Annotated in this window: 52 protein-coding genes, 2 tRNA genes and 1 pseudogene (1 of these 55 running past the window's edge); 28 read left to right on the forward strand and 27 right to left on the reverse strand. The window is 43.4% G+C overall.

Going from position 1 to position 57,671, the window contains the following annotated elements:
• Nucleotides 1–8: 8 nt before the first annotated feature.
• From DRB05_RS04625 to xerD, 8 genes are all read right to left on the reverse strand, one after another.
• Nucleotides 9–85 (reverse strand) — tRNA-Arg (locus DRB05_RS04625).
• Nucleotides 86–106: 21 nt separating this feature from the next.
• Nucleotides 107–199, reverse strand: a tRNA-Ser gene (locus DRB05_RS04630).
• 119 nt (nt 200–318) lie between these two features.
• Complete coding sequence (locus DRB05_RS04635) at nt 319–501, reverse strand: hypothetical protein (protein WP_128725892.1); 183 nt, start codon at nt 499–501, stop codon at nt 319–321.
• Nucleotides 502–739: 238 nt separating this feature from the next.
• On the reverse strand, nt 740–2,290 hold the full coding sequence (lysS, locus tag DRB05_RS04640; protein WP_099030199.1) for a lysine--tRNA ligase: 1,551 nt from the start codon (nt 2,288–2,290) through the stop codon (nt 740–742).
• Nucleotides 2,291–2,317: 27 nt separating this feature from the next.
• A protein-coding gene (prfB, locus tag DRB05_RS04645; RefSeq protein WP_100053028.1) for a peptide chain release factor 2 occupies nt 2,318–3,416 on the reverse strand; the annotation gives its coding sequence in 2 pieces (ribosomal slippage) (nt 2,318–3,340 and nt 3,342–3,416; 1,098 coding nt in all).
• A gap of 169 nt (nt 3,417–3,585) precedes the next feature.
• A complete protein-coding gene (gene recJ / locus DRB05_RS04650) occupies nt 3,586–5,319 on the reverse strand; it encodes a single-stranded-DNA-specific exonuclease RecJ (protein ID WP_128725893.1) in 1,734 nt (577 codons plus the stop codon).
• A gap of 102 nt (nt 5,320–5,421) precedes the next feature.
• The gene (gene dsbC / locus DRB05_RS04655) at nt 5,422–6,159 is read right to left on the reverse strand and encodes a bifunctional protein-disulfide isomerase/oxidoreductase DsbC (RefSeq protein WP_128725894.1); all 738 of its coding nucleotides are present in this window, start codon (nt 6,157–6,159) and stop codon (nt 5,422–5,424) included.
• 98 nt (nt 6,160–6,257) lie between these two features.
• Entirely contained in the window at nt 6,258–7,181 is a 924-nt protein-coding gene (xerD, locus tag DRB05_RS04660; RefSeq protein WP_128725895.1) for a site-specific tyrosine recombinase XerD, read from the reverse strand.
• Between the two features lie 80 nt (nt 7,182–7,261).
• On the opposite strand from xerD, the gene fldB reads away from it, so the two are divergent.
• The gene (gene fldB, locus DRB05_RS04665; protein WP_128725896.1) at nt 7,262–7,786 is read left to right on the forward strand and encodes a flavodoxin FldB; all 525 of its coding nucleotides are present in this window, start codon (nt 7,262–7,264) and stop codon (nt 7,784–7,786) included.
• Nucleotides 7,787–7,889: 103 nt separating this feature from the next.
• On the opposite strand, the gene DRB05_RS04670 is transcribed toward fldB, so the two are convergent.
• Complete coding sequence (locus DRB05_RS04670) at nt 7,890–8,591, reverse strand: methyltransferase (RefSeq protein WP_128725897.1); 702 nt, start codon at nt 8,589–8,591, stop codon at nt 7,890–7,892.
• A gap of 67 nt (nt 8,592–8,658) precedes the next feature.
• Between DRB05_RS04670 and srmB the strand changes: the two genes are divergently transcribed.
• Nucleotides 8,659–9,885 carry an ATP-dependent RNA helicase SrmB gene (gene srmB, locus DRB05_RS04675; RefSeq protein ID WP_128725898.1) on the forward strand — a complete coding sequence of 409 codons (1,227 nt, stop codon included), beginning with the start codon at nt 8,659–8,661 and terminating at the stop codon, nt 9,883–9,885.
• 83 nt (nt 9,886–9,968) lie between these two features.
• Here srmB and DRB05_RS04680 read toward each other — a convergent pair whose 3' ends face one another.
• The 4 genes from DRB05_RS04680 to DRB05_RS04695 all read right to left on the reverse strand — a co-directional run bounded on the left by DRB05_RS04680 (nt 9,969) and on the right by DRB05_RS04695 (nt 12,877).
• On the reverse strand, nt 9,969–10,448 hold the full coding sequence (locus DRB05_RS04680; protein ID WP_017216324.1) for a hypothetical protein: 480 nt from the start codon (nt 10,446–10,448) through the stop codon (nt 9,969–9,971).
• Between the two features lie 272 nt (nt 10,449–10,720).
• Nucleotides 10,721–11,191 carry a hypothetical protein gene (locus tag DRB05_RS04685; protein WP_128725899.1) on the reverse strand — a complete coding sequence of 157 codons (471 nt, stop codon included), beginning with the start codon at nt 11,189–11,191 and terminating at the stop codon, nt 10,721–10,723.
• 125 nt (nt 11,192–11,316) lie between these two features.
• Nucleotides 11,317–12,240 carry an HNH endonuclease gene (locus tag DRB05_RS22895; RefSeq protein WP_240036202.1) on the reverse strand — a complete coding sequence of 308 codons (924 nt, stop codon included), beginning with the start codon at nt 12,238–12,240 and terminating at the stop codon, nt 11,317–11,319.
• A 55-nt stretch (nt 12,241–12,295) separates the two neighbouring features.
• Nucleotides 12,296–12,877 (reverse strand): class I SAM-dependent methyltransferase, encoded by a 582-nt coding sequence (locus DRB05_RS04695; protein ID WP_128725900.1) that lies wholly within the window; start codon nt 12,875–12,877, stop codon nt 12,296–12,298.
• 186 nt (nt 12,878–13,063) lie between these two features.
• Here DRB05_RS04695 and DRB05_RS04700 point away from each other — a divergent pair.
• Nucleotides 13,064–13,943, forward strand: a pseudogene (locus tag DRB05_RS04700) (transposase).
• A gap of 237 nt (nt 13,944–14,180) precedes the next feature.
• On the opposite strand, the gene DRB05_RS04705 reads toward DRB05_RS04700, so the two are convergent.
• The 4 genes from DRB05_RS04705 to DRB05_RS04715 form a co-directional block, all read right to left on the reverse strand.
• Nucleotides 14,181–15,029 (reverse strand): DUF3859 domain-containing protein, encoded by an 849-nt coding sequence (locus DRB05_RS04705; RefSeq protein ID WP_128725901.1) that lies wholly within the window; start codon nt 15,027–15,029, stop codon nt 14,181–14,183.
• A 414-nt stretch (nt 15,030–15,443) separates the two neighbouring features.
• Complete coding sequence (locus DRB05_RS22900) at nt 15,444–15,710, reverse strand: YbaK/EbsC family protein (protein ID WP_240036203.1); 267 nt, start codon at nt 15,708–15,710, stop codon at nt 15,444–15,446.
• Nucleotides 15,620–15,931 carry a hypothetical protein gene (locus DRB05_RS22905; RefSeq protein ID WP_240036208.1) on the reverse strand — a complete coding sequence of 104 codons (312 nt, stop codon included), beginning with the start codon at nt 15,929–15,931 and terminating at the stop codon, nt 15,620–15,622. Before DRB05_RS22905 ends, DRB05_RS22900 begins: the two co-directional genes overlap by 91 nt.
• 192 nt (nt 15,932–16,123) lie before the next feature.
• Nucleotides 16,124–17,263, reverse strand: coding sequence for an EAL domain-containing protein (locus DRB05_RS04715; RefSeq protein WP_128725902.1), 1,140 nt, complete (start codon nt 17,261–17,263; stop codon nt 16,124–16,126).
• Between the two features lie 133 nt (nt 17,264–17,396).
• Between DRB05_RS04715 and DRB05_RS04720 the strand changes: the two genes are divergently transcribed.
• From DRB05_RS04720 to DRB05_RS22730, 13 genes are all read left to right on the forward strand, one after another.
• Nucleotides 17,397–18,704 carry an AarF/ABC1/UbiB kinase family protein gene (locus DRB05_RS04720; RefSeq protein WP_240036204.1) on the forward strand — a complete coding sequence of 436 codons (1,308 nt, stop codon included), beginning with the start codon at nt 17,397–17,399 and terminating at the stop codon, nt 18,702–18,704.
• Nucleotides 18,705–18,950: 246 nt separating this feature from the next.
• Nucleotides 18,951–19,625 (forward strand): response regulator transcription factor, encoded by a 675-nt coding sequence (locus DRB05_RS04725; protein ID WP_128725903.1) that lies wholly within the window; start codon nt 18,951–18,953, stop codon nt 19,623–19,625.
• 103 nt (nt 19,626–19,728) lie between these two features.
• Complete coding sequence (locus DRB05_RS04730) at nt 19,729–21,003, forward strand: HAMP domain-containing sensor histidine kinase (RefSeq protein ID WP_161568671.1); 1,275 nt, start codon at nt 19,729–19,731, stop codon at nt 21,001–21,003.
• Between the two features lie 127 nt (nt 21,004–21,130).
• Nucleotides 21,131–22,930 carry a DUF1800 family protein gene (locus tag DRB05_RS04735; protein WP_128725905.1) on the forward strand — a complete coding sequence of 600 codons (1,800 nt, stop codon included), beginning with the start codon at nt 21,131–21,133 and terminating at the stop codon, nt 22,928–22,930.
• Between the two features lie 11 nt (nt 22,931–22,941).
• Nucleotides 22,942–24,297, forward strand: coding sequence for a DUF1501 domain-containing protein (locus tag DRB05_RS04740; RefSeq protein WP_128725906.1), 1,356 nt, complete (start codon nt 22,942–22,944; stop codon nt 24,295–24,297).
• 211 nt (nt 24,298–24,508) lie between these two features.
• Entirely contained in the window at nt 24,509–25,930 is a 1,422-nt protein-coding gene (locus tag DRB05_RS04745) for a DEAD/DEAH box helicase (RefSeq protein WP_128725907.1), read from the forward strand.
• A 233-nt stretch (nt 25,931–26,163) separates the two neighbouring features.
• The gene (locus tag DRB05_RS04750) at nt 26,164–26,805 is read left to right on the forward strand and encodes a CsgG/HfaB family protein (protein ID WP_128725977.1); all 642 of its coding nucleotides are present in this window, start codon (nt 26,164–26,166) and stop codon (nt 26,803–26,805) included.
• A gap of 12 nt (nt 26,806–26,817) precedes the next feature.
• The gene (locus tag DRB05_RS04755; RefSeq protein ID WP_128725908.1) at nt 26,818–27,159 is read left to right on the forward strand and encodes a DUF4810 domain-containing protein; all 342 of its coding nucleotides are present in this window, start codon (nt 26,818–26,820) and stop codon (nt 27,157–27,159) included.
• Between the two features lies 1 nt (nt 27,160).
• Nucleotides 27,161–27,838, forward strand: a complete 678-nt coding sequence (locus DRB05_RS04760; protein WP_128725909.1) for a DUF799 domain-containing protein — start codon at nt 27,161–27,163, stop codon at nt 27,836–27,838.
• Between the two features lie 152 nt (nt 27,839–27,990).
• Entirely contained in the window at nt 27,991–28,800 is an 810-nt protein-coding gene (locus DRB05_RS04765; RefSeq protein WP_128725910.1) for a peptidase S8, read from the forward strand.
• Between the two features lie 99 nt (nt 28,801–28,899).
• The gene (gene dbpA, locus DRB05_RS04770; protein ID WP_128725911.1) at nt 28,900–30,288 is read left to right on the forward strand and encodes an ATP-dependent RNA helicase DbpA; all 1,389 of its coding nucleotides are present in this window, start codon (nt 28,900–28,902) and stop codon (nt 30,286–30,288) included.
• 170 nt (nt 30,289–30,458) lie between these two features.
• Entirely contained in the window at nt 30,459–31,088 is a 630-nt protein-coding gene (locus DRB05_RS04775) for an SDR family oxidoreductase (RefSeq protein ID WP_128725912.1), read from the forward strand.
• A gap of 397 nt (nt 31,089–31,485) precedes the next feature.
• Entirely contained in the window at nt 31,486–31,656 is a 171-nt protein-coding gene (locus DRB05_RS22730) for a hypothetical protein (protein WP_010370673.1), read from the forward strand.
• A gap of 239 nt (nt 31,657–31,895) precedes the next feature.
• On the opposite strand, the gene DRB05_RS04780 is transcribed toward DRB05_RS22730, so the two are convergent.
• The 4 genes from DRB05_RS04780 to DRB05_RS04795 all read right to left on the reverse strand — a co-directional run bounded on the left by DRB05_RS04780 (nt 31,896) and on the right by DRB05_RS04795 (nt 34,996).
• On the reverse strand, nt 31,896–32,144 hold the full coding sequence (locus DRB05_RS04780; protein WP_010370670.1) for a DUF3297 family protein: 249 nt from the start codon (nt 32,142–32,144) through the stop codon (nt 31,896–31,898).
• A gap of 103 nt (nt 32,145–32,247) precedes the next feature.
• On the reverse strand, nt 32,248–33,234 hold the full coding sequence (locus DRB05_RS04785) for an MDR family oxidoreductase (protein WP_128725913.1): 987 nt from the start codon (nt 33,232–33,234) through the stop codon (nt 32,248–32,250).
• 76 nt (nt 33,235–33,310) lie between these two features.
• Entirely contained in the window at nt 33,311–33,949 is a 639-nt protein-coding gene (locus DRB05_RS04790; protein WP_128725914.1) for a TetR family transcriptional regulator C-terminal domain-containing protein, read from the reverse strand.
• Between the two features lie 153 nt (nt 33,950–34,102).
• Entirely contained in the window at nt 34,103–34,996 is an 894-nt protein-coding gene (locus DRB05_RS04795) for a LysR family transcriptional regulator (RefSeq protein ID WP_128725915.1), read from the reverse strand.
• Between the two features lie 96 nt (nt 34,997–35,092).
• Between DRB05_RS04795 and DRB05_RS04800 the strand changes: the two genes are divergently transcribed.
• Complete coding sequence (locus DRB05_RS04800; protein WP_161568672.1) at nt 35,093–36,025, forward strand: peptidyl-alpha-hydroxyglycine alpha-amidating lyase family protein; 933 nt, start codon at nt 35,093–35,095, stop codon at nt 36,023–36,025.
• 277 nt (nt 36,026–36,302) lie between these two features.
• Here the strand turns inward: DRB05_RS04800 and dctP are convergent, their stop codons facing one another.
• Nucleotides 36,303–37,400 carry a TRAP transporter substrate-binding protein DctP gene (dctP, locus tag DRB05_RS04805; protein WP_128725917.1) on the reverse strand — a complete coding sequence of 366 codons (1,098 nt, stop codon included), beginning with the start codon at nt 37,398–37,400 and terminating at the stop codon, nt 36,303–36,305.
• Nucleotides 37,401–37,596: 196 nt separating this feature from the next.
• Between dctP and DRB05_RS04810 the strand changes: the two genes are divergently transcribed.
• From DRB05_RS04810 to DRB05_RS04830, 5 genes are all read left to right on the forward strand, one after another.
• Nucleotides 37,597–39,093 carry a cytochrome c peroxidase gene (locus DRB05_RS04810; protein ID WP_128725918.1) on the forward strand — a complete coding sequence of 499 codons (1,497 nt, stop codon included), beginning with the start codon at nt 37,597–37,599 and terminating at the stop codon, nt 39,091–39,093.
• Nucleotides 39,094–39,113: 20 nt separating this feature from the next.
• Nucleotides 39,114–40,586: an ATP-binding protein gene (locus DRB05_RS04815; protein ID WP_128725919.1), complete on the forward strand. Its 1,473-nt coding sequence runs from the start codon at nt 39,114–39,116 to the stop codon at nt 40,584–40,586.
• A gap of 12 nt (nt 40,587–40,598) precedes the next feature.
• Nucleotides 40,599–41,297, forward strand: a complete 699-nt coding sequence (locus tag DRB05_RS04820) for a response regulator (protein WP_128725920.1) — start codon at nt 40,599–40,601, stop codon at nt 41,295–41,297.
• Between the two features lie 127 nt (nt 41,298–41,424).
• A complete protein-coding gene (locus DRB05_RS04825; RefSeq protein ID WP_128725921.1) occupies nt 41,425–42,507 on the forward strand; it encodes an MBL fold metallo-hydrolase in 1,083 nt (360 codons plus the stop codon).
• Nucleotides 42,508–42,744: 237 nt separating this feature from the next.
• Nucleotides 42,745–44,130: a hypothetical protein gene (locus DRB05_RS04830; RefSeq protein ID WP_128725922.1), complete on the forward strand. Its 1,386-nt coding sequence runs from the start codon at nt 42,745–42,747 to the stop codon at nt 44,128–44,130.
• A gap of 100 nt (nt 44,131–44,230) precedes the next feature.
• Here the strand turns inward: DRB05_RS04830 and DRB05_RS04835 are convergent, their stop codons facing one another.
• Both DRB05_RS04835 and DRB05_RS04840 read right to left on the reverse strand, forming a co-directional pair.
• The gene (locus tag DRB05_RS04835; RefSeq protein ID WP_128725923.1) at nt 44,231–44,479 is read right to left on the reverse strand and encodes a hypothetical protein; all 249 of its coding nucleotides are present in this window, start codon (nt 44,477–44,479) and stop codon (nt 44,231–44,233) included.
• Between the two features lie 222 nt (nt 44,480–44,701).
• The gene (locus tag DRB05_RS04840; RefSeq protein ID WP_128725924.1) at nt 44,702–47,398 is read right to left on the reverse strand and encodes a DUF2339 domain-containing protein; all 2,697 of its coding nucleotides are present in this window, start codon (nt 47,396–47,398) and stop codon (nt 44,702–44,704) included.
• Between the two features lie 243 nt (nt 47,399–47,641).
• Here DRB05_RS04840 and DRB05_RS04845 point away from each other — a divergent pair, with 243 nt between their 5' ends.
• The gene (locus DRB05_RS04845; RefSeq protein WP_128725925.1) at nt 47,642–48,190 is read left to right on the forward strand and encodes a carbohydrate binding domain-containing protein; all 549 of its coding nucleotides are present in this window, start codon (nt 47,642–47,644) and stop codon (nt 48,188–48,190) included.
• Between the two features lie 135 nt (nt 48,191–48,325).
• Here DRB05_RS04845 and DRB05_RS04850 read toward each other — a convergent pair whose 3' ends face one another.
• The 3 genes from DRB05_RS04850 to DRB05_RS04860 form a co-directional block, all read right to left on the reverse strand.
• Entirely contained in the window at nt 48,326–48,892 is a 567-nt protein-coding gene (locus DRB05_RS04850; RefSeq protein WP_128725926.1) for a hypothetical protein, read from the reverse strand.
• Nucleotides 48,893–49,020: 128 nt separating this feature from the next.
• Nucleotides 49,021–49,269: a hypothetical protein gene (locus DRB05_RS04855; RefSeq protein ID WP_010370628.1), complete on the reverse strand. Its 249-nt coding sequence runs from the start codon at nt 49,267–49,269 to the stop codon at nt 49,021–49,023.
• 345 nt (nt 49,270–49,614) lie between these two features.
• Entirely contained in the window at nt 49,615–50,118 is a 504-nt protein-coding gene (locus tag DRB05_RS04860; RefSeq protein WP_128725978.1) for an N-acetyltransferase, read from the reverse strand.
• Between the two features lie 264 nt (nt 50,119–50,382).
• Here DRB05_RS04860 and DRB05_RS04865 point away from each other — a divergent pair, with 264 nt between their 5' ends.
• The 5 genes from DRB05_RS04865 to DRB05_RS04885 form a co-directional block, all read left to right on the forward strand.
• A complete protein-coding gene (locus tag DRB05_RS04865; protein ID WP_128725927.1) occupies nt 50,383–52,653 on the forward strand; it encodes a TonB-dependent receptor in 2,271 nt (756 codons plus the stop codon).
• Between the two features lie 2 nt (nt 52,654–52,655).
• Entirely contained in the window at nt 52,656–53,606 is a 951-nt protein-coding gene (locus DRB05_RS04870; protein WP_128725928.1) for an alpha/beta hydrolase, read from the forward strand.
• A 9-nt stretch (nt 53,607–53,615) separates the two neighbouring features.
• Nucleotides 53,616–54,857, forward strand: coding sequence for a lipase (locus DRB05_RS04875; RefSeq protein WP_128725929.1), 1,242 nt, complete (start codon nt 53,616–53,618; stop codon nt 54,855–54,857).
• Nucleotides 54,858–54,978: 121 nt separating this feature from the next.
• Nucleotides 54,979–55,995 (forward strand): helix-turn-helix transcriptional regulator, encoded by a 1,017-nt coding sequence (locus tag DRB05_RS04880; RefSeq protein ID WP_128725930.1) that lies wholly within the window; start codon nt 54,979–54,981, stop codon nt 55,993–55,995.
• Nucleotides 55,996–56,123: 128 nt separating this feature from the next.
• Nucleotides 56,124–57,671 carry the 5' portion of a Na/Pi symporter gene (locus DRB05_RS04885; protein WP_128725931.1) on the forward strand. 108 nt of this gene lie beyond the right edge of the window, so only the first 1,548 of its 1,656 coding nucleotides appear in the window; its start codon is at nt 56,124–56,126; its stop codon lies beyond the right edge, outside the window.

Raw genomic sequence — 57,671 nt, forward strand, 5'->3', positions numbered from 1 at the left:
AGGAAAAGTGGCGGACGCAGGAGGATTCGAACCTCCGACCGCCTGGTTCGTAGCCAGGTACTCTATCCAGCTGAGCTATGCGTCCGTACAAGACAACCATTAAAAATGGCGGAGAGGGAGGGATTCGAACCCTCGATAGGGCTACAAACCCTATACTCCCTTAGCAGGGGAGCGCCTTCGGCCACTCGGCCACCTCTCCGTCTTGTGGGGCGTATAATATAGGTTAGAAAAAATATGTCAAATACTTTTCTTGTAAAAAAGCACTGAATGGTGATAGATTGTGCAGTCTGCTTAGTTACTCGGCACTAACGCCAATTTTTACTCATTTTGTAGGGGGTTAGGATCGCTGTAGGTATTTCTTAATGCACGTTGTTGACGCAAAATTTCGTCCAAAAATGCTTCTTGATAACCAAGCTGCTGAAACTCAGCAATACAAGCCCGATAATATAAAATTCTCGCTTGCTCGTGCTCATCGACATTTTCAAACTCATTATTGCTCATCTTATTGGATTCCCTATTCGTTATTTTTAACACAGCATTAGAACTTGAAAAAGACTAGTTAGGAAATTGGGATAATCTAGTTTCAAAAGAGAAACAACTTTTATTATGAATAGGCGTTGGCAATAAGGACATAATAAATCTAAGTATTTAGAGATACTGTGAGATTTATCTTACGAAAATAACAGAAAAGCGCCATAAGGCGCTTTTCTAGATGTACGTTCAGATTACGTGAAAATACTTACTGTTCAGCTTGTACTTCAGGACGCATATGCGGGAACAAGATAACGTCTTTAATAGTCGGTGAGTCCGTGAACAACATCACAAGGCGATCGATACCAATCCCCTCACCCGCTGTTGGTGGTAAACCATGCTCTAGCGCACGGATATAATCCGCATCGTAGTGCATTGCTTCATCGTCACCTGCATCTTTTTCTTCCACTTGGCGAGCAAAGCGCGCAGCTTGGTCTTCAGCGTCATTAAGCTCAGAGAAACCATTTGCAAGCTCACGGCCACCAACAAAGAACTCGAAGCGGTCAGTGATAAATGGGTTTTCATCGTTACGACGCGCAAGCGGTGACACTTCCCAAGGATATTCAGTAATGAACGTCGGTTGGATAAGTCTGTGTTCAGCGACTTCTTCGAAGATTTCACATAAGAACTTACCAGGGCCCCATACACAGTTTTCAGGGATCTTAACGTGAACTTTCTTAGCGTATGCTTTTAGTGCTTCAAAATGGTTTTCTGGATCTTTGAAGATTTCAGCTTGTGCTTCAGCATCTGGGCCATATTGTAAAATAGCATCAGCCATAGACAAACGCTGGAACGCACTACCAAAGTCATACTCAATCGTCTCTGTCACTTCGCCTTCAGCATTCTTCACAGTATTAACAACCGTAGTAGTGCCTAACACGTCTTGTGCCACGGTGCGTAACATGTCTTCAGTCAAGTTCATCAAATCATTGTAATCTGCATATGCTTGATAGAACTCAATCATAGTGAATTCTGGATTATGGCGTGTAGATAAACCTTCGTTACGGAAGTTACGGTTGATTTCGAATACACGCTCAAAACCACCAACCACTAGACGCTTAAGGTATAACTCAGGCGCGATACGTAGATACATATCGATATCGAGTGCATTGTGATGCGTTACAAATGGACGTGCAGAGGCACCACCAGGAATAACCTGTAGCATCGGCGTTTCCACTTCCATAAAGTCACGCTCGGCTAAGAAACGGCGAATACCTTCAATCACTTTTGAACGAATACGGAATGTTTCGCGTGTATCCATGTTAGTGATCAAATCAACATAACGCTGACGGTATTTTGCTTCTTGGTCAGTCAGACCGTGGAACTTTTCAGGTAGTGGACGTAGCGACTTAGTCAGTAGTTCATACTCAACCATGTCGACGTATAAATCGCCTTTACCTGATTTATGAAGCGGACCTTTAACACCAACGATATCGCCGATATCTAATTGACCATACTTCTCTTTTAGATCTTTTTGTACGTCTTTTGAAGCATAAGCCTGAATACGACCTTTCATGTCTTGCAGCACTAAGAAAGGACCACGTTTCGCAAGCAAACGACCCGCAACAGAAACATGATGATCAAGTTCTACCAGCTCTTCTTTCGATTTATCACCAAACTTAGCTTGTAGATCTTGTGTGTAGTCTTCGCGGCGGAATGAGTTCGGGTGGCCATTCGCAGGGCAATTTTCCCGGATCGCATCTAGCTTGCCACGACGCTCAGCAATAAGTTTATTTTCGTCTTGATTGTGATCTGTCATTGTTTAGCTCTTAGTTTAGCTTGTGGATTAAAGGCCTGATTTCAGGCTTGCTTCGATAAATTTGTCTAAATCGCCGTCTAGTACGGCTTGGGTATTGCGATTTTCAATACCTGTACGCAAATCTTTAATACGTGAATCATCTAGCACGTATGAACGGATTTGGCTGCCCCAGCCGATGTCAGATTTTGCATCTTCTTGGGCTTGCTTTTCAGCGTTTTGCTTTTGCAGTTCAAGTTCAAACAATTTCGCCTTTAACTGCTTCATCGCTTGATCTTTGTTCTTGTGCTGCGAACGGTCATTCTGACACTGCACTACTGTATTGGTTGGTAAATGGGTAATACGTACCGCTGATTCTGTACGGTTAACGTGCTGACCACCCGCGCCCGATGCACGATATACATCGATACGAAGATCTGCAGGATTAATATCGATTTCGATATTGTCGTCAATTTCTGGGTAAACGAATACAGAAGCAAACGAAGTATGACGACGGCCGCCTGAATCAAAAGGACTCTTACGTACTAAGCGGTGTACGCCCGTTTCTGTACGAAGCCAACCATAAGCATATTCGCCCGTGACTTTAACTGTCGCACCCTTAATACCAGCAACATCGCCATCGGTCGCTTCAACGATTTCGGCTTTAAAACCTTTCGCCTCAGCCCAGCGCAAGTACATACGCAGCAACATGTTACACCAGTCTTGAGCTTCAGTACCGCCAGAACCTGACTGCAAGTCGATGTAAGCATCGTTGGCATCTTGCTCGCCCGAGAACATACGACGAAACTCTAGTTTTTCCAGCTGCTCAACAAGACCGTTGACCTCTTGCTCTGCTTCAGTGAAGGTTTCTTCATCTTCGGCTTCTACGGCAAGCTCAACCAGACCTTCCGCATCATCGGCACCAGCCACAAGATTGTCGATGGTTTCAACAATCACTTCTAAATTCGATTTTTCTTTGCCCAGTGCTTGGGCTCTTTCCGGCTCATTCCATACAGCAGGATCTTCTAATTCGGCATTAACTTCTTCTAAACGCTCTTGCTTTAGAGCGTAGTCAAAGATACCCCCTAAGAAGCTCTGTACGTTCGCGAATTTCCTTGATTTGATTAATCACAGGATTCACTTCAAACATTTACCTTTACTCCAGAACTAAATTTGTCGGTTTGCGAATTCACACAAACAGGTCTGACAACGGGTCAGACCATAGATTTAAGCGACCAATAGTATCAAATAATAACCGCGCTTAGCATCCCTTAAAGTGAGAATTTTGGGAGTTTTTTAACAAACTCAGTCGCACATCTCTATTTATTCGGCTGCGCCTGAAGTTCACGCACAATGAGCTGCAAATTATATTTACCACGAAACTCATTAATATCTAATTGATAAGCAAATAACGCATGGGTTGCCTGGAGATTAGGCCAAGCCCGAACGTCAACGTTAAACGCTATCGCATCAACTAATCGGCCCGAGCGATGCTTAAGCACAAGTTTTAGATGTTTGTCGCCAACAATACGTTGCTGCACCAACTCAAATACATCCTGAAATACCGGCTCACTAAATTGCTGCCCCCACGGACCTGCCTGCTGTAGTTCAAAAGCAAAATCCATGGTGAAGCAATCGCCCGGCAGTTCACCGTCCGTCAACAGAATACTTTGCTTTGCTTCTTCACTCAGCGTCGCACTGACGTTTTGTTCAAATATCTGTTTAAACCGCGCAAATTCAGACTCTAAAATGGTCAGTCCTGCTGCCATCGCATGGCCACCAAACTTTACAATTAACTCTGGGTGCTGGGTATTGATTGACTCCAGCAGGTCGCGCATGTGTAGACCTTCAATAGAACGGCATGAGCCCTTTATCTCGCCATTGTCGCCTTGTGCAAAAATAATACACGGGCGGTGATATTTTTCTTTTAAGCGTCCCGCTAGAATACCTATCACACCTTGATGCCAATCATCTTGATACAAACACAAGGCATCTGGTACTTCTTGGCTTTTAAGTACCAAGCGCTCCAATACGGCTTGTGCTTCTTGCTGCATACTTTGCTCAATCTCGCGTCGCTCTATATTTAGACTATCGAGCTCAGACGCAATACGGCGAGCTTGGTTAATGTCTTTCGATAACAAGCAAGCAATACCTAAACTCATATCGTCAAGACGCCCCGCGGCATTGAGTCTTGGCGCTAACGCAAAGCCAAAATCACTGGCACTTAATCTTGCATTATTACGGTTAGAAACCTCGATAAGCGCTTGGATCCCAGGTCGCGTTTGACCACTGCGGATCCGCGCGAGCCCTTGGTGTACCAAAGTGCGGTTATTCGCATCCAAAGCCACAACGTCAGCCACGGTCCCTAGGGCAACAATATCTAATAATGCCGCCAAATTTGGCATCGCGATATTTTGCTCCACAAAATAATTTTGTGCCCGTAAATAATGTCTCAGCGCTATCAGCAGATAAAAGGCAACCCCAACGCCCGCGATAGACTTAGACGGGAAATCGCAGTCAACACGATTTGGATTAACAATCGCATCGGCACACGGCAACTCATCGCCTTGTAAATGGTGATCGGTAACAATCACCTTTATACCCGCTTGCTTCACGATTTCGACACCGCGAATGCAGGAAATACCGTTATCTACGGTGATCACCAAATCAGGCTTTATGGCGACGATTTGCTCGGCCAATGCTGGGCTTAGGCCATACCCCAAGCTAAATCTATCCGGCACGAGGTAATCCACACGCTGAAAACCAAACTGAGGCAACCCCTCCATTAACACGGCAGTGCTCGTTGCGCCATCAGCGTCAAAGTCACCAACAATCAACACTTGTTGTTGCAAAGAAAGTGCTTCAGCCAGTATTTGGCTTGCAAGCTCGATGTCTTTAAATAATTTAAAATCGTGTAAAGTTGCGGCGCTATTGTCTAGTTCAACAACCGACTTAACCCCTCTGGCAGCATAAAGCTGCTTGATCACGGGATGCAGGGAAGTCGGTAAATGGCTGTCATCAACTCGCTCTCTTGGTTTAATTTCTGTATGCATACTTTTTCACAAAACAAAAAAGGCCAAAATGGCCTTTTATATTCTTTAATCTTGCTATCTTATCGAGTTCTCAACACGAACTCCATCACCAAGCGTGAGTCATTATGACTTAGGGCTATTTGCGTCTAGCATTTGTGCAATAGCTGCTGCAGGTTGATAACCTGGAATCATTGAACCATCTTCAAGAATGATCGCAGGCGTTCCTGAAATACCAAAACTTTGCCCAAGCTGATAGTGTTCTGCAATTGGTGCATGACAGCTTTCGACTGTTTTCACTTCACCGCCAGCTTTCGCCTCAGTAAGTGCAGCCGCGGCGTCTTTTGCACACCATACGTTTTTCAAATCTTCATAGCCTGAGCCACGTAAGCCACCACGCGGGAAAGCTAGGTATTTCACGGTAATACCCGCCGCTAAGTAATCTTCTAGTTCACGGTGAAGTTTGCGGCAGTAGCCACAAGTAATATCTGTGAATACCGTAATTTGATGTTTTTCATTTTCCGCTTTATAGACGATCATGGAGTCTTCGTACTCAGCAATACCTTTCTGGCGTACATCGCTCAACGCGTCTTCAGTGATATTACGACGGTTATCAAGATCGATCATAGTGCCCTGAATCAGGTATTTACCATCAGCACTTGAATAAAGTACCCCTTTATCTGTGATCACTGTTTTTAAGCCAGCAAGCGGACTATCTTTGATTTGCTTAACCGTTATACCTAGTCCGCTAAATTGCGTCGTAATTGGGTCTACTTGTGCCGTTGGTGCGACAGGACCCTCAACTTGTTCAGCGAAAGCGCCAAAGCTCAATGCCAGTGAAGCGGCAACAATTAATTTTTTCATTATGTTCTCTCTAAACCTGTTATTTGAGGGGAGCACTCGCCCCTTTGTGTTACCCACTAAGACCGGAATAACCATAAATAATTCCCAAGCAACACAAATTAAGCTCTTGGGTGATGCTGCTGATGCAACGTCTTTAAACGTTCACTAGCAACATGTGTATAAATTTGAGTCGTCGACAAGTCGCTATGGCCAAGCATCATCTGTACAACTCGCAAGTCAGCGCCATGATTCAATAAATGTGTTGCAAAAGCATGACGTAACGTATGTGGCGATAACGGCGACTTTACGTCTGCCAAAATAGCATAGTGTTTTATCCGATGCCAAAAAGTTTGTCGTGTCATACCTATACCGCGCTTGGATGGAAAGACAAAATCGGTAGCATGCTTGATCATTAAGCCCCGCCCTTTTTTGAGAAATTGTTCAATCCAATGCAATGCTTCTTCACCCATAGGCACTAAGCGTTCTTTGCCGCCCTTACCACGCACAAGTACAACAGCTTGTCTCATATTGACTTGTTCCATTCTTAGCCCAACCAACTCAGTCACGCGCAAACCGGTAGCATACAAGAGTTCAAGCATAGCCTTATCTCTCAGTCCCATCGGGTCATCACAATCAGGGGCATTGAGCAAGGCTTCAACTTCCTGCTCTGACAAGGTTTTTGGCAGCGACTGTGTTGTTTTAGGTTGCGCAATAGTATCCAGCGGCGATTGCGCGATTTGTTTTTCTCGCAGCCAATATAAATAAAATCTCTTCAATGCACTGATAGCTCGCGCGTTACTCTTTGCTTTTAAGCCCTTGTCTATTCTGTGTGCCAAATAAGCCTCAACGTCCTGACTTGTGATCTCCAGTAAAGAAGACACAGAGGTTTCTGCTTTTATAAATAAGAGAAACTTTTCAAGGTCGCTGCGATAGGCTGCAATAGTATTTTCACTGAGCCCTTGCTCCAAAAATAGCGCATCTAAAAAGGCTTCTATATATTGTGGATCGGACAGTGTATGGGAAGTTGCTTGGTGTTCGCTCACAGAGTACCTGTATTAATTATTAACGTCATGATGTAGACTTGCCACCTATAATACCAGTCAAATTGAAAGTGATAAATACAATGCAAATTGGGTTATTTTACGGCTCGACAACATGTTACACAGAAATGGCCGCAGAAAAGATTCAAGAAATCATCGGCAAAGACACAATTACCTTATTTAATATTAAGGACGAGCCGCTAAAACAAGCAGAGCAGTTTGACTTCCTCATTTTTGGTATTTCCACATGGGACTTCGGCGAACTTCAAGAAGACTGGGAGTCTCATTGGGACGATATCGACAGTGTTGACCTTAGCAACAAAGTGATAGCGCTATTCGGCATGGGTGACCAACAAGGCTACGGTGAATGGTTTCAAGATGCACTAGGCATGCTACATGAAAAAATTGCCCCACAAGGCGTCACCTTTTTAGGTTACTGGCCAAATTCAGACGAGTATGAATTTGAAGCGTCAAAAGCACTTACCGAAGATAAAAGTCAGTTTGTTGGTCTGGCACTAGATGAAGACAGTCAATACGATAAAAGCGACGAACGTATCGCAACTTGGATAGAGCAAATCATGACGGAATATACTGAGTTAGCGCTTTAACCTTTCGATGAGTTAGCACACTACCAATTGCATTAACTCTGAAACCTATTTGAAAGTTGGAATAGTTCATTTACGTAATGCAATTGGTGTAACGCATTGGCATCTACATTTTTAAATAAAACGCATGACATAATCTAACATACTCTTTCGTATATTGATTATTTGAGTCATAAATCACCAATACCTCTTCACTGACGCTTTCATAACGCGCTTTGCCTAGCAACATCAAGCGCCTTGAAGGTACTTTATTAGGTGTTGTGTGAATAATACAACTAGCTGCAAGCCCCAGATTTCTTTTTTCTAATAGCTGCTGAAATAGCAAGCTCTCTTCATAGGGTAAAATTACCGCAAGTTGCCCAGCATCCGTCGTAAACTTTTCGAAGGCATCAAGCAAAGCATCAAAACTTAGGCTGTCCGTGTGTCTCGCTCTATTTCTCGCTTGATTTTCTCCTTTCAAACTCGCGTTGAAGTAAGGTGGGTTTGATACCATGAGGTCAAAGCGCAGCTCGCTATCAAACTCTTGTATTGCACAGCGATGTAGCTCAATATCAGGCCACGGGCTGTGCTTGATATTAAATTCTGCATCCTTTAACGCAGCGTCATCAAGCTCAACTGCATGAACTTTGCTAATTGGACTCCGCTGTTTACACATCAATGCGATAAGTCCAGTTCCCGTTCCGACATCAATAATCCGGTTGGCTTCAGCGAGTGGAACCCACGCGCCAAGCAAAATACCATCAGTTGAAACCTTCATTGCCGCATGATGCTGAGTCACCGAAAATTGTTTAAATGCAAACTGAGACATCCTATACCTTTGAGAAAATGCAATAGCAACGTATAATTCCGCTATTGTCCTTTATTTGTGATGCAATATGCAATTTACTGAATTTGATTTAGACAGCAAGCTGATTAGTGCGATTAAAAAAATGGGGTTCGATACTCCCACCAGCATTCAACAGATGGCTATTCCTGAAGCGCTAATTGGCCGAGATATTCTCGCCAGCGCACCAACCGGTACGGGTAAAACCGCTGCATTCTTGATCCCTGCGATTCAGTATTTGCTTGATTTCCCTCGCAAAGAGCCCGGCTTTGCCCGCGTACTTATCATGACGCCAACGCGTGAACTTGCCTATCAAATACACGAGCAATGTGAACTCCTTGCCGCAGGTGTTAACCTTAAAATAGGCGTGGTAACTGGCGGTATTAATTACGGTAGTCACAAAGAAATCTTCGAAAAGAACAACGATATCCTCATCGCAACGCCTGGTCGTTTGATGGAATATCTTGAAACCGAGAACTTCCACGCAGAAAACGTTGAGCTACTGATCTTAGATGAAGCGGATCGCATGCTAGACATGGGCTTTCGAAAAGAAATGCTACGTATTTGCTCTGAAGCGGTTAACCGTCGTCAGTGCTTTTTGTTCTCTGCAACCCTTGAGGGCGAAAGCGTTGAGAGGTTTGCTGAGCGTATATTACAAGACCCAGCACTACTTGAAGCCACGCCATCACGAAAAGAAAAAGGTAAAATCCATCAGTGGGTTCATCTTGCAGATAACTACGAGCACAAGGTTAACCTACTAGCGCGGTTGCTCGATGATGAAGAAGTCACTAAAGCCGTTGTGTTTGTTAAAACCCGCGAAAGACTTGAAACACTGGTGGGCGAGCTATTTGCTAAAGGCATTAAAACCACTTGGCTACGTGGTGAAATGCCACAAGACAAACGCATGGCTGCAATGGCAAGTTTTCACAGTGGCAAAACAAAAATTCTTGTAGCGACGGATGTTGCCGCCCGTGGTATTGACGTTGCAGATATCAGCCACGTATTTAACTTTGATATGCCGCGCACTGCGGATATTTATGTGCACCGTATCGGGCGTACAGGCCGCGCTGGTAAAAAAGGCACCGCGGTTTCTTTGGTTGAAGCTCACGATGTTGAGATTTTAGGGAAGGTTGAGCGTTACACCGACCAAAAACTTAAGCGCCGTGTAATTAAAGGTCTTGAACCTAAACATAAAGAAGCAAAAGCACCGAAGAAGAAAAAAGACCCGGTGAAAATCAAGGCGAAAAAGAAAGCCGCCAAGGTTAAAAAGAAAAAATAACCCAAAAAACCAGCGTCAATACGCTGGTTTTTTTATGCTAATTTGGGCAAGAGCTAATCTGGATAAATGCGATTGTTCGATTTTTAAAACGCGTTGCCGCCGTTAATTATAATTGGCGCAGAACTTCGGAAGAGCTCTTTATTTCTACCTGAAATAAAGCCTGAAGCAATGACTCTACCATTAAGACTGGAGACTGTTATTTTCCCGTGGTAGATTCTGGAGGAACATGCAACATTCCCTTTACCAAATGGAATGTGGTAAGTTGTAGTTGCTCGACCACTTAACACTAGCTCCTGTCCAGTTGTAAGCTCAGATTCCATACCGTTATTAGCTGTTCCTCCATGTATCAAAGGAGTGCCTTTGATTGTGTATAGATCTAATTTTATTGTTGTTTCAACATCGCTTAAATTTGATACTACCAGTGATAGCTCAGTCACATGATTCGCATCACAATACTGATTTCCAGGCACAGAAAACTCGACAGTCCTCTCGTTTGCATAAATACCAGAGCTAAAAAATGCCGATAGTAATAATAATTTTGTGAAATGCTGTTTGATTTTCATAGTGATCCTTTTTGTTGTTAAAAAGTCTAAGACTTTAGCAAGATTAAATCACAGATAAAATCAGACACCCACCACTAATAGGATTAAATCACAGATAAAATCAGACACCCACCACTAATTTGCATTTTTATCTCTGGCATACTCCAATGGTGGTTGGTCGTCGAACAACATAACAAGTTTAGTTTTTAACACTTTGCTATTAGTGAGGTTTTCAATCTATTTTATCAGAAGCTGTTTTGTGTCTTTTGTTTAACGGCCTTGCTATAAGTACGTTATTTGCTAGCTTTACCAGCTTCTAAAATTGGGAGTCCAGCTTCTGTTGGTATATAAATGCGTTCTCCTTTACCATCTTGTAGCCCTTTTATCCAAACGTAACGCAGATAAGCTTCGTTGCCTTTAAGCGACTCACCAATAATTTTATTAGCTTCAGCGGCAGCCTTTGCACGTTCGATATCAGCCTGGCCTTCAGCTTTAGCTTGGACGATTTTCGCCTCACCTTCTGCTTGAGCTAAAGTGACTCGCGCTTTAGCTTGCATCAAAGCTGCCTGCTCTCTCGCTTTTGCTTCTTCAATTAGAATTTGCTTACTCCACTCAGCTTCTTTCAGAGCAGCGATACCATTCATTTCTAGTTTATAAACTTTGTACTTTGGCCATGCCCAGAGCGCTAGGACAATTAGAATTACAAAAAATAACACCGAAGCAACAAGGCCGCCTAAAGCAATTGCATTTCTATTTGGGTGCACGATTTCTCCTAGTACTTATAACGCTTGTCGTAAACGACACAAAATAGCAGGCTAAAATTAGCAACTAAGGGATGCAAGCCTGCTGTTTTGCATCTCTTGTTTAAAGCGTTCGTGTTATTACGGTATTATTTCGATTCTACAGCTAGTTTTAATTTTCTAATATCGTCAGGAAAAGCAACCAAGTGCATTTTTCGATGACAGTTAGGGCAAAGAGCAACTACATTGTCGACAGTATCTAATCCCCCCTTTGACAGCCATTTTATATGGTGAACTTCAAGGAACCAGCGGCCCATTTTTGATTTAAACGGTCCTTTTTGATTACACAAATCACAATAACCACCGGCACGCCTGAGAGCAAACTCTTTAACATACTCACTACGTTCATAAGTAGTGCTTGCTGTCTTTGCTCGCTTGGGTGTTTTTCTCTTTGGGTTTTCGTTGAGAATGCGATTTAATAAGTCATCGTCTGTCAGGAAAGTAGCTTCTGTAAGCTCTCCAGACCTAATTGCTTCTTTAAAGCTGGCAATTATTTGTAAAAACTCATATAGATTCGTGATAAAATTCTCGTCTTCAACAAAGCCAACCATTATGGCTTTATCCACATCCACACCTGTCATTACTTCAGTTAATTCATAAGATGAGCATTTTAGAAAAGCCTGTTTACCTACCCCTTTACACCCTCCACCAAGACCTCCTCTATGAAAAAGAGCCACCTTTCCATTCTCACTCTTTGCAAAAAAACCAGCTACTTTTCGATTAACTCTGTTCGTAGGGATGTTTATCTCGACTACTATATTATTAGATTTTTTATCACTTAAACTTTCCGTAAGTCCAAAACCATTCCAATACCGAGGAGACTTCTCCTCACCATCTATTTCGTAATGTAAAAACCAAAAATCATTATTGTAATGTATCTCTTTGTCTTTCCAACTCCCCCCGGGAAAACCGATATTAAAGCGCCCTTTGTTCGAAAGACTGTTCTTTAATACTCTTTCAAGAAGTAATTGACATTCCTTGATTTCGGCCAAATCTGTTACTGTTTTAAACAACTTATGTACTCCCTTAAAAATAGCGTTCTAACGCAGCAGATCGGGTATGAACTTGCTATGCATTGCATGCTATTCCCATTAATACATGCATAGTGCCTTTTTCACTTGCTAACGAAAACTCTTCGGTAACACGTACAAGTGAAAGACCTACATTTGTATAGGCACTTTTTATCATGTCTTCGGTAAAGCCAAAATCACCATCTTCATTGGCTCGTTTCCAATCCCACTGGACAAATGTCCCTCCTTCTTTTAGAAGAAGCTTAAGCTCAGACAACGTTTTCTCATAATCTGGAACAAAAGCACAAACGGATGACGCAATAATTAAATCAAAACCGGGCTCAAAAATAGGATGGTTGATTGAGTCTCTTGAAATTTCGCACGATAGTGAGTTTACATTATGAATATTCTTGTTCTTTAAAACTTCAATCATTTTCGGTGAGGGATCAATAGCAACAACTGAAGATGCGACACGAGCTACTTTTTCAGTTAGTTGCCCTGTTCCACAACCAAAATCTAAAACATTTTTGCCTTCCAGACTTGTAAATTTAGTTAACGAGTCAAAAGCTTTTTTTGAATATTCGACCACATCTGGATCTGTATCCCAGTCATCAGCATAATCATCCCAACTATCACTCATTATATTCTCCTGTATTCCAAATGATTCACGGCTGCATAAGCCGTTGCAACTAGCCAAAACTAGTTGGCTAAAATTTTGTGGGGCACGAACAAAGCCAACAACAATTACCTCCCCCCCTAACTTGTACCTTCCTCAGATACCGCCTAAGCGTTAATCCCGCTCTCAAAGGATTGAGGAAACCAAACTATGGCAACAGCCCGTAAAAAACAAATCAGTTTAACTAACATCAAATATTATCACTGTATCTCCCGCTGCGTAAGACGCGTATTTTTATGTGGTAAAGATAAATTTACCGGAAAATCATACGAACACCGCCGGGATCGGGTTGAAGAAAAGCGCCTGATGTTTGGCTCCGTTTTTTATTGATGTCTGTGCTTATGCCGCGATGAGTAATCATTCACATTGTTTTATACGTTGATGCAAGACAGGCTAAGCGCTTATCGGATAAATCAGTTGTGACACGGTGGCACAAGCTGTTTAAAGGTAATAGGGTAAGCCAAAAATTTACTGAAGGTGAGTCACTCAGCGAATCGGAGCAATTGATACTCAATGAACATGTCGCCAAGTACAGAGAAAGGCTAACTGGTTTTGAGAAGGACAGTTTAAACCCCAGCATTACTAGACGAGGCTGCATTGACTGCTTGTCTCGCTTACGTAGACCTAAGCCAATATTGCCGCAACGCCTGAAACCTCAGACTACACCAGCATCAAAGAACGAATCGACCATGCAAAGCTGGGAAAACAATCAAAAAGTCTGTTACGTTTTGCGGGCAGCCCACGAAAACGCATGCCTAAAGGCCTGCCCTTTGAAATTAAATCTTATATTGAATTGGTTGAACTCACAGGCCAATGTATTCGCGCCGACAAGCGAGGCTATATCTTTAAGTCTCAACCCATACTCATTCCACTTAATATAGAGCCTGAGAACTGGATAAAACTCACTACGCAGTTTTCTCGGGTATTCCACGGTGCTGTTGGTCGAGAGCGAACAATAACCGCTTACTGCGAAACACTGCAAAAACGACGACGGACAAACCTAACAAACTGCGAGCGGTTGTTGGCTTAGCAGAGCAAGCTTTTCAATTCTAAATTTCTAACTATTGTGTTTGCAGAGCGTTGTCGTGCGCGATAACCCAGTTTTAGTAAATAGATGCCCATGAGTACCAGTCCTTTATAAATTGCCTTCAAAACTTGATTATAAAGAACTTCTAGCTTAGACAAACCACCCCAACATACAAGTTGGGATGTGTAATTTGGAAGCTGAGGTGGGTGTCCTCGTTAAACTCTATGAACTAAGTCGGGGTTAATTAAACCGATTTACTTCAATACAGCTATCCATATCTTTTAAATCACAACCTTTATGATAAAACGCATCACGTTTTTCAGGAGTCGTTGCCATTTTTGCTGCTTGGCGGCAGCCTGAAATATCACCAAGTTCACAGCTTTTTGCATAGTATAATGCCGCGCCTTCTTTATCTCGTATACGCTCTAGACCACGCCATGCAAAGTTATAACATGCTTGCGCGTCATTGTTCGTACAACATGCCGTATTTGCTTGCTGCAAAGCACTAGGAAACTTATCAATTTCGACTTGGCAAACTTGAGTCACTTTTTTCGGCATCTTTGGTGGCACACTTACAAAAAAGTTTTTGGTCGCGATTTCTTTGTGTTGGTAGGTAACAGATATAGTCCATTTTCCGTTAACAAGCTCATTCGGATTTTCAAACTTCCACATCGCAAAATTATCACGACCAAAATATAATGTATCTTTCCATGAAGAGGTTGTTTCTGGTTTTCCATTGATCATGATCTCAGGATGCTCAACCGTTACGGTAACTGGTACTTTAACCGCGACATAGCCCTTACTGTTTGGGTTCTCAGTCGTGCTATTTATTAGTTGATTCACTCGATAGCTAAAGCCAAAGAAGTTTCCTAACTCAGCAGGTATGGCAAAGCCTTTTTTGAACTCATACCCTACAAGTTGGTTGTTTTGAAAAAGAGGTTGTGCATGACCTGACTTTTTAATTTCAGCACTGCCAAGCTCTATTGTATTTTTAACTACTTCTGTGCTTTCAGAGTTAGAAGAGGTTTTACAACCGGAAATAAAAATCGCTAATGTCGCCAAAAGGAGGGAAATGATAGTCTTTTTCATAATTTAATCCTTAAAAAATTGGCGCATTCTAAAAGAATTAAAAAGACACAGTCAAGTTATTGTTTTGTAAAAATAAAATTTAAATTAACATCATTACCAATCAAAGAATTCACTTTATTAACTTTAACTTTTATTAAATTTTAAGATTAAATTAATTATTTATAAATTCAATAAAACTAGATTCTTTATAATTTAAAAAGGTAAAAATCTATATTTTTAAATATCTCCTAGTTACCATAGAAGAGCATCTTCCACAGACTCGCAACGTTTCTTCATTTTAATAGATCGAATGCAAGCAACTCAAAGAAAAAGGTCATCAAAAATTCATACCTTTATCGGATCAGCGCAAATAAATATCAAGAAAAGGCGCTTGCATTAATCAGTGGTATATACCCTCATAGCTATTTGTCACGTTTATTTTGCTAAATCTATCCATTGACACTTAGTAAGTTCACTTAACTTCTGCGGATTTAGTTTAAATACGGAATTGGGGGTTCCCGCCGCGGCCCAAATCTCCGCATACCGATTTAAGTCTTCGTCTAATATTGTATGAACTGATGAATGATGAGCGACTGGTGGTACACCGCCTATTACATAACCAACTTTTTCACGTACAAAATCCGCATCAGCTTTGGTAAGTGTAATACCTGTCGCTTTTTTAACTTTGTCAGCGCATACCATGTTAGAACCAGAAGCGACAACGAGTACAGTACTGCTTCACCGGTTTCTCCATGTTTGAATATTAGTGACTTTGCGATTTGAGCAACTGAACATCCGATAGATGCTGCGGCATCTGAAGCTGTACGAGTTGAGCTAGGCATTTCCTGAACTACAAAGTCTTGACCATTTTTGGACAAAAACTCCTGCACTTTCATCGATGCAGGCTTCAATTCCTTTAACATGTATTCGTAACCTCATTAATTAAACCTTAAATATAATACTGTCTAAAAATCACACGGGATTGTAGCAAAGTAAATTGATAAATAGATGCAAGAGAGTTTTTCATCTTAATTATTTTATCTAGATTCCGGCCCCTTTTATGAGTGGAATACTGCTAGGGCTACCTTAATAAACTCCCCGTCCTTCCTTACCTATCACAAGGTATCAAACTTGTGAGCTGCGTTCGATAGGGACTTCACTCCTTGTGTTATTTCGTCTTCGAGGTTGTTGGACAACCGTGCACTTAGTGCCGAAGGTTTTGCAAAATAATAGCCTTGTAAAAAATCAGCCCCTATTTCCCGAAGGACTTTGGCTTCATGTTGGCTTTCGACCCCTTCAGCAATGACTTCGATACCGTTTTCATGAGCAAGCTGAATTAGGTGAGACACAATGCTCCTTTTGTGTTGATTGATATCAATGTGCCTGACAAGATCCATATCTATCTTAATATAATCTGGCCTTAGCTGTGCCAACATATTTAAACTCGACCACCCAGAACCAATATCATCCAGTGCAACACCAAAACCACAACTGCGATAGAATGCTAGGATCCCTCTTAAATGATTTACATCCCGAGCTTGGTGCGTCTCAGTTACCTCAAATACAATGTCTTGAGGTTGAAATCCCAGCTCACTAATTGCTGAGGCTGTCGAACGTAAGCAATATGACGGGTCATAAATGCTTGAGGGGTTGAAATTTATAAATATTTTCGAGTTCAAATTCGCTTTAGCGGCATGCTCTACAGCAGACTTTCGTGCAATCAAATCAACAGAAAAGAGCAATCCGCTCTGCTCGGCTAAATTAAAAACGAGGTTTGGCGGAACCACGTTGTTTTCATCATCGAACAATCTAAATAGCGCTTCATTAGCAAACACATCTAGGTTTCCCGGTTCTGAATATGCTCTCACTATGGGTTGAAACCAGCTTTGATATGTCTCATTTTCTATCGCAGTTTTTATCCACCGCGCTTGATAACGGCGAACGAAAGTTTCAACACTGGCGACTCGACTAATTGCATTGATATCTGGATGGCCTTCTTGTGACATGGTTGTTATTTTAGATTGGCCAAATTCTGGACCAGCTAAACAGCCACCAATGTTGTGTAAAAACGTAGAAAGTCCATTTTTATTCACTTGAACCATAATGCATCTATTTGCAACCAACTCGGGATTTAGTGCCATCTCGGTGCACATTTGCAGCAAGTTTTGTTCTGCATTACCTGTCGGTAGGAAAAACCAAAAGTAAGTTGCCTCAAAAAAGTATGACTCAATTGCTTCACAATCTGCGCACCACATATCACCCTCCGTACTTAATGAATTTTGCTTTTTACGAAATGCCCCAACAGTTCGCTCACAAAGAGTGAACTTAATTATAGAAGATGTCGTATTGTTCGCATGTTAAATAAAATGTATCGCCAAGGGTTTCGGTTTGAAAAACAGTTCACGAAAAGTCCCATCATCAAGGTTGAGCCGCCTTGCTCATTTGGGTGGATTGGCAGGTCAAGTTGCATCAAATATGTTATTTGAAGGCGCAAAGCAGGCGCTTCAAGGGCAACCTGTGAAACGAAACGACCTATTGCTACAGAGCAAAAATATTGATGCAGTTGCGAAGAAGCTGAGTCACTTGCGCGGTGCCGCAATGAAGTTAGGACAGTTACTTTCAATGGATGCTGGAGATCTGCTACCACCGGAACTTGCCATGCTGCTTACTCACCTGCGTGCAGACGCTATGCCAATGCCACATAAGCAACTTATTGGTGTCTTGGAACATGAGTTAGGGCATAACTGGCTCGATAAGTTTAGTCATATTGAACTAAAAAGCTTTGCACAGGCGTCGATTGGGCAAGTGCACAAAGCCATCACCGAGAATGGGCAATCTCTTGCAATCAAAATACAATATCCAGGGGTGGCTAAGAGTATTCACAGTGATGTAGATAATGTCGCGAGCCTAATCAAAATGACGGGGCTACTTCCTAAAGGGATTAATATTGCCCCTTTAATCGAGGAAGCAAAATCGCAGCTTCTCGCGGAGACCAATTACCAATTAGAAGCAAACTATCTACAGCAGTTCGCCAGCGGACTTTCTAAAGACACGCGCTTTAAAGTCCCCGCTGTGTATCAAGCGCTGGGTAGCCAGCACATACTGAGTATGGAGTATGTCTGTGGCGAGCCGCTTGCAGAGGCCGTTGCTTTACCACAATCTGTCCGCAATGACATCATGACCGCATTAATTGAGCTTTTCTTTATCGAAATGTTTGAGCTTAAATTGATACAAACAGATCCTAACTTTGGTAACTATTTATATAACAAAGACACCCACCAAATCGTGTTATTAGATTTTGGCGCAACACGTATTGTTAGCGACGCTGTTAGTGTTGGGTATAAGAACCTGTTACAGGCAGCGACAAAGCAAAACCGTGAAGCTGTTAAACAGGCTGCATGTGACATTGGATATTTTGATACTGATATTGCACCCGAGTACTGTAACGCAGTTATTGAGCTGTTTTTACTTGCAACAACTCCACTTCGGTGTGACGGCCCATTTGATTTTGCTAACAGCCAGCTAAGCAAAGAGATAAGTGAAAAAGGACTGGCCTTAAATAGCCACTCCAACCAGTGGCACACACCACCTGTAGACGCATTATTTATACATCGAAAGCTGGCGGGGTTATATTTAATCGCGGCAAAATTGCAAGCTAAAGTAGACTTAAGCCCATTACAAAAATACCTCACCTAAGCTGTGGGTAACCAAAACAGCTGCTAGCGTCGAAGCTGACTTTATTGGCATTGCATCATGTCTATCACGCTTTCTTTTCTACCAAGTAATGACAAGGCATCACTCCACTATGGACTGCAAGTCCTAAAATCAAAAAACATAGCCAAAAACCTTATTAGAACGAACACAGCCAATCATACAAAATTGTATTCTGAACACTTTGGAAACTGCGTTATGCTATAGCTAAACGACCAAACAAACCGCACAATGAAGATATTGCTTGTAGAAGATGACCACGACACTGCAGAGTTTATTTGTAATGGCTTAAAGCAAGCTGGAGAATCAGTGGATCATACGCAGTGTCCAAAAGATGCAATAATAAAAGCCTCTACCACCTCATTCGATGCCATTATTTTTGATAGGCTATTGCCGTCGATGGATGGCCTAGACGCAGTAAAAATCCTTCGAGCGAGCAATATCTTAACTCCTATCATTATGCTAACGGCATTAAGTGACACCGCAGCACGGGTTGAGGGCTTGGAAGCTGGTGCAGACGACTACTTAGTTAAACCCTTTGCGTTTGTCGAGTTACATGCAAGGCTAAAAGCACTGTATCGTCGCAAACCAGCTGCGCAAACCGTGAATGAATTGCAAGTTGGTTGTGTAAAACTACTCAGAACATCAAGGCAAGTATTTAGAGGTGAAAGCGAGATTGAGCTAATGCCAAAAGAGTATCAGATTTTGGAGTTTTTAATGCTTCACCCTAATCAACTGGTTACCAAAACTATGCTGCTAGAACACGTGTGGGGATTTAGTTTTGACCCCAAAACCAGTTTGGTTCAAACACATGTCAGCCGCTTACGTAACAAATTAGACAAGCCTTTTAACAGTGAAGTTATCAAAACCATTCGTGGCAGCGGCTACTTACTCTCTGAACAATAATATGAAAACAAACACTCAAAAATACCATTTCGTGCTGGCGCTTAAATTTTCTTTTCTATGTTGGATACTAACATGTGGTCTAGCACTTTTAGTATCGCACTTTGTGTCTCAAAGTGAACAGTCCAGACAACAAGCCGAAATGCTTGAACGTGTTGAAGAAGCGGTTGAGCTGTATCACACCGAGGGGTTAGCGTCTTTAGTAGAAGTATTTGAGTTAGAAGAAAATGAAATTTGGACAAAAGAAGAAACGCAGGAGCATTGGCAGGAGGAAGGCTGGCTTGTGGCGTTATACCAAAAAGACGTGACAATCGCTGGTGGCGATTTGGGTTTTGAGCGAGCAAATACTTCAAAGTCGCAGCTACAAACTGAAATAGACGAAGAAACACAACCCATTTTTTATCAGGCACAGCAAATCAACGATGGTCTTTATTTACATCTATGGCAGCGTGTTGACCACGATGTTGTTATTGCCCAGAACGCCAGAACCCAGTTTATTGTGTGGCTAGCGATATTTTGCTGGCTGCCACCTTTGCTCATCTTTGTCCATTTTAGACAAATGCAAGGCAATACCATTGCTAAACTGAGTCAACAGCTCTCTTTAGTGGCTAAAGCACCTGAGCTACATCGCACCATAGCAAAAAGCGATGACCCACAGCTGCTACAATTATGCAGTGTGATCAACACGATGCTCGACGAAATTACCAAACTCCATCACAATATCAAAACAATGTCTGTGGGAGTTGCCCATGACCTTAAAACGCCCCTAACCCGAGTTGCAAACCGATTGCAATCGATGGAGCAAGACATAGATGATCCCGTGCAATTAGCCGTTCACCTTGAAAAGGCCTGTGAAGAATTAGAAAAAATCATCTCGACTTTTAATAATTTAATCCGCTTGAATAGTATTGAATCTGGAAAATATCAACAGGGCTTTAAACAGGTTGACTTATCAACACTGCTTTTAGATCTAACTGATAGCTTCACTCCGGTATTTGAAGACGCAGAAAAAACCTTATCCGTCTCGATATTGCCAAATATAACCTGCTATGGAGATGCTGATTTGCTCGCGCAATTGGTCTGTAACCTGTTAGAAAATGCACTTGAATATACTAATCCAAAGGCGTCTGTGTGGATCAGGCTGCAAAGTCACTCATCTGGCGTGTTACTGCAAATCGGTGATAATGGCCCCGGCATCGCAACATCAGACCAAGCACATATTTTCGAGCGCTTTTATCGTGCCGATACGAGCCGCTCCTCTTCAGGCAATGGGCTGGGGCTTAGCATTGTCAAAGCAATCTGTGACATCCATGAAGCGCAGATTTATTTGCTTGAGGGTCAACCGGGTGCTGTATTTAATATTGAAGTGCCAACTCATTAATCGACTGAGCTAAGCTTTGACTTGGTTAGTTTACAATTTTGTATGATTACGCACGCAAAGTTGTAAAACACCAAAGTCAAAAATCATCCTACACTCATCACTTATCGTTCACTATTTGAGTTAAGTTATGAGAACAATCATTAAATACTTTTCAGTTTGGTGTGTGTTAACCCTAACAGCGACAGGCTGTGGTGGTGGCAGTGCGCAAGAAACTGAAGTCGCACCAACTAATCAGCATGCCACTGATAACACAGAAATTACCGAACCATCGCAACCTATTGCAATGGATAATGTGTTTGCAACACCACAAAGTACGGCCTCGTTTTTACACCAAACGACTTTTGGCGCTACACCACAACAGCTCAACACACTTGTCGGCACATCTGCCTCCAAGTGGTTCATCGACCAAATAGCACTAAAACCAAGCTTGAAAATGAGCTCAGTTGCAAAATATACCCCCGAAGATGGCGGTTTTAATACGCTCTTCGTAGAGTCAACAAGTATTGGGTTTTGGCAAGATGCCATCACTGGCGAAGATCAGCTGCGTCAGCGAGTAGCTTTTGCTTTATCTGAGATTTTGGTGGTTTCTAATGCCGGTGGTGACGAACTCACTGACATCCCAGCAGCAGTAGCACGATTTCAAGATATACTCATCGAACACGCCTTTGGCAATTATCGAGAGCTGATTGAGGCAGTGACTTATTCACCCGCGATGGGAACTTACTTAACATATTTAGGAAATCAAAAGGGAGACGAGCAAACAGGCAGGATGCCTGATGAGAATTATGCTCGGGAGATCTTACAGCTCTTCACTTTGGGTCTTGTTGAGTTAAACCCAGACGGTAGCGAGAAACGCGATAGCAATGACCAAGCCATTGAGTTGTATACCAATAAAGATATTACTGGCCTTGCCCGTGTTTTTACTGGGTTAGTGCTTGATGAGTCAGGCGCCGAACAAGCCGCTCAAGAGGAGTACGCGCTACCTATGGTCGCAGATCCTGAACTACACTCGACTAAAGCCAAATCCTTTTTAGGCTACACCATAGCCGCTGGCACCGATGTCAACCAATCAATCACGCTCGCATTAGATCATATCTTTTCGCATTCTAATGTTGGCCCATTTGTGGTTAAACAGTTAATCCAACGTTTAGTAACATCAAACCCTTCACCTAGCTATGTTGCTAGGGCAGTAGAAAGCTTTGATTCTGGTAGCTACGTATTGCCCGATGGTACCAAAGTGGGTGCTAACCAACGGGGCGACTTAACCGCAACGATTGCTGCAATTATCTTTGATAAAGAAGCAAGAAGCGAGAAAACAGCGCGCAGTGGCAAGTTAAGAGAGCCAATATTACGATTTACGCAGTGGGCGCGAGCCTTTGAGGTAAAAAATATTACACCCGAGTATCAAGAGCCACTATGGGATACTCGTTCAGCAAACGCGTTAAATCAACACCCCTATCGTTCAAGTAGCGTATTTAACTTTTTTCGCCCGGGTTACAGTGCACCAGGAACGCTAATATCGCAAAATCAACTAGTTGCACCTGAATTCCAAATTACCAACGCCTCGTCAATTCCGGGTTATATTAACTTTATGACCTATTATATTTTTGGCTATCAACAAGATGTTGATGTAGCTGATTTACAAGCAGATTATGACGCCGAAAATATACCGCTTGATGCTCGTCAAGCTGTATATAGCTTCCTTGCAGACTATGAATACGAACTCACTTTGGCAGATGACCCAAAAGCGCTATTGGCTCATTTAAACCTACTCCTAAGCGCAGATCAGCTCACTGAGCATACAGTGAATAAGATCATCCAAATTCTTGAGACACTACCAATGGAGGAACCACAAGATAGCCTTATTCGAGTGCAATGGGCGATTTTACTCGTGATGACCTCAGCAGATTATTTGATTCAAAAATAGGACTAGACAAGATGAAAAGACGTGATTTTTTGAAACTAAGCGGTGCGACCATGATGTCAACGTCCTTGCTTTCGTTGAGTCAAGCCGTTGCGGCAGCAGAACAAGGTGAAGATTACAAAGCCCTTGTTTGCGTATTTTTATACGGTGGAATGGACTGCCATGACACGATTATTCCTCTGGATGACAGTAACTATCAACAGTGGGCAAAACACAGATCCTCACTACTCAGTGCTTACCCTACGCCAAGAACACCACAAAATTTGCACGCCCTCAGTACTCCCTCTCGATTTAATCAACGCAAATTTGCCTTACCTCCAGAAATGGCAGGCCTTGCGAAACTCTACGGTCAAGGGCAACTGTCTGTTATTGGCAATGTTGGACCATTACTTGAACCTGTTAATGCCTCGCACCTGGAACAAGTCACGGCAAGCGTGCCTCCCCGACTGTTTTCTCATAATGATCAGCAGTCAACTTGGATGTCTGGTAAAACAGAGGGAGCACAATTTGGTTGGGGAGGGTTAATTAATGATGCGCTTATCAATACAGGAAAAACGCAGCAGACACCTTTTAATGCCATTACCACAGCCGAGGCTGATCTGTGGTTAACCGGCAGTAATACCTTTCCATACCATGTGAGTGATGGCAAAGCTGGCATAATAGAAATCTTAGAAGAGTTCGACAACAACCAAGCACTCGCTGACTACTTTGCGGGCAAAGAAAGCAATAGTAGCAATAACATACTTCAGCAAGACCTAGATACGCTTACTCGCAGCGCCATGGCGGCAAATTCGCAATACAATGACGCCATTGCCAATACAAGTTTTACTCTACCACAGTTTCCTACCACACCATTGGCACAACAGCTGAAGAATGTTTGCCAAAGTATTGCAACAAGGCAGCAACTCAACACCAAACGACAAGTGTATATTGTGGGCATGGGTGGATTTGATACTCACTCAGGTCAAGCTCAGAGCTTACCTAAACTGCAATCAGCGCTTGATGGCGCACTTGTGGCGTTTAATACGGCAATTGCCAGCTTAGGGTTAGAGAAGCAAGTAACTTTATTTACTGCATCTGATTTTGGTCGCACCCTTGCTGTCAATGGTGATGGTACCGATCATGGCTGGGGCGCCCATCACTTTATTATGGGTGGTGCAGTCCATGGTGGCACTATTTTTGGTGATATCCCTCCTCCAGAATTAAACCATGCCTTTGATGCTGGTAGCGGAAGGCTCATTCCCACCACAGCTGTTGACCAACTGGCTGCGAGCCTTGGTAGCTGGATGGGGGTAGACGACAATACACTGCTGCAGATTTTCCCAAACCTTAAAAACTTCTCTGGTAAACTCAGTTTATTCAAAGCATAGATTTCTATTCGAAATTAAGCACACAAGGATGTGCTGCTATACTCGAGAACGCTATCACTGATATGGGCGCAAAGATCAGCGTATTTTTAAACCCCATTAATCTATTACACATAGCAGAGGACGACTTAACAGTAATTTAGGCGGTGGCAAAATTGCGTAACTGGTGTAAATACTGTACTCTTGCCCGCCGCCTACTACAGAGTAACAAATCATGAGCTTTAGCCACCTAGGTTTAGCCCCAGAAATAAATCAAGCCGTTGTCGAACAAGGTTACGACAAACCGACGCCCATTCAAGAGCAAGCCATTCCTGCTATTTTAAAAGGCAGAGACGTGATGGCTGCGGCTCAAACGGGAACGGGCAAAACTGCGGGCTTTACATTACCTTTGTTGCAAAAGCTGATTGCCGGCACTAAGCCTCGTGCGAATAACGTGCGCGCGTTGATTCTAACGCCAACCAGAGAGCTTGCTGATCAAGTATGGCAAAGTGTTGAACTCTACAGCAAACACCTTCCTATCAGCTCTGAAGTCGTTTACGGCGGTGTGAAGATCAACCCGCAAATGATGAAGCTGCGTAAAGGCATTGATGTTTTAGTGGCAACACCTGGGCGATTACTCGACCTTTACCAGCAAAACGCTGTCAAATTTGATGACCTTGAAGTACTGGTACTGGATGAAGCCGATCGTATGCTAGACATGGGCTTTATTCACGATATCAAACGCATCATCAAAGTATTGCCAAGCCGCAGACAAAATTTGATGTTCTCTGCAACTTTCTCCGAAGAAATTAGAGCTTTGGCGAAAGGATTAATTCATGATCCAGTAGAGATTTCTGTAGCACCGGCAAATAGCACCGCCAAAAGTGTTACTCAGTGGGTGTATCCAGTAGATAAAAGTAAGCGCACCAACTTACTCAAGCATTTAGTTCAAACGCATGACTGGCAACAAGTGCTGGTATTTACCCGCACCAAACACGGTGCCAACCGCTTAGTTAAGGATCTAGAAAAAGCCAAGATCAATGCCGCAGCAATCCATGGTAATAAAAGCCAAAGCGCTCGCATGAAAGCCCTTGCTGGTTTTAAAAATGGTGAAGTACGTGTGCTTGTTGCCACTGATATTGTGGCGAGGGGCTTGGATATTCAAGAGCTGCCCCATGTCGTGAACTTTGACCTGCCAAATGTTTACGAAGATTATGTTCACCGTATCGGCAGAACTGGCCGCGCTGGTGCAACGGGTGAAGCTATCTCATTTGTTACCCAAGAGACCGCAAGCGATTTATTTGGTATTGAGCGATTAATTCAACAGTTGGTGCCGCGTAAAGTGGAACCTGGGTTTGAACCGCAACTTGCCGTACCTGAGTCAAAACTAGATACGCGCCCAATCAAGCCGAAAAAGCCAAAGAAACCGAAAAAGCCAAAGGCAACAGACGCTGAACAAGCAACTTCCGCTCAGCCGAAAAACAAACCTAAGCAAAATTCAGGTCCTCGCAACAATAAGCCGAGTGGCAACGGTAAACCTGCTGGTAATAACAATGGCAACCGCAGACGTCGCCCATCACAGTCTACCAATAAGCCAAGTTCTTCAGCCCCAAGAAGAAGTAAGCCAACTCAGCGAAGCCCATCAAGTAGTAAATAAAACACACAAAAAAGCCCTACATATAAGTGTGGGGCTTCTATTTTCAATCAAATTAATTAGCCGACTATTTTTTATTGAAATAATCAAAAGAATCATGTAAAAACCCTCCGCGAACAAATGTAAAAAAGTGTTCAAACAAGTCATTCTTCTCATTCAATGGAAGCATAATAACAACGACTAAATAGGGATTTAGTGTGATCAATCAAAAATATCACCCAGCTAAAACATTTGCTTTGGTATTGGGCACTGCTGCTTTTTTAAATGGTTGTGCCACAACTACATCAAGGGTTGTAGAAACACCAAAAGTAGCAAGCTACAACACCCAGTATACTGGAGAAAAGAGCAAATTAGTGGTCGGTAACTTCGTCAACCGTTCAAGTTTTCAAAATGGTATCTTTTCTACAGGTGATGACAAACTTGGGAGCCAAGCAAAAACTACGTTGATGAGCCACCTGCAACAAACAAATCGCTTTAGAGTGCTTGATAGAGCCAATCTAGAAATGCTCGCACAAGAAGCTGCGCACACAGGAACAAAACAGTCTATTACTGGCGCAAAATATGTGGTGACAGGCGATGTCACCGAATTTGGTCGCAAAGCCATAGGCGATAAACAGCTATTTGGCCTATTGGGGAAAGGTAAATCGCAAATTGCTTACGCAAAAGTAACCCTTAATATTGTGGATGTAACCACATCAGAGGTTGTTTACTCAGTGCAAGGGGCTGGTGAATATAGCTTGTCTGAGCGTGAGGTTATCGGCTTTGGTAGCACAGCGAGCTATGATTCGACTCTAAATGGTAAAGTACTAGACTTGGCGATTCGTGAAGTCGTTAATAAGTTAGTCAATGGACTTGAATCTGGCGCTTGGGCGAACTAGGGATTAACGAAAATGAAAAAATATATTTTAGCGTTGTTGGCTTCACTCGTACTTGCAGGTTGTAAAACCACTGAGCCACTTTATTACCACGGAGAATACAGCAAAGCCGTATATAGCTACTTTAAAGCAGAAGATGTGACTCTTGAAGAGCAAATCAGCATATTACAAGAAATCATTCAAACCGCCGAGGCTAAAAGTAAAACAGTTGCACCTGGCGTTCATGCTCACTTAGGCATGTTGTATTTTGAAACAGGGAATGCCCAACTTGGTAAACAACATTTTGAAACTGAAATGGTGCTGTTTCCAGAGTCTGAGCACTACATCTCGTTTTTACTAAAGTCTGCAGGAGTATAATATGCGCCAGACCACACTGACACTACTGCTTTTAGCACTGACATTGATCACAGGTTGTGTGAGCACTCCTGAAGGGCATGACTACTCTGCATTTAGAACAGCGGATCCACATTCTATTATCGTGCTACCACCAATCAATAACACACCCGAGGTAATTGCGCCTTACAGTTTGATGTCTCAAATTTATCATCCGATTGCAGAGTCGGGATACTATGTTTTTCCAGCGGCAGTTGTTGAGCAGACATTTAAAAATAATGGTCTCACCGTTGCCAGCGATACCCATGCAGTTCCGGTAACTAAACTTCATGAAATCTTTGGCGCTGATGCTGCGCTCTACATTACCATTGAAGAATATGGTACAAGCTACGTTGTGGTATCGAGTGAAACGGTTGTGACAGCTTCCGCAACGCTTGTTGATCTAAAGAGCGGTAAAGTGCTTTGGCAAGATAAAGCATCAGCATCTTCGGCAGAAACTCGAGGTAACAATGGTGGTGGATTAGTGGGCATGCTAGTGGAAGCTGCACTCAACCAAGTGCTAGAAAGCGTCACGGACAGAGGGTTTGATATCGCGGCTATTGCCTCCAGCCGTTTACTATCGTCAGAAGTCCACAATGGCTTACTTCACGGACCGCGTTCGCCTAAATATGGTCAACCTGCTGTCAGCGAAAAAACCAAATAGCCTGATTATAAATGCGCTGCTCTTTGCTATGTTGCAGCGCTTTTCTTGTACTAAACAAAGCGTGTAAGCGAGTGTAATAGAATATAACGCACTACCTCCTAAGCTAATAGAGCCGATACATCTTGCGGCATCAACATTAAAGGAGCTAGGCTATGAATAAGTTCAAGTTACTACTATTGACTGCATGCAGCAGTACATTTCTAGCGCATGCCGGTACGCAATATTTGACCCAACCTGCAAGCAATATCACCCAAACATCTGCGCAATTAAATGGTTATTCCTCTTCAACTATCGGCCTAAGTGGCGAGATTTTTGATTATGGCACCACCACAAGTTACGGCAGTAGTATCTTTGCGACACCACCTGGAGTAAATGGCCCCGTAAGTGCTCAGATTTCGAACCTAAGCTGTGGGACTGAATACCATTTCCGCTTCCGTGGAGATCCAAAACCACCACGTACCACAATCCAAGGGGAAGATCTCACTTTTACTACGTTGCCTTGTGGCCCAACCAACTATGCTAATGTGTCGTTCGAAACTGGCGGACAATATTACTTTGTGGCTGAAGGTAACGGCGGCAGCACGGTCAATGCAAACCGATTAGCCATAGGTCCTTGGGAGCAATTTACCCTTGTAGATATTAATGGCGGAGACCTTAATAGCGGTGATGAAGTTCATATTCAGACTACATCTGGCTACTACTTTGTTGCCGAACAAGGTGGTGGAGGTGAACTAAATGCCAATAGAACCGCGGCCTCTATCTGGGAAACGTTCACGATTGAACTGCCAAATAGTCCCGGTGCGCTCATCCAAAACGGTGATAAAATAGCGCTCAAATCTGTCAACGGCTACTATGTACAAGCTGTTGGTAATGGTGGCTCGGGCGCAAATGCTGAGCCGACGGTTATTGGCTGTAATGCGACCTACCCTTGCTCATGGGAAATGTTCAAAATCATTTTTTAACGCACTTGTCCGTGGTAAAAAATTTTATCACGGCCTTACACGCGCTATCCGTTGGAGCCATGTTATAATTGCTGTTTTAGAACTACAGAGACAGCGACTTTGACTCAGCCACTTTTTTCAAGTACCCCACTTTCCAGCGCCTTACTTGATAACCTCACTTCGTTGGGTTATCACACCATGACTGACATTCAAGCACAAACCTTACCGCTTATATTGGCAGGTAAAGATGTTATTGGCCAAGGTAAAACAGGCTCAGGTAAAACCGCCGCTTTCTCTTTAGGACTATTACATAATTTAAACGTGAAACGCTTTCGTGTGCAGGCGCTCGTGGTATGTCCTACTCGAGAGCTTGCCGATCAGGTTGCGGTTGAAATTCGCAAGCTTGCCCGTGCAATCCATAACATCAAAGTATTGGCGCTGTGCGGCGGTGCTCCTATGGGGCCGCAAATTGGTTCTCTTGAACACGGCGCGCACATCATTGTGGGTACGCCAGGACGTATTGAAGAGCATCTGCGCAAAGGCCGTTTGTCGCTAGATGAAGTCAATACCTTTGTATTAGACGAAGCAGATCGAATGCTGGAGATGGGTTTTGAAGAGTCATTACAATGTATCATTGACCACTGCCCTAAAACACGACAAAACCTACTTTTTAGCGCAACTTACCCGCCAAAAATAGAGCAGCTTGCGCAGCATATCATGAAAGATGTAGCCAAAATCACGGTTGAATCAACCCACGATGATAGCTCAATTGAACAGTACTTTTATGAAGTCGACAATAACGACGCGAGACTGCCAGCAGTACAAAAACTGTTAATGCAATTTCAACCTAATTCTGCGGTTATCTTCTGCAACACCAAGGCAGAATGCCAGAACGTATGTGACTGCCTATATAGTTTAGGTTTTGATGCAGCAGCACTTCACGGTGATTTAGAGCAAAAAGATCGTGACCGCACATTAGTTCGCTTTGCGAATAAGAGCGTCACCATTTTATTGGCAACGGATGTCGCCGCACGAGGTATCGACGTCGATCACGTCGATATGGTGATCAACTACCATATCGCCCATGACCCAGAAGTACATGTTCACCGCGTTGGCAGAACTGGACGTGCAGGCAATAAAGGGGTGGCGTGCTCTTTGATGAGCTATAAGGAATCACATAAAGTAAACGCCCTCGAAGACTATTTAGGCAAAACCATTGAACCCAATACCTTGCCAAGCGATCAAGTATTAAATAACAAAATTAATCGAGCACCGATGGTAACCATTCAAATCGACGGCGGTAAGAAGGCAAAATTAAGACCGGGTGATATCTTAGGTGCACTGACCTCAAATCAAGCGTTAAAAGGTGATCAAATCGGTAAAATCAAAGTCACTGCGATGTCATCGTACGTTGCGGTTGAGCGCAGTGTTGCCAACGTAGCGCTTAAAACAATTTCAGAAGGGAAAATGAAAGGCCGTAACTTTAGAGCTCGCAAAGTAACAAAATAACAGATAGCTTTGCTTTTCCTACGGTGGTCAACTTTTCCCTGACCACCGCAATTTTTAGATTAACTCAGCAATTTCTCGCCTATTTATAACTTATTTCACACTACAGGGGTTTAAATCTGCGCCATGATCCCAAGGTCTTAGTTAAGCAAACACTTTAAAGGAGTTTATCTATGAAGACCTTAATCATTGGTGCCAGTGGTCAAATTGGAAAAATGACGACAAAGAAAATGCTGGAACAAGGCCACGACGTTGTCGCGTTAGTGCGTAATAAAGACAAGTTGGCAGATATTGAATCTGAGCAACTCACTATCACTGAGCAAGATCTTGAGAACGATTTTAGCTCTGCTTTTGACAACGTCGAGCAGGTAATATTTAGCGCAGGCTCTGGTGGGGAAACGGGTGCGGACAAAACCCTACTGATTGATTTATGGGCCGCCACTAAAGCTATTGATTATGCTGTGAAAGCAAACGTTAAACATTTTATTATGGTCAGCTCTATCGGTGCCGACGATCCTGATAACATTGAAAGTGAAATCAAACCGTACTTGGTAGCCAAACACATGGCCGACCAACATCTACAAAGAAGTGTCGTAAACTACACCATCGTTCGGCCAGGTGCGTTACAAAATGAGCCTGCAACTGGGGGATTCTCCACTTCACGCCCTGAAAATAGAAAAGATGCAGTGATAAGTCGAGAGAATGTCGCAGATGCGCTAGCTTATCTTGCCACTCGGCATCCTCAGAATCTAACGTTTGAACTATTTAACGGCGATCAGTCAGTCGAACAATTACTGTCCTAGTAAAGTAACAATGTCTCGGGGTTTAACACCTCGAGGCAAGCCCATATGCTTTAAGTTGGATAAGTGTTAAAAATATTTACTGCTACACCCACATAAAAAGCTTGCTTTAAAAAAAACAATTCTATAGTATTCGCTACTTGCTTTAACTTCCTCTCAAAATAGAGCAAATTCCAAGTAATGCCTCCTTGCCTTGATCCAGTAAGTCCGCATAAAAATACAAGTAGAGCTTAATATAGTCAGGCGAAAATCAAACCAATCAAGAAAATTGGTATAAGCTGTCATACCCATGTCGGGTTGTTGCGAGGACAGCGTCTTCTGTTCGCTAAACTGTAATGAAGCTCATCTACTATCAAAAGCATCAGCTAATTTGCTGTGCATTATAAAAGTGAGTTTTATTATGTCATATACATATAACGGAACAGAGATCCGTGTTGAGCAACCAATTCGCTCGATTTCGGTGAACAAATCTAAAGTGATCTTTGCTGACGGCACAGGCCGTAAGATCACACAATTCGCCAATGGCGGCGAAGCACGTCAATTTCTGAGCTGGTTAACTTCAGCACATTGATTGTGTGGTAATACCAATTTGACTTAATACTTGCTCAATTTGAAGGAGTAAATCTGACGCTAACAGCGTTAAAAATTTCTTATTTAGAACAACTAAATAGCAAAATTTTTTCCTGGTTATCGACAAGATTTTCTCGCCTCAAAATAGACCACTTAATTAAGAAAATTGGTATAATATAATTGATGTAAAAAAATGCCGGACAAAGTCCGGCATTTTTGTATCTTCAATATTTGTTAAGCTTAGCAATAGTAAGCTTCAACAGTCCCTTTTGACTTCAGTAGCAAAGGCTGACCACGACGGTCTAATGCCTTTGGTGATGCTACCTTAATCCAGCCTTCGCTGATGCAGTATTCTTCAACATCAGTGCGCTCTTTACCATTAAAACGAATGCCAATGTGGTGTTCTAGCACTTCTTTTGCGTAATGCGGACTACGAGGGTTGATAGAAAGTCTATCTGGCAATGCTGGTTTTTCAGTTGAATCTGTCATTTTGTTTCTTCAATTATTTAAGCATACTGTATTGTAGGTAATCGCATCGACCTGCTCAATAGCGGTCGACCTAAATTTTGACAAAACCCTGCTTAACCAAACATCAAGCGTTAACATCAACAATAACGCGCCCTCTTATTTTGCCATCAAGCAAGTCCGCTGCGGTGGCAATCACCTCATTCAACGTAATTTCATGGGCAATCATATTGAGTTTATTTAATTCAAGTTCGCTCGCTAATCGCTGCCATGCTTCAATTCTTAACGCTTTGGGGCACATCACACTGTCAATACCTGCCAACGTCACCCCTCGTAAAATAAAAGGCGCCACTGTGGCAGGTAAATCCATACCACCAGCTAACCCACAAGCAGCGACCACGCCACCATATTGTGTGCTAGCACAGGCGTTTGCTAAAACGTGTGAACCAACTACATCTACCACTCCTGCCCAACGCTCTTTTGCAAGCGGCTTACCAGCTCCTTCTAACTCACTGCGATGGATCACATTTTGCGCACCAAGCTGGCTAAGAAATTGAGCTTCTTGCTCTACCCGCCCGCTTAGCGCCGTAACACTGTAGCCAAGCTTTGATAAAATAGCGACGGCAACACTTCCTACGCCCCCAGCTGCACCAGTCACAAGTATCTCGCCTCGTTCAGGTGTCACACCATGGCGTTCAAGCGCCATCACACATAACATCGCGGTATACCCTGCGGTGCCGATAGCCATCGCATCTTTTGCCTCAAATTGAGTCGGCAAAGGAACCAACCAGTCACCGTTCACTCGCGCTTTTTGTGCCAGACCTCCCCAGTGCTTTTCACCTACTCCCCAACCATTAAGGATCACAAGTTGTCCAGGCTGATAATCGGGATGCGACGAAGTAGACACTTTCCCCACAAAATCGATACCAGGAACCATAGGAAAGTGCCTAACTACGGGAGACTTGCCAGTAATAGCTAACGCATCTTTGTAGTTTAGCGTTGAGTACAACACGTCTATATCAACGTCTCCTGGCATGAGTTCTGATCCAGTTACCTCATTCAGTGTTGCGACGTAATTACCATCTTGTTTATCAATGACTATTGCTTTATACATATCATCTCCATTAATTAGACTGATCGTCTATTAAATTACAAAAAAGCGGGGCATACCCTGCTCAGATGTAGCTTGGTTAATCCGGCATTTGAATCGAGCGAATAAAAAACGTTGAAAAACGCTGAAGTGGTACACCACTTTGTTCAAGCTTGGCTCTCATAACTGCGCCTTCCCAACCATTCCAAAACGTGTAGGCCAGTTCATCACAATGGTGCTCAGTTGAAATATGACCAAGCTGCTTGGCGTGCTCAAAGCATTGAGCGACCAAGATTTGCCACTCATTCAGAACGTCACCTAGTTTGTCTCTAAAAGATTCTGGTAGCTGAGCAATTTCTTGACTTAAATTGCCAACTAAACAGCCTCGTGTGTAATTATATTTAGCCATCGACCGTTCAGCTTGCTCCATAAATAGTGCAAGTCTGGCTAACGGCTCAAGACCCTCAGCGGATAATGCTTTAGTGAGCTTTGCACTCAGAAACGATGAGTAATGTTCAATCAGTACTAAACCATATGCCTCTTTGCTCGCAAAGTAATGATAAAAAGACCCTTTTGGTACATTTACCGTTCGCAAAATGGCATCAATCCCAGTAGCAGCAAAACCTTTTTCGGTGAGAATTTCCATACCTGTTCGGATCAATGCCGCCCTAGTTTCACTAAAACCAGCTTGCTCTTTTTTTGGCCGGCCACGACGCCGTTTTATACTACTTTCATTCATAAATTAAATATTAGACCGGTCGTCTAATAAAGTAAATAGCCATCGTTACTTAAATTAAAATGCCACCACTCATTCCAATTGGCAGGTACGGGATCCCAGAGTTCAAGAAAGAGCCGGTAACGTTTGTATACCCCTAGACGGAGTTGAGACGTATCAAGATGCAAAGTCTGCACGCTTAATAAAATGAATAAATGCACTGACCTTTTGAGAGTCATACGATTTACCATGATAGATCGCATGTACCACTTGTTCTCCCCAATCATATTCTGGGAATAAAACTTGAAGTTCGCCACTGTTTATCTCGCTGCGTACTTGATACTCAAATAGCCGACTTACCCCGCCACCTTGGACACAAAGCGATTTTAGTGCCGCATAACTGTTGCTAGAAAACGCAGTGGCAGTTTTTACACTGAGACGGCAAGAGCCATCACTATAAGCCCAGTCATTAAGGGTTTTACGATGAGTAAAGTTTAAACATCGATGCTGTGTCAGGCATGATGGCTCATTTGTCATCCCATTCGACGCCAAGTACTCAGGGCTTGCGACAATTACTCTCTTACAGCTTGTGATCCGCTGGCTGGTCAGTGATGAATCTTCCAAAGAGTCACTGCTTCTGAGCGCAATATCTATCTCCTGCGAGGGCAAATTGAGCTGCTCATTGGTAAGGTTGAGTGATAAACTAAGATCTGGATATTGACGTTGAAAATCAATTAGCATTGACTCAGAAAGTAACTCGCCAATCGCAGGTGTTGCGGTAATAGTCAATCTTCCCTGTATGCGCTCACTTGCCTTCATGTCATCAAGCATATTTTTTAAAGCATGCAATTGTTCAACGGCTTTGGAATACATCATTTTCCCATCGGCACTAAGCTCGATCGCACGCGTCGTACGGTTTAACAAGCGTTTGCCCACACAATGTTCAAGCTTGGCAATTGCTTTACTTACTGCGGGGCTCTGTACACCTAATATTTCCGATGCTTTAACGAAGCTCCTCTGCTCCACTACAACACAAAACACCCTAAGTAAATACACTAAGTCTCTATCCATTATTTCCTCAGTGGAAGTTAATACATTCCATTAGCGCTATTTTCAGGAACTTATCTGGTAGTGATAATGGCATTACCAACCACGGAGATCAAATTGATGAATACAAAATACTACTCAAAGTTCTTGCAATATTTTTTCTTAATGATGTTTATTGCGATCACTCAAAACAGCCTAGCAGCACAAGGAGGTAAGCAACAGCAAGATGCTAAACATGTCGACCTAACCTTACCGAAAGATTGGTATTTAGGTGAAGTAACTGGATTAGAATTTTTACCAAACGGCGATCTTGTCGTGTTTAACAGAGGGCTACACCCACTGCTAATTTTTAGTGCAACTGGTCAGTTTAAACGTGAAATTGGCTTAGGGTTATTTGCCGTTCCTCATGGTTTATTTGTTGATAGCCAGGGGAGTATTTGGACAACAGACCAACAAACACACCAAGTGCTGAAGCTTAACCCTGAAGGTAACATTGAATTAATTTTAGGGCGCAAAGATTTTAAAGGTCTAGGTTGGTTTGAAAACGGCTATCAAGTCAACTTGTTTACTTCCCCCAGTGATGTTGCACTTGATAGTAAAGGTAATATCTATGTTGCTGACGGGGGAAATTTTCGTATCGTCAAATTCGATCAATATGGGAAACTAGTGAAAGCGTGGGGTGAAAAAGGAGAGCTTCCGGGGCAGTTCAACTTCCCCCATTCGTTATATATTGATGCTGATGATACGCTTTATGTCACTGACAGGCAAAATGCAAGAATTCAGCTTTTTGATACTGAGGGTGAATTCTTAAAGCAATGGAAAGACATTGGTTTTCCCTATGAGATAGAGCGCCTTAATGCTAACTCTCTCGTTATTTCTGACGCCCGAAGCGGCGAAATTAACAAGATTGATTTTAATGGCCAAGTAACAGAGAGGCTCGGAAAGTGGGGCAAGCGTGAATCTGAATTTGGCTTTCCTCACGGCCTTGCTGTCAATCACAAGGGGGAAATTTATGTCGGTGAGCTACTTAACTGGCGAGTGCAAAAGTTTTAACGGTATTATAAGTTTCTAACCAATCAACGGCTCCTATTATTACTGAAATTGTAATAAGTAAACGAGTTATACCAGTTGTATTTAATAAAAGATCTATCTTGAAGCGGGGAAATAGCTTTAGTAGCACCGCTCTCGCGTCCTGCTACCGCTAAGGTACCTATATCCATATAGGCAAGGCAAAAATTTTGCTATTTAGTTGCTATTAAAGTAGAAACTTCTAACGAAGCAACTTTGATATTTTGCCCTTCAAATTGATTGGAAATTAATTTTATTGGTACTAATATGCCTTTCTCTCTGTCGAATCCAACAGCTGTTGAAACGCGCGGGTGCTACCCAATAGCTCGCGTTTAACTTCATTCCATTGGGCGTTGTGGTGTCCAAATCTTAGCTGCCATTGGCGCACTTCATCTTGGCTTGGCTGGTACAGCTTTGCACCCAACGCCATCAACGCTCGTTCACAACGCTGCTGAAGTTGCTCAATTTGCGACACATGAATGTGAAATGTCTGCTGTGCCGCTTCCTCTATTTCTCCTTTTATACGTAAGGGCAACGTATTTAGCCACTGTTGGTTCGCAACTGTCACCCAAGCATCAGGAACACTCTCTAGAAGAGATACATGACCAATTTGGTTTTTGAGCTGATCGGGGCCGGCAAACAGCCCAACGACACTGGGGTCAATCACATCTATATGCTTTGTGCGAGCCATTTTTGCAACGTTGGCCCATGGAACATCAACAACACTTGCTGGAGTCATACTATAAAAATGACTTAACACGCTAGATGCCGGTACTCTCAACACCGCTTCTTTTAGCTTATCAGGTAAATTAATTAACCGATTGAAGTGCTTGATACTCGATAACGTTCGTGCTCCAGCAATATGATGCATTAATATCGTGAGTTTCCCTTGGCGGTTGATAGGATCAACAACTAAAGAATGCCAATGTGGAGAGCGTATCAAGTTTAGAAATGCTTGATTGCTGCCCGCCCAAAATGGAATGTTTAAAATATCTAGCATCGGCAGCGCACGAGACAAATTTGATACTGATATAAGTATGCCTTCCACCTGACCACGCATTACCGCAGCCATTAACTCTCGACCTGTGCCTAACTTACCGCTATGGTGAATATCCACATATACCCTTTCTCTAGTCATACGCTCAACGTTTTGCTTAAACTCGTTGTGCATATGTGGAATAAATTCAGACAAATTAGTCGGGTACGGAGAAGCCAACCTTAATACATATAGTGCATTTTGGCGTTTGGCGAGCTCCTCCTCTGAGGGCTGCACCGTAGCAAACGCCTGTTGATATGGTAACGAAAGGCTCGCGCATACCGCTAAAGAAGCTTGAATAAATCGACGCCGACTTCTAGACACAAGGAGTACAACCAAACTAACCACCAATTACTAAAAGATAGTTGAGCCTTGTACTATTTCAATCGGGTCAACAGATCCTAGCCTTTGGTATAAGAGTTTTGTCTACTTTCTAAGCATAAAGTTTTTGCTTTCCACATTCTCTGCACTTTTGCCTGTCATTTTTAAAACTCGAATCACAATAAGGTTTGGAATAACGATGAACAACGCGAACTTTCTACGTGCAATGGCACTTGTTACCGCGGTGGCAAGTTTACCAATAGCAGCACAACATAGACCTCTACCACCTCCGCCTCCGAGTCAACCGCAACCAAGCTCGGTATTAGATGATGAGCTCTCGCAAATTATTACTGCTCACGGTATTACTGGCAGAGTCGCAGGTGCACAGCAACTGCCGAAGATCTCAGATCCCATCGCTCAGCTCGGCATGCAGTTATTCTTTAGCAAAGCCCTTGGAGGAGAAAAGTCAGTCGCCTGTGCCAGCTGTCACGACCCCAGACTCGGTGGCACCGATGGGCTTTCCTTGCCAATTGGTACTAATGCAGTCGAGAGTGATGTGATAGGCCCAGGCCGCCTGGCTGTGAATGATGACATCAATATCCCGCGAAACTCTCCCACCATTTTTAATACAGGGTTTGAGAATAGCGCTTTATTTTGGGACGGCCGTGTTCAACGAGTGACCACCACTGACGATCAAGGTAATGAGAGCAGTTTTATCAGCACACCTGATTCAGGTTTTAATCAGCCAGATCCAAACGCAGCAGACTCACTAGTTGCAACCCTGTCCCGTTTTCCTGTCACCTCTCGTGAAGAAATGCGTGGTGAAGCTTTCGAAAGTGCCGAAACCAATGAGCAAGTTCGCTCGCATCTCGCACAACGTATTGGCGATTACGGCGATGAAGCGGGAAGCTTGGCCACCAATGATTGGCTCCAAGCCTTTAGAGAAGCATTCAACTCACAAGCAGACGCGCAAACCTTAATTACTTTTGATAGCATTGCCTTCGCACTCGGCCAGTATCAAGCGTCATTTGTGATGGTGGATACTGATTGGCATCGTTATGCCCGAGGTGAGCGTGGCGCACTCAGCGACAAACAAAAACGTGGTGCTAAACTCTTTTTTACTCCCGTTGCTGAAGGCGGTGCAGGGTGTGGAGGGTGCCACAGCGGTGAGCGGTTCACTAACAATGGTTTCTTTAACCTCGCCTTTCCACAGTATGGTATTGGTACACAAGATAATAAGGCCGACATCGGGCGTGCTGCAATTGACCCTTCGCCTCAAAACCAATTCGCATTCAGAGTCCCAAGCCTAATAAACATTGCCCTGACTGCGCCATATGGCCATTCAGGCGGCTACGAAACATTAGAGCAGGTGGTTAATCATTACTCAAATCCTGAGCAAACCGTCGAGCAATTCTTTCAACGTGGTGGTGCATGTGGGTTAAAGCAGTTTGCCTTGACCGCTCAGTGTGACACACTAAACCTACAAGCGAGAGAAAATAGTGAAGCGGCGTTAGCGTTACTGCGCCAGTCACCTTTTGTTGCTGCTAATTTAGCACCACAACAAAAGCAAGATCTGGTCGCGTTTTTACATGCATTGACAGACAAGTGCGCAAAAGACCAGCAGTGCGTAAAAAGATGGGTACCGAACCGTCGCACACCAGACCCTGATAATTTACGCTTGCGTGCTCAACGTTAACGGGTGGAATAACAACAACTATGAAAATGACCATTCGCGTCAAACTATTGCTGATAATATTAATAGCCAACACCGCATTGGTGCTGGCTATCTATATCGCCAATAAATTAGCGTTTGAAAAAAGCTTTACGGCCTATCTTGAAAATACTTCCCGGGCTCAACTAAAAGAGGTCGTAACGCAAGTTGCCGAGACGTATGCACGCCATGATTCTTTGGACTGGGTATATCGAGGTTCAGAAGATTGGAACAGCATAGTGCGTAGCTTCTATGGTCTTTCTGAAGATGAGCGCCCGCGAGATAGACCACATTCTCGTCCACCACCAAAGCATCGTGAAAGAGGCGAAAGAGGGCCACGAAGACATGACGGCCCTCCACCTCGTTTGGACAATAAAAAGCGCCTGCTGATCAAAGACGCACAAGGCAATATTATTATGGGCACACCGAAAAGTAAGCAGACTTCGCTGTGGTTCCCAGTCTATCAAAGCGACCACTTGGCGCAGCCTAAACGCGAACAGATTATCGCCTACTTAGGCGTCGAGCAAAGTGGCTTGGTACGCAATGACTTCGACCAACTGTTTGCGGAGCAGCAACGCAAACAGTTCATCATCATTGCGCTCGTCGCCTTATTAATTACGTTAGTGATTGCCGTGCCATTTAGTAAATATATGGTCAATCCAATTGTTTTGTTGCGCCGCAATGCAAAAACACTGACACAAGGAAATTACGATGCTCGCGTCGATATTGCGAGTAAAGATGAACTTGGCTTACTCGCCAGAGATATGAACCGCTTGGCAGACACATTAGCGCAAAACCAAATAGCTAGACAGCAATGGATAGCAGATATTTCGCACGAGCTACGCACGCCAATTGCCGTGATCCGCGCGGAACTTGAGGGAATGATTGATGGCATAATAGCAAGCGATCCCGAACAACTTATGTCGCTTAACGAAGAGATCCAACGATTGACTCGACTGGTGGACGATTTACACCAACTGTCGCTGTCAGACCGTGGCGCGCTCACTTATAACATGGATAAAGAAAACCTCTACGACCTGCTCTCACGCACGTTTGCGAAAAGTAGTCACCAAATTGAAAAGCACCATCTTGCTTATTCTTTGCAATGCGATGAGCATATTACCTTAGAATGTGACGAGCAGCGCCTTGGACAGCTATTCGACAACTTGCTGCAAAATACCTTGCGCTACACAGATTCCTCAGCTGAGCAACCGGGAAACCTTGATGTAAAAGTCATACAGCAACAAGATAAAACGATAATTTACTGGCAGGACAGCGCACCTTCTGTACCACCAGAACAGCTAGATAAACTATTTGACAGGCTCTATCGAGTAGAGGAAGCACGGAGTAGAAAAACGGGCGGCTCAGGCCTTGGTTTAGCCATATGCCAGAGTATTGTTGCTGCCCACAACGGAAAAATCACTGCAGACTTGAGCGAACTGGGTGGTCTCGCTATTATTATTGAACTGAAAAAATAATGAGTTTCCACTGTGCCAAACAAACATATTTTAATCGTCGAAGATGAACCAAAACTTGCCGATATTTTAAGTAAGTATTTGGCTCAAGCCGAGTATACCAGCCATTGTGTTCACGATGGCGCATTGGCTGAAGAAGCTTTTAAACAACAGCAACCCGCCCTTATCTTGCTTGATCTCATGCTACCTAATCTTGACGGTATCGAAATTTGCAAACGGATCAGAGCTTACTCAAACGTGCCTATTGTCATGATCACCGCCAAAATAGAAGAAATTGATCGCCTACTTGGTCTAGAAGTTGGTGCTGACGATTACGTGTGCAAACCCTATAGTCCAAAAGAAGTCGTCGCCAGAGTAAAAGCCATTTTAAGGCGCGTGGCACTAAACGAACGCGGCACAGTGTCAGAAACAGAGAGCAAACTTAAACTGGATGAAGAGAGCTTGTTTGTCTCTTTCCTCGACGCTAAAGCGACGCTCACTTACGTCGAGTTTATGCTGTTAAAGGCTATGTACGGTCATCCATGTCGAATTTATAGTCGCGACTTATTGATGGATCACATTTATGACGATAGCCACATTGTTAGCGACAGGACCATAGATAGCCATATCAAAAATATTCGTAAGAAACTACAAAGCATCGCACCTAAATACGACTTTATCCACTCCATTTACGGAGCAGGATATAAATTTGAGGCGCAGGAACGTAATTCCTAGTCCTCAGCCTGTAATGTAAGTTGGATTACGCGCTAATCCAACTCCCGCTAAGTAGCTCACCGCTATCCCCTATTTCCTTTTATTGGTAAACTCAAAAAGTAGCTAATAATTATAAAAAGGAATAGACATGAAAAGGCTTGCTTTAGCAGTCTTAATCCCATTAACAGGTTGCAGTAATAGTAATGTTGTAGAGCGAATACAATCTGAGTCTTCCGTGGTAAAACATAGCTCTGTAGAAGGGTATGAAGATAGATATTCCAACATCTACAATAAGTTTAAAGATTACCCCGTGACTTGCGACGAAAACTGTTATCCAGCCACCCAACAAATTCAATGTCAGTCCGAAATGCAAGATTGCACCTACGTTGGCAACCCCCCCACTCTCTCGCTCAATACCGGCTTTGCTATCCAATGGCTTGGGCATGCGAGTTTTAAAGTGAATACCAAAGATGGACAACAGTTTTTATTTGACCCCGTCACGGCTCAATTTGACTGGCCTGTAAACTGGGCATTTCGCCTCTCAGAGGGGTTTTATCGCAATCAACCTGCACAGCTCAGTCAAACAGAGTTACAGCAAACCAATGCTGTAATGTACTCCCACATTCATTACGATCATTTTAACAAGAGCGATATCGAAGCGATTGGTACTGGACCAAGTTACCTCACCCCACTTGGATTTGCAGAACACTTTCCTAAAAATGGATACAAGGTTTCTGAAATGGAGTGGTACTCAAGCAAACAGCTTGGTGAAGTAACCGCACACTTTGTGCCTGCAAATCACTTTAGCAGCCGTATTTGGGTGCCGTTTTTATACGAAGATCATGGCGCCGCACTGTGGGGTGGCTGGATATTAGAACACCAAGGTAAGACTCTATTTTTTGCAGGGGACACAGGATACTCACCGCATTTTAAAGACATTCAAGAAAAGTACGGTGATATTGATGTGTGCCTACTTCCTATTGCCTCATACTACAGCGAAGAAGATCCTAATTGGTATCGTAAAGTACACACCACACCAGAAGATGCACTAACTGCCGCAAAAGAGCTCGGCTGTAAGGTCATGGTGCCTTGGGGCTATGGTAATGCTAGTTGGAAAATGGGAGATAAAACTTCACATTCAGCGCTTTTCCGCTTACTCCACATGCAACAAGTGCTAAAAACCCAAACGCCACTGTATATTTTAAATGAAGGCGATTCAGTGCACCTATAACCTCATGCTAGCGCACCAAGTCTCAAATTGATTTGTTGCGTTATCAAGCTTCTTGTTTTCTGGCTTTTCTCAGCGATAGTTAATTATGCGTTTTACTGTCTAAAAAGTGATATAGATGACAACAAGAAACAATTAATAAAAACAGATACAACAAGTAGTTATAAAGCTTATTCCGGTTTTGTTCAGGTTATTGTGTTATAATTACAAAGTGTTATTTTAAGGAGGCACCATACCCGAGTGAGCAGAGCCAAACTAAGTCAAGACGAGAGCTTATCTTTTAAAATCAACTATCAACTCCTTCCCAAAGAGACAAACCAACTCGATCTGTATTTTTCAATCCCAACCGATATGGGGATTAATACCAACACGTTGAACGAAGTAGACTACTTTAATGCCAATATAAAAAGCCACAGTGCATATTACTCGGAGCAGCTCCACCTCCCCTTGGTACGTAGTCGCTTTATCAGCCAAAGCAAAGGTCAAAAAACCGATTACCGCGTTAATCTAAACCTATTTTGCTACCAGATCCGCATTGCGCTAGATGCCGATGTAAAACAGACGCTGAAGCTAAAAGAAGCCGATGAGTTTTATCCAGCTGCGCAATTATTAGTGGAAGAAACCGAGCGCCTATTGAAAAAGCTAAGACGTTACACGCCACCAGATAATAAGCTCAAACCTTACTACCAAAACGCAGATAATTACCTTAGCTGGCATACTGAGCAAGCGTTTTTGAAACTTCTCTCCAGCGGGCCTAAGTCAAGCGACTTCAGTGATGAACGAAGCTGTATTGTTAGCTTCTGCCAACAAGAAAGCCAATACCGTGAAGAGCAGAGCTATAATTCACAAGTGACGTTGGACGACCCAAACCGCATTACCAATAAAATGAAATTGCTCGAAAGGCTCATTGAATACGGCGTTGTTTTTAACAAACAAACTATAGACTTAAGTACCAATCTAAAGCGTTTAGTTCGCGGTGTGGTTACTGGCATTATCATGGCCTTTGTGATGTTTATTGTGCTCAACGCCCGTTCTAACTTTCAAGAAGTTACCGTCGCTCTTATCGCTTTACTTGGGGTCATTTATGGTCTTAGAGAAACTTTCAAAGAAGACTTAACCCAGTGGGCATGGCGTCATATTCAACGCGGCCGACCAAAGTGGCGCAACAAGTTTAAAAACTCAGTGACGGACGCCATCGTTTGTACACAAACGATATGGCTGGAACATATTCGTAAAAAAGATCTACCAGAAGACGTTGATAAGCTGCTGAAAAAGCGCCGACAGCAAAATAAACAAGCTGCGCATCTACTGCATTTTTGCTGTAAAAACCAAGTACATATCGATGAGTTTTTACCCGGTTACGAAGAAGTACAGCAACGTATCACCTTTAACATGAGTTCGTTTGTACGCTATCTAAAAAAAGGCGCAGGAAAGCTTTATAGTCTTGAAGGGAAAAAGGTCTCGAAAAAGTCAGTTGAACGCCGCTATCAAATCAACTTGGTAATGCGGTTTAAATCTTCTCAGGGAATACAGTTAGAGAGGTATAAACTTACCATGAACCGCTCTGAAATCGTCGCCATAGAGCTTATGGCAAGCGACTCCGTCTATATTGAAAACGACGCTTAAGCACAGGCGCATTTTCGTATAACCGCCGATAAAACGGATTGGAAGCAGGTTTATTCCGCACTCCAATCCTAAGTCCTGTGATGCGGCTACTCAAGAGATATTAATGCGCTTTCTTTGGTCCGTAACGAACCATGTCTTTGCCGTTTTCATACACCTCTTGAGATACCCAACGACCCAACAACAATTGGTGTTTATCATCCAAAATCGCAATAAATGGTCTGCCATCACTGTTGTTCGTTGCTAGTGCCACACCGGCCACGTTTTGTAATCCTAAGCCACCGTTATCAACTAGCAACAAAAAAGCTTCCAGCTCGTCCAAGGTTTCAATGATATCTTTATCGTTGATCATCTCTTCAATCTCACTTTCTCAGTATGCCGCGTAGAATACCAGTTATGTCGAAATGATTGAACCCAACATCAAATGCTGCTTTATCGGTGTGACTCATACTAAAATCCAAAATAAGACCGGTATGAGCGAGCAATAAATAGGTAGGTTAAACGTAGAGTCAACAGCAATGCGCGGCGCACGCATCACTGTTGAGGGTGGCTAATGGTTGTCAAAATGCAATATTCAGTCCGCCATTGGTTTTGCCTCTCTGGGCCGATCCTGCATTTTTTGAAACAGCCAACCAATACCCACCAGACATAAGCCTAAACCGATAAAAGACAAGGCGCGCAGCAAGCCCTCGAGGTTTGCCATATCGACCACAAAGGCTTTTAAAATAACGATAGCTAGCCCTGCAAAACCGGCGTTAATCAGCACTTTATGCTCTATCTGCTTGGCAACAAAAATCAATACGGTTGAAATCAATAGCCAAACAATCGAATAAGTATATAACTCGGATTGCTCCATTGGTATCGACAGCACAAGGAACCCCTCATGAAATAACGCCCGAATTTCACCGTTGACAAACAAGACCCCTAGCACGGCTATCAGTCCGTATACCAAACGCTTAAATTGTGGTGGTATTAACTTAAACTGGAGCATAACAGCGAATATACACGCTGGTGCCAACCACTGCAAAAGTAGCCAATTAAACACACCGTCTCCAATGTATTGCCTGTCAAAAAACGGATTATTGGCAAACGAAATATCGGCGTGGAGCAACGCGCTTCCAAGTAATAGCAAGCTCGCGGCAAGCGGATAAAGTCTGTTGCCCTTCTCGCTGAGCTGCCCTCGCCACAGATATACGGCGCCAAGCACCAGCCAATTCAAAGCAAGCAACACGGATTCTTGGAAACCGAGATTAGTAAAATCAGGGTAGTCTCCAATCAAGAGATAACTTGTTTCAGTTGTGACCAGAAGCGCAACAATATGCATTGCGACGCCCATAAACCAAGTGTTTAGGGCCTTTGAAGGGTTGTATTTGGTAGCAAACCAAATGATACCCAGCACCAGCGGATAGACCACAAGTGTCCAATGTATGGTTAAAATTGTTTCGTGCTTGTAATCTGCAAGCCAAGGCGCAAAAGTAAGACGGGTAACAACGGCAATAAGTGCAGCCTTATACAGCCAATCAGGTAAACGCACCTTGTACTTCCAGCTCAAATAACTCATAGACGCTACTTGTGTCGCAATCGCTAAAGTCAACGAGCTTGCCGAGAGTAACATCGTAAAACACAAACTCAGCATGGCGTTCGCCAAAATAAGGTAAGTGACCTGCTGAATATTTGTATCCGTTTTCATCGCACGATACGAAGCGAATAGCCCGATGGCCAACATCTCAATCGCCCATACAGGATATAAAATTGCTTCTGCGGCTCTCGGAGAAATAGCGTAGCTTACACCGTAAAGCGCCAGTGGTGCCACGTTCAACAACATCAAATAAGCGAGCCTTGATGGATATCGCTTAATCATCATCATGCTAAATAACATCGTGATGACCACTGCCACTTGGATAAACAAATACTTACCGGTGAATGGAAAAAGTACGTCGTCGTAAGTGCCCACCTTAGGCATTAAGTAGAATGAGAGAAGTACAAACAATAGTAAATAAAATGGCCAACTATCCAGTGCACTATGTCTATAAGCCGCACACAAAACAACGCTAGCAAATAACACATTAGCCCAAATAAGCGTATCGATTTGGGTTTTTATTATTAGCGCACATGCGATAAGTAACAGTGGGAGTAAAATTCCCAATTGTTCTTTTCTCGGCATTAATAGATCTTTGACAGGCAACGGACTTATCATTGAATTCGTCAGTCGCCAACCTAGTACGTCTACCAGCACATATAAGTACATAGAGATAAGTGCAAAAATCAGCAGCACCCAAAAGTCGCCGCTCCCACCAACCGCAACGGCGGTGCAAAACCATAAGAAATGCCCAACAAAACTTTGCCACCACAACCACTTTTGTTTCACATAATCCGCAACCCATATCGCAGAGAGTGAAACAAAGCTGATATATAGCAGTAACGCACCGATATTATTAGAACCTGTCGATACCAAAGCAGGCACGACATACGCACCAACGATGCCAATACCTGCGAGCACTGGGCCAAATCTCAGTGCCAACGAAGTCGCAGCCAAGGAGATAATGGCGAGTAAAACAAAAGCCAAATTAGCCGGTATAAAATGATAGAAATCAAAAGCAACTAGCGTCATGGCAAAGCAAGTGATCACGCCACCACTGGCAAGCGCTGCAGAAATGTATGGAGTATTAATTTTTAGCTTTTCTTTGTAGCGATTTACGGCTTCAGCGGCAGTAACCAAACCAGCTCCAAAAAGAGCCCCAAGTATCACTCGTACACTTGGGGGAAGAAGTCCGGCTTCGATGGAATACTTTGCCAAAAAAACACCGCCAAGAGCTAGCACCACGGCACCTAACCAGAAGAGTCCATTTCCTTTTAATAAGGGATCTAAAGTAAAGTCAAATTCAAAGGCAGGTTTACTCTTACTCGGCTTGGCTCTTGCGATAGTGACCGTGCTTTCGCTTTCAGACTGCTGAGATTGTGGATGATTGGCTGTTTCCGTGGATTCGCCCAATGCAGTCCGTGCAATTAATGATGTGCTATTAGCTGTTTCAACGTTTATTTCCCCACACTCAGAATGTTTGTGTTCTGTACGTGTTTGCTCTAGCGGCCGTTGCTCAGAATAGTCTCGGCTTTCAAGAGCCGAGATCCTGCGACTCTGCTGCTCTATCGTGCTTTGTAATTGATGTACCTTTTTGACTAGTTGCTTAAGCCTCTGTCTATCTTGTAGAGCAAAAACAGCGCCAATAAATACAAAAAGATAAAAAATAAAAGAGATAAACTCCGTATCCATACGACTCCTTATTTGTTTGCTAGGCACCTGGCTAACCTGTATTAGAAACAGTATGAGATCAACCACACCAATAAATCAATCTCTCATGATAGTAGTAATGACTTTAGCAAGCCGCATAAAAAGTACTATGACTTGAAATTTTCTAACATTGACCAAAAATACACATGAGCCCCGTTGTCATATTACCTCCTTGTAAATAAACTAAAAAATTATATTTAGAGACGTTGTTCTAAGAATTTTTCTATGCGTTTTTTATTGCTTTTACTCGCCATAGCATTTTCTGGCTGTAGCTATACTCAGTCGAACTTAAAGCCAAAACAGTGGCGTTTTGCGACCGATCCGCATGGCAGCCAAGCAATTCTGAATGGCCCGCTTGTTGATGAAGAGCAAGTTGCTATTCAGTTTAAACGCGTGCCGCGAGTCGACAAACAAAACAATTCTTGGGTAGAACTCATTTACGACTTACCCACTAAACAGCTCCCCTATCAATTCAATATCGCACTGACGTATAAAAGTGATAACGCTTTAATCGTTAAGTTATCACAACGTGAGTATGGCGGCTCAGGTGATAGAAGCTATGCGCACTATCAAACTAAATTACCAGCTTCAAGCACTTGGCAAACAATCAACGTATCTCTGAGCGATTTTGCCAGACCCAATTGGACACCTGCTTGGTCAAAAGACAAAGGGGTTATACTCAAGCATGTTTCCGCACTTTACTTGGTACCTGACTTGACGGACGCAGAAGGTGGCGAGGCAAGTCTTGCAATAAAAAGTCTTCGAATTGAGTAATTCACTGATTAGAAGTGATGTACGGTAGATGTGAAGTATTGCGGCCGTTCGCAAAGACACAATGTAGCCAGCACAGATAACGGTTAAATTATTAGCGCTGGCTAATCAGAGGCAATTAAGCGTTAGATTTCTATATTAAGCACCTAATGCCGTTAGCTTTTCTTTTAATTCTTCTTTATTGATTAGGCCCATTTCGTGTTGCTTTTTGGTTTTACGAATTTCATCGAAATTGTCTAGTTTCAAACGTGCTTTAGCCAGCTTAGTATCAAACTCATCTTGTGAGATTACATCAAGTTTTAGCGCTTTTTCTAGCTTCTCTTTTTCACCATCAAACTCTTTTTGAAAAACCGCTTTTTCCTGGATAACAATCTGATCTTTCAGTTGCTTCTCAATAGCGATAACTTCGGCTTCCAGCTCGTCTTTACGCTTAATTAACGGGTCGATACGCTCGATAGTGTCTTGTAATACCGCTTCAAGGTTTGCACCATCATTTTTGATTAAATTTTCAATGTACTTACGACCAATGTCTTGGTACGCAATATTAAGTTGACCATCAATTGAGGCGATATCCGATTTCAAACCTGCAAGCTTTGCATTGTCTTTCGTTGAAGACACAATATCACCACCTAGTTTACTGGTAGATTCACCAATACTACTACCAATAGATTGCGCTTGAGTTTTAAATTTATTTAATAGACTCATGGTTATTTTTCCTTAAATAGATTGAGATTTTCAATGTATATAATATCTAACACGTTAATAAACCAGATAAATATATTTCAGGTAGATTAAGTGATGCTTGTTAAGCCCAGAGTATCTCGACTTAGCTTTTAAGACACTCGTTTCTTACGCTTCGACATAATGCGCTTAGTGCCACTCCACGCCATCCAACAGCCGAATAACACGGCTCCCACGACCAAAGAGTAAATAGCAAAAGAAGCGACTTTAATAATAAAAATGACGAGCAAGGTGATGAACAGAACAACAAACAACAGAAGCTTTGGTGATTTAGCTAATTGCTTGGCAATAAAAGAAGGTAAAAACGCACTTAATATGCGCTCCAATCTTTGAGCATTCATAACACTAGTATCCTTGTGTTTAAGTGAGATTATTTTTAAACGGACGATAGGTTATCAACTTTATTTCTACCTGCCAAATTAATTATTGGTTAATTATCAAACTGAACAATTCCAACCTGCGAACCAGTTACTAAGTGTAATCTACGGCAGAAATAAAAATTAAAACCATTACTTACAAAAAGTTATCATTTTAAAAAGTGCTACACCTTAAAATTTTAATACCTTTTTTATCAACAATTGAAACTAACCAATTGTTAGTACCCAAAACAATACTGCTTTATTTGAGTAAACCTAGATAGTGCCTTCTAGATTTAGGTCAACACTTTTCCAAGATTGTACATGGCTTCATCCAAATGCAGGATCGAAACCAACTTCTCCACTAGGGATACTTTCACACCAGCTGTTAATCATAAAATATTCTGCAGGTATCCCTGAAAATGTAACCCTTGGGGAGTGATTAAACCCAAAGCGTGAGTAATACTCAGGCTCGCCAATCAGCACAACGCCGTCTACCTCTCGCTGTTTTAGTATCTCTACCTCTCGGTTAATTAGCAGACTTCCTATACCTTTTCCCTGCACTTTTGGGGCAACGGATAGCGGTGCTAGTGCTAACAACTTACTGGCTTTTCCATTGATTGTTATTGGAGAAAAGGCAATATGGCCAACAACGCTTTCTCCATCTTCAGCAACCAAAGATAGCGCTAAACGCTCTGTATTTCTTAACTTTTCAACTATCAGGTGCTCCGTCGGCTTTGCTCCTAGTTCATGATGTGGATGATTTTCAAAAGCTAAGTACGTAAGTGAGCGAATGGCTTCATAATCTTGTGTGTTTTCTGGTCTAATGTTCATCATCACCTCTTTAATTTGGTTATAAAAAACGGATAGCCATTTAGACCTAATTAATTGTCATAGATATCAATTGCATCTTTTAAATCTGAAAGAACAGTAGTGTCAAGTGTGCCAACTTGGCTCAGACAGCGTATTTGGGCAACAGGTTATTTACTCTACCCTGAGCTAATTTGCTCATCAAGTTGACTGTTTTTGTCCTAGCTATTAAATTTTCTTCATTCCTATACTGAAGAACATAATAATAACGACGAAAGGTTACTCAGCATGATTGCAGCAACTCAATCACATAGAGTCAGCTCAACCAAAGGTATGCCACTGCATACCTTGTCACTTCTGATAGCGGCAGTATTATCAGGCCATAGTTATGCCGAAGCGGAGTCCACGCTAAGCGCTGAGCAAAGCAAAAAAATTGAGCGGATCAGTGTTACCGCAACGCGGCAAACCGAAAATCTACAAGATGTCGCGCTTGCAGTGACCGCCCTCTCCGCCTCAGAGCTTGAGAAGATGAACGTACAAGATCTCGGAGACTTGGCATCTCACGTTCCGAACCTTAACCTGCACTCAGGTGATGCTTCCAACGCCGTCATTTATATTCGCGGAGTTGGCCAAATTGACTCTATCTCCTTTAATGACCCCGGCGTTGGTGTGTATCTCGACGACGTATATCTTGGGCGCGTTCAAGGTGCCTTTTTAGATGTTGTCGACCCTGAGCAAATCGAGGTATTACGTGGTCCACAAGGCACCCTTTACGGTCGCAATACCATAGGTGGCGCGGTGCGTTTCAGTAGTGCCAAACCTTCGCAAGATAACGAAGGATATGTCAGCGTGGCGCTTGGAAATTATAATGCTCGGACGATAAAAGCTAGCGTCAACGGCGCATTGATTGAAGACACGCTCTCTGGGCGATTTGCGATTGCCAAAAGTAGCCGAGATGGCTTTAGTGAGAATCGCTATAACAATAGTGACGACCATGACAAAGATACCCTAGCGTGGCGCGGCAGCTTACTTTATCAACCAAGTGAGAATTTTTCGGCCTATTTAGTCGTCGATGGTTCGAACGCATCTCCCTCAAGCTCACGCACCCCACATCGAGAAACGCCTATCTATTCTGTGATAAAAGAAGGCTACTATGCACCCGAGGAAGACCCTTTTGTCGTCGACGTTAACTACAATGATTTAGAAGAGCTCGATACCTCGGGAGCGAGCTTAACGCTTGAATATCTCACGGGACACTCGGTATTTAAATCCATCACTGCTCGACGCGAAATGGAATACCGCACACACTTAGACTTAGATGCCACCCCTGATGCATCATTTGGTATTTTTAATTTCGAAGATCAACAGCAGATAAGCCAAGAGTTTCAATGGTTATACAAAGACGACAAATTCTCTTTGGTATCTGGGCTCTATTACTTTAATGAGGATGATCTGAGTTTTGGCGGCTCCGTTGCTCCGGACTTTTTCGTTATGGTGTCACCAGACGTTTACCTGCCTTGGCCTGTGATTAACGCAGGAGAACGCGACCAAGAAAATACCAGCTCAGCCCTCTACGCTAACCTCTCTTGGTCTTTGACTGAAAAGCTCGACGTCACGCTTGGCGCACGCTACACCATTGAGAAAAAAGAAGTCACATCCAAAGGCGAGGAGTTTTTTGGCACCGGTGTAACAACAGCAGAGGAAATGGAGGCGGTATTCGGCACAGGCATTGGCTATAGCCCTACAGGCTACAGCGCATCCAAGGAGTGGAAAGAGTTTACCCCAAAAGTGGTATTCGATTACAGCATCTCTGATGACAGCATGGTTTACCTGAGCGCTGGAAAAGGGTTTAAAAGTGGCGGTTTTAACGGCCGGATCACCTCATTTGCACAACCTTTTGAGCCAGAAACCTTGTGGAGCTATGAAATTGGCTCTAAGTCTTTATTGAATAAGCAGAATATTCGCTTAAATACCGCAGCTTTTTTCAATGACTACAAAAACTTTCAGCTCAGCCGCTTTTCTATCGACCCCGACACCGGCGCGTTTTTATCACTGTTTGAAAATGCAGGTAAAGCCACTATTTATGGCGCAGAAATGGAGCTCGAAGCCGTGGCTTCCGATAACCTCACACTGAACCTCAACCTGGGCTATTTAGGGGGCGGTTATGATGAGCTCATCGGCGACTTTGGTAAAGAAGTCAGCGATGAAAGGGAGCTGGTTAATTCACCCAAATGGAATGGCCGCGCAGGCTTTGAATACTTCTTTAGCACCTTTACACAAGGTGAATTTTCACTACGTGCTAGTGCCGCCTATCGCAGTAAAACCTATCTTACCGTGAGCAGCTCAGAGGTACTTGCACAGTCTGGCTACACCCTCTTTGATATGTCACTACACTACCGTTCCGCGGACGACAGTTGGGAAGCAAGTTTATACGGCAAAAACTTAGGCGATAAACGCTATCGCCAACATGGTTTCGATCTTAGCGCAGCACCTGGGGTTCAACTTGGTTATTACGGCGCGCCTAGAACGTACGGTCTCAACCTTAAATATAAGTTTTAATTATGAAATTAGACAAACAAACACAAGCATTGTTAGACGATCTCGCGGCTCAAGCTGGCGACATTCATGACATCGAAATCTCCATAGAGACCTCACGACAAGGCGCAAGAGCGATGTTTTTGGGGCTCGCGGGAGAGGTTGACGCACAAGTAAGTAGCCAAGACCTACACATTGAACACAATGGTATTCACGTGGGCGTTCGCTGTTACCGCCCAGCGCAGTCTTTGGCAAGCCCCAGTCCTGCGGTGGTGTTTGTCCACGGCGGTGGTTGGTCTTTAGGAGATGTCGACTGCTATGACGGACTGGTAAAAGACTTATGCCAGCAATCCGGAGTCGTTTTTTTCAGCGTCGAATACAGCCTTGCGCCTGAGCATAAATTCCCATGCGCCCTGCAACAAGTAATCGCTGTAGTGGATTGGCTGCAAGAAAACCACCAGCGGTTGGAGCTAGACCCTAACAAAATTTCACTGATGGGTGACAGTGCGGGTGGCAACTTAGCGCTTGTTGCAGCGCATAACATACATCAACAACAGCCAAGCACCCTAAGTAACTTATACCTAGTTTACCCGGTAGTTGACTCTTTTTCTCCCCATGAAACCTATCCGTCACGCATGCAGTATGGCGATGGAAACTTGTTGCTAACCAGAGACGCAATAAAAGACACCTGCGACTGGTATTTAGCACCCGAACAAAGTGCGGCGGACGTCAATGTCTCGCCATTATTTATTGAAGACATGACGCACCTTCCTACCACCAGTGTGTTACTTGCCGGCTGCGACCCACTTTACGATGAGGGAATACTGCTCGCTAAAAAACTAAAGCAAGCGGGTGTGCTTAATACTTTAACCTGCTTTGAAAATACCATACATGCGTTTTTCTCCTTTGCCGTGCTCGACGTCTGCAAGCTCGCGCGCAGTAATATCGCCAATCAGTTAAAACATGACTTGACCTAGGATAAGAATATGAAAAACACAAACACGGCGTTGCGCACTCATACTTATGGTTTGCTCGTTTTTATCTCACTTGCAGCAAGTGGTTTAGCGCACGCTTCAGCGACACTTGAAGCCACCTATACCTCAGGTATTAATAATGGCTGGCAAAAAGTTGAAAGGTGGCGAGATAACTCAGGGCATATTGGCAATGAAAGCTTTCCTGCCGACGGCCGTGGCGATCAATCAGGTCAGCGCGCTACTTTCTTTGCATCTAGCCAACCAAGCTCTGCGCAGTTTCTGCTTTATCATGCGCCGGGTTGGGATAGTAACAGCCGCCAAACACCGGTGTTGCTGATCCACGGTGCCAATCAAGATGCCGATTTGGCTTGGGCAAATCCAAACGAGGCCGGTAGTTACGGCTGTGGTCGACAAAACTGCCCTTCGCAAGGCTTAATGCAAGCGCTTGCCAATGATAATTATAAAGTTTTTGCCTTAAATCTGGCGCATAAAAATGACGATGGCTTTATCTGGGCGGAGCAGATAGCCAATGCCATCGCTCTGGTTAAAAATAAGACGGGTGCAACGCAAGTCGATTTAGTCACTTGGTCAAAAAGCGCGTTTAATGCCCGTATGTATATTTCTTCTTTGACCAATGCTTGGAGCACTAAATTCAACAGTGACGTACGCAAACTGGTGATGCTCGGTGCCCCCAACAACGGCATTGATTGGTCATTTCGTCACGGTGTTAATCATACCTATGGTGCTTATTCGCAATGTGGCGGCAGCATAAATGGGCCTACTGCGCATGATCAGATATTATGTTTTGGCCTATGGTATTCAAGTTCTGAGTGGGTTTACGACTCGTCTTACTTTCCCGGCTCTGCGCAGATGCTAAAAGCACTAGATGATAAATATGCACTACCCACCACAGAGCAAGATTGGTATACCACTTACTACGGTGGCTTAGGGTTTGTGAGCAAAGGCCGAGGTATCGCAGCGTTTACGGTCAACTCACTAGTAGACCAAGTTCGTAGCACTGGCACCGACAGCAGCGTTCAAGTTTATAATCTTTGTGGCGATCAGGCCGATATGGCATTTATTCACAATGAGCATACCGGCCCTTCCGATGGCGTTGTATTTATCAGTAGCTGCATCGACAGCACGGGAATAAGTAACTTGGCGGGCTCCGCGGTTGTGACCACCAACCACCTAGAGCTTGGCTGGGAACCCAGTGCAATCAACCAAATCAAAAATTGGTTAAGTGCTCCCTAGCAGCCCCCTCTGCGGGTGGTGACAAAATACTGCACTAAAGTTGCAACGCAAAACTATTGCTATCTTGAGTTGATGTTGATTAACTGAATTGTTGAGAGTGACAGGATGAGCTTACGTATTTATGTCAAACACCGCCATTGCACCTTGCTACGTGCAATTGATGCAGCACACACTCACCGCAGCAAAACTGGAATTTGCTGCGGTCGCGCAGTATTTGGCTATCAATAAAGCCATTGACGCCCTAGATGCCATTGAGTTTATGCGCGTGATGGAACACTGTGCTGTCGAGCTCAATGACGAAAGCCTAAACCTTAACCGTAAAAAGCTTCTGCCTGGCACCAACGAATTTGTATTCAATAGTCTGCGCCATTGCCGTACCATTACTCAGCTATTACAAGAGCTTGCCCGTGGCTATAACTTTATCCATGCGGGAACTTACAATTTTTGTGAGGTATCTCACACTCAAGTGAGTTACATAATTGATGATGCAGCCTTTGACTACGCCACGGCCGCTGACGCACAATTTTCTCGCTGTATGTTAGATAGCATGCTGGTATTGATCCACGGCTTGGTAAAATACGTGTGCGCCGAAACCACCCAAGTTCAACTCACACAAGTACAGACCAAAAGTGACTCAAGCTCGCTGCTAAATTCGGTTATCACCCACATTCCCATTAAACCCTTAAGTAATCGCTACTTACTCACCTATCAATACCAAGAAACGAATCAATCATTAGATTTAGCGAAGCTAGAGCATCTTACGCTCAGCACCATTTACCATTCACTAGCAAACACGCTCCATCACCAGCAGTCGATTAACGACCATGCTAACTTGCTTGATAGAGTCTATAGTGAACTTAACGCGGGAATATTATGCCAAGAACAAATAGCCGACAAGCTCAATATCAGTCCAGCAACATTAAGACGAAGGCTCGCTGAGTATCAAACCAATTTTAGGCAACTAAAAAACAACGTACAGAACAAGCAAGCCAAACTGCGACTCACTCAAGGTAGTAGTTTGTATGAGGTGGCGCACACGCTGCAGTTTTCAGATGAGCGTAGCTTTATTCGTGCGTTTAAGTCGTGGAACGGCGTAACGCCCATGCAATTTCTGAAAGATCTGAGCTCAAAATCCTAGCGACTTAATTTTGTTCAGAGCTGCTAATTACAACTTATGTAAAAGTTGACGTTAAACAAAGCAACGCACAACAAAAGTGATATTGTGCAACAAGCAAACAGAGTAAAAATGTAATACGTGGAAGGGATATGGAAACACTTCAACTTGCAGGAACGCTACTCGGCGGTTTGGGGATATTTTTAGTTGCGATAAGCATGATGACAGACGGCCTAAAATTAGCAGCCGGTTCGTCGCTGCGTCGAGTACTTGGAGTGTGGACCAAAACCCCTCAGCGCGGTATTGCTTCTGGCTTTTGCATGACAGCCTTAGTGCAATCATCCAGCGCGGTTACTGTGGCCTCTTTGGGCTTTGTGAATGCGGGTCTTATCAGCATGCATCAGGCGCTTGGTATCGTCTATGGCGCCAATGTTGGCACCACCATCACTGGCTGGTTAGTGGCCGCGGTTGGATTTAAATTTAATATCCAAGCTATCGCACTCCCCTTGATTGGTATTGGCGCCTTGATGAAGTTGCTACTACCTCGCTCACGACTAGCGTCAGCAGGCATGGCCTTGGTTGGTTTTGGGCTATTTTTTATCGGCATTGATATTCTCAAAGGCGCGTTTGAGCATATTGTCGCTGCTTTTGATTTAAGCCAGTTTACCGCAGAGGGAATAAGCGGCATGTTGACCTTTTTGCTGGTGGGCATGGTGATGACAACCCTCACTCAATCTTCCAGTGCTTCCATCGCCTTGACCATTACCGCCGCTGCTAGTGGTATGATTGGATTATATGCCGCAGGCGCGATGGTTATCGGCGCAAACGTCGGTACCACATCAACATCTATTTTGGCATCCATTGGCGCAACAGCTAATGCCAAACGCGTCGCGGCGGCTCAGGTGATATTTAATGTGTTCACCGCGGTCGTCGCTTTCGCGGTATTACCTGTGCTGTTTTATCTCATCAACTATTTTACCGCGCTTTTCGGCGTCACTGCTGATCCCGCCTTGTCATTGGCACTTTTTCATACTTTGTTTAATATTTTGGGTGTGCTACTCATCTTTCCACTTAATGACAGGCTCGCTGGCTTTTTAATGAAACGCTTTTGCAGTGCCGAGGAAACGGCTTCAAGACCACGCTTTTTGGATAATACCATCGCTCAAACGCCTGAACTTGCAATCAATGCTTTATTGCTTGAGTCCAAACTCGTTGCAGATAAGGTGTTAGCCCAGTTTGATAAATGCCTACTCCCGACCGATAAACTCGCGATTGAACAGGCACTCCATGCAATCCAATCACTGTGTCAGCAGATTAGCCTTTTTATTGTGTCGGTAGAGCAATCAGCATTATCACCCCAGACCACCTCATTACTCGCTAAACTCATGCGTATTGAGCAGTATTTGTCTACATGTAGCCATTGTGTAGAGCAGTTAAGGGAACACGCTCCATATAAGCAACTCGCAGAACACCATGACTTGCATGCACAATTGAATGAATACCAAGCCCAGCTTAGCCACTTTATGAAAACCAGTTTACATGAGCAAAGCATAACACCTGCAGAACTATCGTCGGCGCAAGAGGCATTGCAACGTTTACATGACGATGTGAAAGATGACTTAATTCTAGCAGGTACTCACGCGTCACTAGCGATAGATAAGATGGTAAGCAATATCAATACACTGTCGGAAATGTGGCAA

Source organism: Pseudoalteromonas sp. A757 (assembly GCF_004103285.1).
In the GTDB taxonomy this organism is placed as follows: Bacteria; Pseudomonadota; Gammaproteobacteria; order Enterobacterales; family Alteromonadaceae; genus Pseudoalteromonas; species Pseudoalteromonas galatheae.

Bases quoted from the DNA above. Each gene is read 5' to 3' on its own strand.
- DRB05_RS04840 (WP_128725924.1), bottom strand. From the start codon at position 47,398: ATGGATACGGAGTTTATCTCTTTTATTTTTTATCTTTTTGTATTTATT.
- DRB05_RS04800 (WP_161568672.1), top strand. From the start codon at position 35,093: ATGAATACAAAATACTACTCAAAGTTCTTGCAATATTTTTTCTTAATG.
- DRB05_RS04715 (WP_128725902.1), bottom strand. From the start codon at position 17,263: ATGTGGTGCGCAGATTGTGAAGCAATTGAGTCATACTTTTTTGAGGCA.
- DRB05_RS04695 (WP_128725900.1), bottom strand. From the start codon at position 12,877: ATGAGTGATAGTTGGGATGATTATGCTGATGACTGGGATACAGATCCA.
- DRB05_RS04825 (WP_128725921.1), top strand. From the start codon at position 41,425: ATGAAAAGGCTTGCTTTAGCAGTCTTAATCCCATTAACAGGTTGCAGT.
- fldB (WP_128725896.1), top strand. From the start codon at position 7,262: ATGCAAATTGGGTTATTTTACGGCTCGACAACATGTTACACAGAAATG.
- DRB05_RS04745 (WP_128725907.1), top strand. From the start codon at position 24,509: ATGAGCTTTAGCCACCTAGGTTTAGCCCCAGAAATAAATCAAGCCGTT.
- DRB05_RS04795 (WP_128725915.1), bottom strand. From the start codon at position 34,996: ATGGATAGAGACTTAGTGTATTTACTTAGGGTGTTTTGTGTTGTAGTG.
- DRB05_RS04815 (WP_128725919.1), top strand. From the start codon at position 39,114: ATGAAAATGACCATTCGCGTCAAACTATTGCTGATAATATTAATAGCC.
- DRB05_RS04765 (WP_128725910.1), top strand. From the start codon at position 27,991: ATGAATAAGTTCAAGTTACTACTATTGACTGCATGCAGCAGTACATTT.
- DRB05_RS04760 (WP_128725909.1), top strand. From the start codon at position 27,161: ATGCGCCAGACCACACTGACACTACTGCTTTTAGCACTGACATTGATC.
- DRB05_RS04725 (WP_128725903.1), top strand. From the start codon at position 18,951: ATGAAGATATTGCTTGTAGAAGATGACCACGACACTGCAGAGTTTATT.
- DRB05_RS04705 (WP_128725901.1), bottom strand. From the start codon at position 15,029: ATGAAAAAGACTATCATTTCCCTCCTTTTGGCGACATTAGCGATTTTT.
- DRB05_RS04785 (WP_128725913.1), bottom strand. From the start codon at position 33,234: ATGTATAAAGCAATAGTCATTGATAAACAAGATGGTAATTACGTCGCA.
- DRB05_RS04670 (WP_128725897.1), bottom strand. From the start codon at position 8,591: ATGTCTCAGTTTGCATTTAAACAATTTTCGGTGACTCAGCATCATGCG.
- DRB05_RS04870 (WP_128725928.1), top strand. From the start codon at position 52,656: ATGAAATTAGACAAACAAACACAAGCATTGTTAGACGATCTCGCGGCT.
- DRB05_RS04680 (WP_017216324.1), bottom strand. From the start codon at position 10,448: ATGAAAATCAAACAGCATTTCACAAAATTATTATTACTATCGGCATTT.
- DRB05_RS04790 (WP_128725914.1), bottom strand. From the start codon at position 33,949: ATGAATGAAAGTAGTATAAAACGGCGTCGTGGCCGGCCAAAAAAAGAG.
- recJ (WP_128725893.1), bottom strand. From the start codon at position 5,319: ATGCATACAGAAATTAAACCAAGAGAGCGAGTTGATGACAGCCATTTA.
- DRB05_RS04775 (WP_128725912.1), top strand. From the start codon at position 30,459: ATGAAGACCTTAATCATTGGTGCCAGTGGTCAAATTGGAAAAATGACG.
- DRB05_RS04755 (WP_128725908.1), top strand. From the start codon at position 26,818: ATGAAAAAATATATTTTAGCGTTGTTGGCTTCACTCGTACTTGCAGGT.
- DRB05_RS04735 (WP_128725905.1), top strand. From the start codon at position 21,131: ATGAGAACAATCATTAAATACTTTTCAGTTTGGTGTGTGTTAACCCTA.
- DRB05_RS22905 (WP_240036208.1), bottom strand. From the start codon at position 15,931: ATGTTAAAGGAATTGAAGCCTGCATCGATGAAAGTGCAGGAGTTTTTG.
- DRB05_RS04740 (WP_128725906.1), top strand. From the start codon at position 22,942: ATGAAAAGACGTGATTTTTTGAAACTAAGCGGTGCGACCATGATGTCA.
- DRB05_RS22730 (WP_010370673.1), top strand. From the start codon at position 31,486: ATGTCATATACATATAACGGAACAGAGATCCGTGTTGAGCAACCAATT.
- DRB05_RS04855 (WP_010370628.1), bottom strand. From the start codon at position 49,269: ATGAATGCTCAAAGATTGGAGCGCATATTAAGTGCGTTTTTACCTTCT.
- DRB05_RS22900 (WP_240036203.1), bottom strand. From the start codon at position 15,710: ATGGTATGCGCTGACAAAGTTAAAAAAGCGACAGGTATTACACTTACC.
- srmB (WP_128725898.1), top strand. From the start codon at position 8,659: ATGCAATTTACTGAATTTGATTTAGACAGCAAGCTGATTAGTGCGATT.
- DRB05_RS04835 (WP_128725923.1), bottom strand. From the start codon at position 44,479: ATGATCAACGATAAAGATATCATTGAAACCTTGGACGAGCTGGAAGCT.
- DRB05_RS04865 (WP_128725927.1), top strand. From the start codon at position 50,383: ATGATTGCAGCAACTCAATCACATAGAGTCAGCTCAACCAAAGGTATG.
- lysS (WP_099030199.1), bottom strand. From the start codon at position 2,290: ATGACAGATCACAATCAAGACGAAAATAAACTTATTGCTGAGCGTCGT.
- DRB05_RS04635 (WP_128725892.1), bottom strand. From the start codon at position 501: ATGAGCAATAATGAGTTTGAAAATGTCGATGAGCACGAGCAAGCGAGA.
- DRB05_RS04860 (WP_128725978.1), bottom strand. From the start codon at position 50,118: ATGAACATTAGACCAGAAAACACACAAGATTATGAAGCCATTCGCTCA.
- DRB05_RS04780 (WP_010370670.1), bottom strand. From the start codon at position 32,144: ATGACAGATTCAACTGAAAAACCAGCATTGCCAGATAGACTTTCTATC.
- DRB05_RS04850 (WP_128725926.1), bottom strand. From the start codon at position 48,892: ATGAGTCTATTAAATAAATTTAAAACTCAAGCGCAATCTATTGGTAGT.
- DRB05_RS04810 (WP_128725918.1), top strand. From the start codon at position 37,597: ATGAACAACGCGAACTTTCTACGTGCAATGGCACTTGTTACCGCGGTG.
- DRB05_RS04845 (WP_128725925.1), top strand. From the start codon at position 47,642: ATGCGTTTTTTATTGCTTTTACTCGCCATAGCATTTTCTGGCTGTAGC.
- DRB05_RS04880 (WP_128725930.1), top strand. From the start codon at position 54,979: ATGTCAAACACCGCCATTGCACCTTGCTACGTGCAATTGATGCAGCAC.
- dsbC (WP_128725894.1), bottom strand. From the start codon at position 6,159: ATGAAAAAATTAATTGTTGCCGCTTCACTGGCATTGAGCTTTGGCGCT.
- DRB05_RS04875 (WP_128725929.1), top strand. From the start codon at position 53,616: ATGAAAAACACAAACACGGCGTTGCGCACTCATACTTATGGTTTGCTC.